Origin of the sequence: Kitasatospora sp. NPDC059747 (genome assembly GCF_042732955.1) — a bacterium.
Lineage (GTDB): Bacteria > Actinomycetota > Actinomycetes > Streptomycetales > Streptomycetaceae > Kitasatospora.
Map to the genome: position 1 here is coordinate 6,759 of NZ_JBHWGV010000070.1, position 43,587 is coordinate 50,345.

At 72.9% G+C, this 43,587-nt stretch carries 41 protein-coding genes; 29 read left to right on the forward strand and 12 right to left on the reverse strand.

Annotation, left to right across the window (positions count from 1 at the left end):
- The first annotated feature begins 207 nt into the window (after positions 1-207).
- From ACFV4G_RS27310 to ACFV4G_RS27330, 5 genes are all read left to right on the forward strand, one after another.
- Positions 208-825, forward strand: coding sequence for a TlpA family protein disulfide reductase (locus ACFV4G_RS27310; RefSeq protein WP_380444728.1), 618 nt, complete (start codon positions 208-210; stop codon positions 823-825).
- Positions 822-1,610 (forward strand): cytochrome c biogenesis CcdA family protein, encoded by a 789-nt coding sequence (locus tag ACFV4G_RS27315; protein ID WP_380444729.1) that lies wholly within the window; start codon positions 822-824, stop codon positions 1,608-1,610. Before ACFV4G_RS27310 ends, ACFV4G_RS27315 begins: the two co-directional genes overlap by 4 nt.
- 2 nt (positions 1,611-1,612) lie before the next feature.
- Positions 1,613-3,340 carry a cytochrome c biogenesis protein ResB gene (locus tag ACFV4G_RS27320; protein ID WP_380444731.1) on the forward strand — a complete coding sequence of 576 codons (1,728 nt, stop codon included), beginning with the start codon at positions 1,613-1,615 and terminating at the stop codon, positions 3,338-3,340.
- Between the two features lie 3 nt (positions 3,341-3,343).
- On the forward strand, positions 3,344-4,540 hold the full coding sequence (gene ccsB / locus ACFV4G_RS27325; protein ID WP_380444732.1) for a c-type cytochrome biogenesis protein CcsB: 1,197 nt from the start codon (positions 3,344-3,346) through the stop codon (positions 4,538-4,540).
- Positions 4,541-4,665: 125 nt separating this feature from the next.
- Positions 4,666-5,070: a hypothetical protein gene (locus ACFV4G_RS27330; protein ID WP_329929021.1), complete on the forward strand. Its 405-nt coding sequence runs from the start codon at positions 4,666-4,668 to the stop codon at positions 5,068-5,070.
- A gap of 29 nt (positions 5,071-5,099) precedes the next feature.
- Here ACFV4G_RS27330 and ACFV4G_RS27335 read toward each other — a convergent pair whose 3' ends face one another.
- Positions 5,100-6,149, reverse strand: coding sequence for a ScbA/BarX family gamma-butyrolactone biosynthesis protein (locus ACFV4G_RS27335; protein ID WP_380444734.1), 1,050 nt, complete (start codon positions 6,147-6,149; stop codon positions 5,100-5,102).
- A gap of 353 nt (positions 6,150-6,502) precedes the next feature.
- Between ACFV4G_RS27335 and ACFV4G_RS27340 the strand changes: the two genes are divergently transcribed.
- Positions 6,503-7,129, forward strand: a complete 627-nt coding sequence (locus ACFV4G_RS27340) for a ScbR family autoregulator-binding transcription factor (protein ID WP_380444735.1) — start codon at positions 6,503-6,505, stop codon at positions 7,127-7,129.
- 49 nt (positions 7,130-7,178) lie between these two features.
- On the opposite strand, the gene ACFV4G_RS27345 is transcribed toward ACFV4G_RS27340, so the two are convergent.
- The 4 genes from ACFV4G_RS27345 to ACFV4G_RS27360 form a co-directional block, all read right to left on the reverse strand.
- Positions 7,179-7,805 carry a ScbR family autoregulator-binding transcription factor gene (locus ACFV4G_RS27345; RefSeq protein ID WP_380444736.1) on the reverse strand — a complete coding sequence of 209 codons (627 nt, stop codon included), beginning with the start codon at positions 7,803-7,805 and terminating at the stop codon, positions 7,179-7,181.
- 232 nt (positions 7,806-8,037) lie between these two features.
- The gene (locus tag ACFV4G_RS27350) at positions 8,038-8,247 is read right to left on the reverse strand and encodes an acyl-CoA carboxylase subunit epsilon (protein WP_380444737.1); all 210 of its coding nucleotides are present in this window, start codon (positions 8,245-8,247) and stop codon (positions 8,038-8,040) included.
- A 107-nt stretch (positions 8,248-8,354) separates the two neighbouring features.
- A complete protein-coding gene (locus tag ACFV4G_RS27355; protein WP_380444738.1) occupies positions 8,355-9,956 on the reverse strand; it encodes an acyl-CoA carboxylase subunit beta in 1,602 nt (533 codons plus the stop codon).
- A gap of 451 nt (positions 9,957-10,407) precedes the next feature.
- Positions 10,408-10,812, reverse strand: coding sequence for a PLD nuclease N-terminal domain-containing protein (locus tag ACFV4G_RS27360; RefSeq protein ID WP_380444739.1), 405 nt, complete (start codon positions 10,810-10,812; stop codon positions 10,408-10,410).
- Between the two features lie 106 nt (positions 10,813-10,918).
- Between ACFV4G_RS27360 and ACFV4G_RS27365 the strand changes: the two genes are divergently transcribed.
- Together ACFV4G_RS27365 and mqnP are read left to right on the forward strand one after the other, a co-directional pair.
- Positions 10,919-12,370 (forward strand): menaquinone biosynthesis decarboxylase, encoded by a 1,452-nt coding sequence (locus ACFV4G_RS27365; protein ID WP_380444741.1) that lies wholly within the window; start codon positions 10,919-10,921, stop codon positions 12,368-12,370.
- Positions 12,367-13,296 carry a menaquinone biosynthesis prenyltransferase MqnP gene (mqnP, locus tag ACFV4G_RS27370; RefSeq protein WP_380444742.1) on the forward strand — a complete coding sequence of 310 codons (930 nt, stop codon included), beginning with the start codon at positions 12,367-12,369 and terminating at the stop codon, positions 13,294-13,296. The genes ACFV4G_RS27365 and mqnP overlap by 4 nt, the downstream gene beginning before the upstream one ends.
- 20 nt (positions 13,297-13,316) lie before the next feature.
- Here mqnP and ACFV4G_RS27375 read toward each other — a convergent pair whose 3' ends face one another.
- Complete coding sequence (locus ACFV4G_RS27375) at positions 13,317-14,183, reverse strand: NAD(P)H-binding protein (protein ID WP_380444744.1); 867 nt, start codon at positions 14,181-14,183, stop codon at positions 13,317-13,319.
- A 219-nt stretch (positions 14,184-14,402) separates the two neighbouring features.
- Positions 14,403-15,629: an FAD-dependent oxidoreductase gene (locus ACFV4G_RS27380; protein WP_380444745.1), complete on the reverse strand. Its 1,227-nt coding sequence runs from the start codon at positions 15,627-15,629 to the stop codon at positions 14,403-14,405.
- Positions 15,630-15,731: 102 nt separating this feature from the next.
- Here ACFV4G_RS27380 and ACFV4G_RS27385 point away from each other — a divergent pair, with 102 nt between their 5' ends.
- Positions 15,732-16,505 carry a TetR/AcrR family transcriptional regulator gene (locus ACFV4G_RS27385; protein ID WP_380444746.1) on the forward strand — a complete coding sequence of 258 codons (774 nt, stop codon included), beginning with the start codon at positions 15,732-15,734 and terminating at the stop codon, positions 16,503-16,505.
- 67 nt (positions 16,506-16,572) lie between these two features.
- Positions 16,573-16,941, forward strand: coding sequence for a VOC family protein (locus ACFV4G_RS27390; protein WP_380444748.1), 369 nt, complete (start codon positions 16,573-16,575; stop codon positions 16,939-16,941).
- Positions 16,942-16,983: 42 nt separating this feature from the next.
- Here ACFV4G_RS27390 and ACFV4G_RS27395 read toward each other — a convergent pair whose 3' ends face one another.
- Positions 16,984-17,700, reverse strand: a complete 717-nt coding sequence (locus ACFV4G_RS27395; RefSeq protein WP_380444749.1) for an MOSC domain-containing protein — start codon at positions 17,698-17,700, stop codon at positions 16,984-16,986.
- A 131-nt stretch (positions 17,701-17,831) separates the two neighbouring features.
- Positions 17,832-18,575 (reverse strand): cyclase family protein, encoded by a 744-nt coding sequence (locus tag ACFV4G_RS27400; protein WP_380444750.1) that lies wholly within the window; start codon positions 18,573-18,575, stop codon positions 17,832-17,834.
- A 66-nt stretch (positions 18,576-18,641) separates the two neighbouring features.
- On the opposite strand from ACFV4G_RS27400, the gene ACFV4G_RS27405 reads away from it, so the two are divergent.
- The 6 genes from ACFV4G_RS27405 to ACFV4G_RS27430 all read left to right on the forward strand — a co-directional run bounded on the left by ACFV4G_RS27405 (position 18,642) and on the right by ACFV4G_RS27430 (position 24,600).
- Positions 18,642-19,316, forward strand: a complete 675-nt coding sequence (locus ACFV4G_RS27405; RefSeq protein ID WP_380444751.1) for a UbiX family flavin prenyltransferase — start codon at positions 18,642-18,644, stop codon at positions 19,314-19,316.
- 119 nt (positions 19,317-19,435) lie between these two features.
- On the forward strand, positions 19,436-19,894 hold the full coding sequence (locus tag ACFV4G_RS27410) for an Lrp/AsnC family transcriptional regulator (RefSeq protein ID WP_329930404.1): 459 nt from the start codon (positions 19,436-19,438) through the stop codon (positions 19,892-19,894).
- A gap of 4 nt (positions 19,895-19,898) precedes the next feature.
- The gene (locus tag ACFV4G_RS27415) at positions 19,899-20,861 is read left to right on the forward strand and encodes a threonine/serine dehydratase (RefSeq protein WP_380444752.1); all 963 of its coding nucleotides are present in this window, start codon (positions 19,899-19,901) and stop codon (positions 20,859-20,861) included.
- A 51-nt stretch (positions 20,862-20,912) separates the two neighbouring features.
- Entirely contained in the window at positions 20,913-22,076 is a 1,164-nt protein-coding gene (gene mqnE, locus ACFV4G_RS27420) for an aminofutalosine synthase MqnE (RefSeq protein WP_380444753.1), read from the forward strand.
- Between the two features lie 137 nt (positions 22,077-22,213).
- Complete coding sequence (locus tag ACFV4G_RS27425; RefSeq protein WP_380444755.1) at positions 22,214-23,512, forward strand: L,D-transpeptidase family protein; 1,299 nt, start codon at positions 22,214-22,216, stop codon at positions 23,510-23,512.
- Between the two features lie 143 nt (positions 23,513-23,655).
- Positions 23,656-24,600 (forward strand): beta-ketoacyl-ACP synthase III, encoded by a 945-nt coding sequence (locus ACFV4G_RS27430; protein WP_380444756.1) that lies wholly within the window; start codon positions 23,656-23,658, stop codon positions 24,598-24,600.
- Positions 24,601-24,807: 207 nt separating this feature from the next.
- On the opposite strand, the gene ACFV4G_RS27435 is transcribed toward ACFV4G_RS27430, so the two are convergent.
- Complete coding sequence (locus tag ACFV4G_RS27435; RefSeq protein ID WP_359964992.1) at positions 24,808-25,455, reverse strand: TetR family transcriptional regulator; 648 nt, start codon at positions 25,453-25,455, stop codon at positions 24,808-24,810.
- Between the two features lie 425 nt (positions 25,456-25,880).
- Here ACFV4G_RS27435 and ACFV4G_RS27440 point away from each other — a divergent pair, with 425 nt between their 5' ends.
- On the forward strand, positions 25,881-28,334 hold the full coding sequence (locus ACFV4G_RS27440; protein ID WP_380444758.1) for a PQQ-binding-like beta-propeller repeat protein: 2,454 nt from the start codon (positions 25,881-25,883) through the stop codon (positions 28,332-28,334).
- On the opposite strand, the gene galE is transcribed toward ACFV4G_RS27440, so the two are convergent.
- A complete protein-coding gene (gene galE, locus ACFV4G_RS27445) occupies positions 28,331-29,320 on the reverse strand; it encodes a UDP-glucose 4-epimerase GalE (protein ID WP_380444759.1) in 990 nt (329 codons plus the stop codon). The genes ACFV4G_RS27440 and galE overlap by 4 nt on opposite strands.
- 209 nt (positions 29,321-29,529) lie before the next feature.
- Between galE and ACFV4G_RS27450 the strand changes: the two genes are divergently transcribed.
- Positions 29,530-30,627 carry a S1C family serine protease gene (locus tag ACFV4G_RS27450; RefSeq protein WP_380444774.1) on the forward strand — a complete coding sequence of 366 codons (1,098 nt, stop codon included), beginning with the start codon at positions 29,530-29,532 and terminating at the stop codon, positions 30,625-30,627.
- Between the two features lie 151 nt (positions 30,628-30,778).
- On the opposite strand, the gene ACFV4G_RS27455 is transcribed toward ACFV4G_RS27450, so the two are convergent.
- A complete protein-coding gene (locus ACFV4G_RS27455; protein ID WP_380444776.1) occupies positions 30,779-31,948 on the reverse strand; it encodes a sensor histidine kinase in 1,170 nt (389 codons plus the stop codon).
- Positions 31,949-32,318: 370 nt separating this feature from the next.
- Here ACFV4G_RS27455 and ACFV4G_RS27460 point away from each other — a divergent pair, with 370 nt between their 5' ends.
- From ACFV4G_RS27460 to htpX, 11 genes are all read left to right on the forward strand, one after another.
- Positions 32,319-32,735, forward strand: coding sequence for an NADH-quinone oxidoreductase subunit A (locus ACFV4G_RS27460; RefSeq protein ID WP_380444760.1), 417 nt, complete (start codon positions 32,319-32,321; stop codon positions 32,733-32,735).
- On the forward strand, positions 32,726-33,415 hold the full coding sequence (locus tag ACFV4G_RS27465) for an NADH-quinone oxidoreductase subunit B (protein ID WP_380444761.1): 690 nt from the start codon (positions 32,726-32,728) through the stop codon (positions 33,413-33,415). Before ACFV4G_RS27460 ends, ACFV4G_RS27465 begins: the two co-directional genes overlap by 10 nt.
- On the forward strand, positions 33,412-34,518 hold the full coding sequence (locus ACFV4G_RS27470) for an NADH-quinone oxidoreductase subunit C (protein WP_380444762.1): 1,107 nt from the start codon (positions 33,412-33,414) through the stop codon (positions 34,516-34,518). The genes ACFV4G_RS27465 and ACFV4G_RS27470 overlap by 4 nt, the downstream gene beginning before the upstream one ends.
- A complete protein-coding gene (gene nuoH, locus ACFV4G_RS27475) occupies positions 34,515-35,474 on the forward strand; it encodes an NADH-quinone oxidoreductase subunit NuoH (protein WP_380444763.1) in 960 nt (319 codons plus the stop codon). The genes ACFV4G_RS27470 and nuoH overlap by 4 nt, the downstream gene beginning before the upstream one ends.
- Positions 35,471-36,034: a NuoI/complex I 23 kDa subunit family protein gene (locus ACFV4G_RS27480; protein WP_380444764.1), complete on the forward strand. Its 564-nt coding sequence runs from the start codon at positions 35,471-35,473 to the stop codon at positions 36,032-36,034. The genes nuoH and ACFV4G_RS27480 overlap by 4 nt, the downstream gene beginning before the upstream one ends.
- Positions 36,031-36,723 (forward strand): NADH-quinone oxidoreductase subunit J, encoded by a 693-nt coding sequence (locus ACFV4G_RS27485; RefSeq protein WP_380444765.1) that lies wholly within the window; start codon positions 36,031-36,033, stop codon positions 36,721-36,723. Before ACFV4G_RS27480 ends, ACFV4G_RS27485 begins: the two co-directional genes overlap by 4 nt.
- On the forward strand, positions 36,723-37,094 hold the full coding sequence (gene nuoK, locus ACFV4G_RS27490) for an NADH-quinone oxidoreductase subunit NuoK (RefSeq protein ID WP_329930390.1): 372 nt from the start codon (positions 36,723-36,725) through the stop codon (positions 37,092-37,094). Before ACFV4G_RS27485 ends, nuoK begins: the two co-directional genes overlap by 1 nt.
- Positions 37,091-39,181 (forward strand): NADH-quinone oxidoreductase subunit L, encoded by a 2,091-nt coding sequence (locus tag ACFV4G_RS27495; protein ID WP_380444766.1) that lies wholly within the window; start codon positions 37,091-37,093, stop codon positions 39,179-39,181. Before nuoK ends, ACFV4G_RS27495 begins: the two co-directional genes overlap by 4 nt.
- 56 nt (positions 39,182-39,237) lie before the next feature.
- The gene (locus ACFV4G_RS27500; protein ID WP_380444768.1) at positions 39,238-40,794 is read left to right on the forward strand and encodes a NuoM family protein; all 1,557 of its coding nucleotides are present in this window, start codon (positions 39,238-39,240) and stop codon (positions 40,792-40,794) included.
- A gap of 1 nt (position 40,795) precedes the next feature.
- Complete coding sequence (locus ACFV4G_RS27505; protein ID WP_380444769.1) at positions 40,796-42,442, forward strand: NADH-quinone oxidoreductase subunit N; 1,647 nt, start codon at positions 40,796-40,798, stop codon at positions 42,440-42,442.
- Positions 42,443-42,604: 162 nt separating this feature from the next.
- Complete coding sequence (htpX, locus tag ACFV4G_RS27510) at positions 42,605-43,468, forward strand: zinc metalloprotease HtpX (protein WP_380444771.1); 864 nt, start codon at positions 42,605-42,607, stop codon at positions 43,466-43,468.
- The last annotated feature ends 119 nt before the right edge of the window (positions 43,469-43,587 follow it).

Genomic DNA, 43,587 nt, shown 5'->3' on the forward strand with positions numbered 1-43,587 from the left:
CCCCTTTTTAATCACCCGCCCCCCCCCTATATCAACACTCTAATTTTCGGCGGCAGCTTCTGTTGTGTAAAAGAGACTGGTTTAAGTTGGGGCCCCGGCCGTCCGAAGAACCCCGGCCGGCCGGGCCTCGCCGCAGGTCAGAGGGGGTGCGACGCGCAAGGCAGGACCCCCCCGAACCTGCCTGGAACTCCATGCGAAACTTTTCACATGTCTGCCATGGCGCGCCCCCGCCCCCGTGTCGCCGCAGCCGCCGCCGCTACCGCCGCCGCCGCTGCGCTCGTCCTCACCGGATGCTCCTCGTCGGGTTCGTCGAGCAGTGGTGACGGGCAGCTCGGGTTCGTGACGGTCAAGGGCACCAACGTCTCCAAGGCGGAGGCCGGCCACCGCGAGGACGCGCCGGACATCGCCGGGGAGACCCTGGAGGGCAACCAGGTCAAGCTCTCGGACTACCGCGGCAAGGTCGTCGTGCTGAACGTCTGGGGCTCCTGGTGCGGGCCGTGCCGGGGCGAGGCGGACGACCTGGAGCGGGTCTGGCAGAAGTACAAGGACCAGGGGGTCCAGTTCCTCGGCGTCAACACGCGCGACACCGAGAAGGCCAACGCCCTCCGCTTCGAGCAGGAGAAGGGCGTCACCTACCCGAGCATCTTCGACCCGGCCGGCACCCAGCTGCTCAAGTTCCCCAAGGGCAGCCTCAACCCGCAGTCGATCCCGACCACGCTGATCATCGACCGGGACGGCAAGCTCGCCGCCCGCGCCGTCGGCGGCACGGTCGACGACGCCCTCGAGTCGGTGCTCCAGCCGGTGGTCGCGGAGCCGAAGCAGTGAGCGCGGAGGCCGCCGGCACCGTCCTGCGGCTCGCCGACACCACCGCGACCGTGCAGAGCGGGGCGCTGCTGGTCGCGGCGCCGGTCGCGCTCGCGGCCGGGCTCGTGTCGTTCTTCTCGCCGTGCGTGCTCCCGCTGGTGCCGGGCTACCTGTCGTACGTGACCGGCTTCTCCGCCGCCGACCTGGCCGACGCGCGCGGCACCCGGCGCGGCCGGATGCTGCTCGGCGTGCTGCTGTTCATCCTCGGCTTCACCGCCGTCTTCGTCTCCACCGGCGCCCTGTTCGGCTACTTCGGCCAGGAGCTGCAGGGCTACAAGCGGACCATCGACATCGTGCTGGGCGGGCTCACCGTCGTGATGGGCCTGGCCTTCATGGGCCTGGTCCCCGGGCTGAGCATGCGCGAGGTGCGCTCGCACCGCCGCCCGGCGGTCGGCCTGCTGGGCGCCCCGGTGCTGGGCGTGGTGTTCGGCGTCGGCTGGACGCCCTGCATGGGCCCGACCCTGACCGCGGTGCAGAACCTGGCGCTCAACCAGGCCGACGCCCAGCGTGGCGCGCTGCTGACCACCTTCTACTGCCTGGGTCTCGGCGTACCGTTCATCCTGGCCGCCGTCGCCTTCCGCCGAGCGCTCGGCGCCTTCGGGTGGGTCAAGCGGCACTACCCGCTCGTCATGAGGATCGGCGGCGGCATGCTCGTCGCGGTCGGTCTGCTGCTCGTCACCGGTGTCTGGGACGCGATGATGTACCAGCTGCAGTCCTGGACCGCCGACTTCCGGATCGGAATCTGACCGTGAGCAACACCACGACCGACACCGAGCAGCCGCCCCCGGCGCCGGCCGACGCGGCGGCCGAGCGGCTCAGCACCGCCCCGGTCGAGTCCGACGGCCCCACCGGCATAGGGGTGCTCGGCTGGCTGCGCTGGATGTGGCGCCAGCTGACCTCGATGCGGGTCGCGCTGATCCTGCTCTTCCTGCTGTCGCTGGCGGCCATCCCGGGCTCGCTGATCCCGCAGAACGGCCAGAACCAGTTCAAGGTCGAGACGTGGAAGGCGCAGCACACCACGGTCGCGCCGATCTACGAGAAGCTCCAGCTGTTCGACGTCTACAGCTCGGTCTGGTTCTCGGCGATCTACATCCTGCTGTTCCTCTCGCTGGCCGGCTGCATCGTCCCGCGCACCTGGCAGTTCGTCGGCGTGCTGCGGGCCCAGCCGCCGGCGGCGCCGCGCAACCTGACCCGGATGCCGGTCTACGCGGCCTGGCGCACCGGGGCGGACGCCGAGGTCGTCAACGCCGCCGCGCACCGGCTGCTGCGCCGGCGCCGGTTCCGGGCGCACCTCGCCGGCGGCGCGGTGGCCGCCGAGAAGGGCTACCTGCGCGAGGTCGGCAACCTGCTGTTCCACCTGTCGCTGTTCGCGCTGCTCGGCGGCTTCGCCTGGGCGAGCCTGGCGGCCGGCACCGGCGGCAAGCTGATGGTGGAGGGCGACGGTTACTCCAACACCATCACCCAGCTCGACGACTTCACCGGCTCGGCCTTCTACACGAGTGACGACCTGGACCCCTTCTACCTCAAGCTGAAGGGCTTCACGGCCAAGTTCCAGGACCAGGGCGACCAGATCGGCGCCGCGCGGCAGTTCACCGCGAACGTCGAGTACTACGCGGGCGACGACGCCGCGAAGCTCAAGCAGGGCACGATCGAGGTCAACCACCCGCTGGAGATCGGCGGTTCGAAGGTCTTCCTGATCGGCCACGGCTACGCCCCGGTCATCACCGTGCGCAACGGCAAGGGCGAGGTCGTCTACACCGGCGCGACGCCGTTCCTGCCGCAGGACGCCAACATGACGTCGACCGGCGTCGTGAAGGTGTCCGACTACGGCATCGGGCCGAAGGGCACGAAGACCCAGATGGGCTTCTCCGGCTTCTTCCTGCCGACCGCCCCGCTGAGCTTCGCGGGCACCGGCCCGATCTCGCTCTTCCCGGGCGACGCCGCCCCGGAGCTGGTGCTGAACGCCTACGAGGGCGACCTCGGCACCGACTCGGGCCTGCCGCAGAACGTGTACCAGCTGAACACCAGGAACATGACCCAGCTGCAGCTGGACGAGCAGCCGGCCAAGGCCCTGCTGAAGCCCGGCCAGGGCTGGACCCTCCCGGACGGCTACGGCAGCGTCACGTTCGAGGGCTACAAGCAGTGGGCCAGCTTCAACGTCTCGCACCGTCCGGGCAACGCGATCGCCCTGACCGGCGCGGTGCTGGCGATCCTCGGCCTGATCGGCTCGCTGTTCGTGCAGCGCCGCCGGATCTGGGTGCGGGCGGTCGCCCTGCCGGAGGGCGGCACCCTGGTCGAGCTGGCCGGGCTGGCCCGCAGCGAGTCGGCGAAGATCGCCGAGGAGCTGGCCGAACTCGCGGTGGACCTCCAGGACGACGCCCCGGCGTCCGAGGAGGACGAGGACGACGAACCCGACCGGGCACCGGAAGCACCCGCGGACCCCACAGCCCCTGCCGACCAGAACTCCAAGGAGTAGACGGTGCATCTCGCCTCGGGGGTCGACCCACAGCTGGCCGACCTCTCCAACAAGCTGATCTATTCGGCGATGGCGGTCTACACGATCGCCATGTTCGCCCACATGTTCGAGTGGACGTTCGGCAGCAAGGGCGCCGTCGCCGTCCGCTCGAAGGAGCAGTCGGGCAGCCTGGCCGAGACCGTCGCCGCGGCGGGGAACCAGCCGGCCAGGGCCGCGAAGAAGGTCACCGTCACCGTGGCCGGCGCGGGCGGCGGCACCACCACGCTCACCCGCACCGCCCTGGCGGGCGAGGGTGCCACGGTGGTCACCAGCGGCCGCGGCGACGACGAGGTGGACGGCCCCGGCGCGGCCGGCAGCAGCGAGAAGGCCGACCTGGCCGGCCGCATCGCGGTCTCGCTGACCGTCCTGGCGGCACTGCTGCACGTGGGCGGCGTGGTCACCCGCGGCCTGTCGGTGTCCCGCTGGCCGTGGGGCAACATGTACGAGTTCTCCTGCGCGTTCGCGCTGGCCATGACGGCCGCGTACCTGGTGCTGCTGGCGGCGAGGAAGAACGTCCGCTGGCTCGGCCTGCCGGTCACCGTCGCGGTGCTGCTCACGCTCGGCATCGCCACCACCGTGCTCTACACCGACTCCGAGCAGCTCGTCCCCGCGCTGCACTCGTACTGGCTGGCGATCCACGTCTCCACCGCGATCTTCTGCGGCGGCGCCTTCTACGCGGCCTTCATCGCCACGCTGCTGTACCTGTTCCAGGACTCCTACCACCGCCGGGTCGAGGCCGGGCTGTACGAGTACCTGAAGCCGGGCGCCGCCCGCACGGCCGGCAAGCAGCAGAGCGACCTGCGCACCGGCCTGGCCCGCGTCCGGGTCTCGGTCTGCAACCGCCTGCCCGCCGCGTCGACGCTCGACAAGCTGTCGTACCGGATCAACGCCCTGGTCTTCCCGCTGTGGACCTTCACCATCATCGCGGGCGCGATCTGGGCCGAGGCGGCCTGGGGCAAGTACTGGGAGTGGGACCCGAAGGAGACCTGGTCGTTCATCACGTGGGTGGCCTACGCCTGCTACCTGCACGCCCGCGCGACGGCCGGCTGGAAGGGCCGCAAGGCGGCCTACCTGGCGCTGGCGGCCTTCGCCTGCTGGCTCTTCAACTACTACGGCGTGAACATCTTCGTCACCGGCAAGCACTCGTACGCGGGTATCTGACCGGAGCGGAACACACCCACCGGCCCGGCGCTCCACGGTTGGAAGCCGGGCCGAGGTGCGACAGGGGTAGTTCGTGCCGGCCGCCCTGTGCCGGTACGGGGAGGAACTGAGGAGGAAATCGCGCAATGGAGTGCGACGAGGTCATGCTGACCGTCCGAATCACCGCCGCAGAGCGCACGCTGCTCCGCCGGCTCGCCCAGGGACACCGCAGCGACGTGTCCGAAGTGGTGGCCGACGGGCTGCTGGACATCATCCCCACGATCAGCTCGCCGTCCGACGCCTACCGGCTGCTGGGCGCCCTCACGGCGCCCGCGCCGTGCGCGCTGACGGTCTGGCTGCCGACCGCGCTGGCCGACCTGCTGGTGCCGGGCGCGGCGAGGCTGGCCCAGGTGACGGGCATCCGGGTCGAGTCGGCCAGTGCCATGCTGGGCGCCGCACTGCGGCTCTGGCTGGCCCAGGACCCGGTCCGGCTGGCCGCCAACCTGAGCGTGATGCACGCCGGCCGCCCGTCCGCGCTCGTCGCGGCGTAGGGCGGCGTAGGTGGCGTAGGGCGGCGGGCTCAGCAGGCCAGCGGCAGCCCGGTGCCGCCGAGGTCCGGCGCGGTGGGGCGGCCGTCGAAGCCGTCCCGCCGGGCCGAGGGGACGCACGGGCCGTCCAGCGGCTCGGTGAGCAGCCGGCAGTCGGCCGCCGTCCGGCCGTCCTGGATCAGCAGCACCCGGACGGGCACCCGGCGGCCGTCCGGGGCCCCCTCGCGGACGGCGCGCACGAGGCAGGGCCGGTCCAGCTCGATGTAGCGGTCGAACGAGGAGACCAGTTCGACCGGGGCGACCGGTTCGGGGTGCCGCAGCCGCTGGGCGGCCTGCCGGGCGGCCTCCAGCACCAGCATCCCGGGCACGTGGTCGAGCGTGTGGTCGAACAGCACCGGGTGCGCGGCGTCCGTCCGCAGCACCCAGCTGTCGGGCAGCAGGGTCGGGCTGAGCACGACGTCGGAGGGGTGCGCGCGGCCGACCAGCTCGGGAGTCGTGGGCGGGCCGGGGCGGACGGGCGTGACGCCGCGCCGCGCCGGGCCGCGCAGCCGCGCGTAGGAGGCGGGGGAGATGACCCGCAGCTGCCCCGAACCGCGTCCGACCGTCCGGCCGCCCCGGGTGATCTCGGCGTGCATCCGCAGGGAGGCGAGCCGGCCGCCGCGCATCCGGACGTCCTCGCAGACGGCGTCGAGCATCAGCGAGGCGGGTTCGGTGGTGACGGCGAGGCCGGCCAGTCCGGCCGGGCCGAGCGAGTAGTCGAGGTCGTCCATCGCGAAGTGGTGGCCCTTGGGCACGCCGAAGCCCACGTGCCCGATCAGCAGACCGGCCTGCCGGACGGTCTCGGCCATCAGCACCGGGTCGTGGTGGCGGTCGCCGGGCAGCCGGTAGAAGCCGTGCATCCGGGGCCACTGGGCGCCGATCCGGAACTCGTACGGGCCGGCCGCCTGCCAGCCGGTGAGGAGCACCTCGGACACCGAGGTGCGGTGGACGAGGTGGCGGGAGACGGTCCGTTCGTGGAAGTCGTAGCCGGTGACGGGGTGGGCGTAGGGGTCGCGGGCATCCGGCTCTACGATCAGTGGCATGACGGGCCCCACTCCAGGGTGTCGGTCGAGCGGCCGGTGCGGACGCTTGGCAAGCAAAACATACAGACCACCCGGTTTGTGAGTCGCGTTCGGGGTCGCCCCCGTCGGGCGGCCCGACGGGACCACGCTACCGGGCCTCTGGGCTGCGGGAATGCCTGGCGTCCGGCACCCAGGACCTTGGGCGGGGGTCCCTCCCCGCTGGACGGCGGGGTTGGCCGAGGCGGTAGATTAGATACCAACCATGCGGTTTAGGTGGCGTCCGTCCGCATGCGAGGCGTCGTACCCCACCTCGTCGGCGCCCTGACACCAGCCGGGCGGCGGGGCCGCGGCCGGTCGAGTCCGGAGGGGCCTCAGTGGTCAAGCAGGAACGCGCGGGGCGGACCAGGCAGGCCGTGCTGCTCGCCGCGGCGAGCACGTTCGCGGACGTGGGCTTCGAATCGGCGAGCCTGGTCGACATCAGCCGCCGGGCCGGCGTCAGCAAGGGCGCCCTGTACTTCCACTTCGTCTCCAAGCAGGCCCTCGCCGACGGCGTGCGCGCCGCGGCGGGCCGGGAGATCGGCTCGGCCGCGCTGCGGGCCCTGCGCGCCGGCGGGCCCGCCGTCCAGGACCTCGTCGACCTCTCGCACGAACTCGCCCGGCTGCTGCGCGAGGACGTGGTGGTCCGGGCCGGCGTCCAGCTCGGCCGGGCCGGCCACGGCCCCCGCCGGGACGCCGCCGACCCGTCCGGCTCCGGCGCGGCCTGGCGCAGCTTCACCGCCGTCGTCCACCGCCTGCTCGGCCGCGCCGCCGAGGCCGGCGAACTGCGCCCCGGCATCGACCGCTGGGCCGCCGCCGAACTGCTCACGACGCTCGCGGCCGGCCTGGTCCTGCTCGCCGCCGAGGACGCCGCCCGGCTCGGCCCGGAGGCCGTCCGCGGGACCTGGGCGGCCGCGCTGCCCGCCCTGGTGGACACCGGCCGCTGCGCCGCCTACCGGCTCTGACGCCGGCCGGCCTCGGGGCCCGGTGGGCCTCAGGGAGCCTCAGAACGCGTCAGGAAGCCGCCGGAACGCGCTCGACGACGCTCAGCCTGGTCAGCGCGTGCGGCTGGACGAGACCGGGCAGCAGCAGCGTCCAGAGGTCGGCGATCCGCTCGATGAGGTCCTGCCGGTCGGTCAGCACCTGGGAGCTCAGCTGGATGCCGGTGACGGCCCCCTGCAGCACCAGGGCCGCGCCGCGCAGGTCGATCCCCGGGTGCAGCTCCCCGGCCTCCTGCGCGCGCTCCAGCAGCTCTCGCGTCGCGTCCGACCAGCCCTGGTAGGCCGCGACCTGGGGCTGGGTGAAACTGCCGTGCTCGATCGTCAGACGGATGCTGCCGCGCACCAGGACGTCGTCCTGGAGGGCGCGGGCGAACGCGTACGACAGGTCGATCAGGGTCTGCATCGGGCTGTCGGAGGACGGCTCCCAGGTGGCCAGCCACGCGCTCTGGCCCTCCAGGATGACGGCCAGCGCCAGCTCCTCCTTGGAGCGGAAGTGGAAGTACAGCGCGCCCTTGGTGACGCCGGCCCGCTCCAGGATGTCCGACATCGTGGCGGCGGCGTAGCCGCGCTCGTCGAACACCTCGGCCGCCGCGAGGAGTACCGCCTGGCGGGTCGCCAGTGCGCGGGCCTGCCTGGCCATCGCAGCCTCCCTGGATAGTTCTGGTACCTCGGCAGCGGCCGATCCTATGGGGGCCGACGGGCGGGCGGGCCGCATACCGTCCAGTAGGTATCCTACCGAGCCGCTCGCGGCCCGGTCCGGGGCTTCCTCCGGGCCGGCCCGGCCGGGCGGGTACGAACGGCGGAACCGCGACGGCCGGCCACCCGGTGGGGCGGCCGGCCGTCGGCGGCGAATCGTCAGGAGGGGCGGGCCGTCAGGCGGCCTGCTGCCAGCTGACCGGCGAGTAGTAGGCCGGGCGGCGCTCCAGGCGCTGCCAGTTGGCGATCGGCTCGACCGGCGCGACGGCGGCGGCCTGCTGCGCGGCGGCGGCGCGCGCCATCAGGACGGCCGTGAGGGCGGCCAGCTCCTCGTCGGAGAGGGAGCCGCGGACGATACGGACGAGGGGTTCGGCGGAAGCGGTCATGGTGTGTGGTTTCTCCCCCGGGCTGTGGTGTGTGGTCTCGCTCGGTGCCGTGCGCCGTGGGGCGCGCGGTCTTCCGGGTGCTGCTGCGACGCGGTGGCCCGCGACCGCTACATCGGCGGGTTGCCGTGCTTGCGGCTGGGCAGGTCGGCGTGCTTGGTGCGGAGCATGGCGAGCGCCGAGGCGAGCACCTCACGGGTCTCGGCGGGGTCGATGACGTCGTCCACGAGGCCGCGCTCGGCCGCGTAGTACGGGTGCATCAGCTCGTTCTTGTATTCCTTGATCTTCTGGGCGCGCATGGCGTCCGGGTCCTCGGCGCCGTTGATGTCGCGGCGGAAGATCACGTTGGCGGCGCCCTCGGCGCCCATGACGGCGATCTCGTTGGTCGGCCAGGCGTAGGTGAGGTCGGCGCCGATGGACTGGGAGTCCATGACGATGTAGGCGCCGCCGTACGCCTTGCGCAGGATCAGCGAGATCCGCGGCACGGTGGCGTTGCAGTACGCGTACAGCAGCTTGGCGCCGTGGCGGATGATGCCGCCGTGCTCCTGGTCGACGCCGGGCAGGAAGCCCGGGACGTCCAGCAGGGTGACCAGCGGAATGTTGAACGCGTCGCACATCTGGACGAAGCGCGCGGCCTTCTCGCTGGCGTTGATGTCGAGGACGCCGGCCAGCGACTGCGGCTGGTTGGCGATGATGCCGACCACGTGGCCGTCGACCCGGGCCAGGACGCACAGGACGTTGGTCGCCCAGCGCTCGTGGACCTCCAGGTACTCGCCGTGGTCGACGATCTCCTCGATGACCTTGCGCATGTCGTACGGGCGGTTGCCGTCCGCCGGCACCAGGTCGAGCAGGCTGTCGTTGCGGCGCGCGACCGGGTCCTCGCTGAGGACGGACGGCGGCATCTCGCGGTTGTTCTGCGGCAGCAGCGACAGGAGGTAGCGGACCTCCTCGATGCACGACTGCTCGTCGTCGTAGATGAAGTGCGCCACGCCGGACACGCCCGCGTGGACGTCGGCGCCGCCGAGGCCGTTCTGGCTGATCTTCTCGCCGGTCACGGCCTGGACGACGTCCGGGCCGGTGATGAACATCTGCGAGGTCTCGCGGACCATGAAGACGAAGTCGGTCAGCGCGGGGGAGTACGCGGCGCCGCCGGCGCACGGGCCGAGCATGACGGAGATCTGCGGGATGACGCCCGAGGCCTTGGTGTTGCGCTGGAAGATGCCGCCGTAGCCGGCGAGGGCGGTGACGCCCTCCTGGATGCGGGCGCCCGCGCCGTCGTTCAGGGAGACCAGGGGCGCGCCGGCCGCGATGGCCATGTCCATGATCTTGTGGATCTTCTGCGCGTGGGCCTCGCCCAGGGCGCCGCCGAAGATCCGGAAGTCGTGCGCGTAGGTGAAGACGGTCCGGCCGTGGACGGTGCCCCAGCCGACGACGACGCCGTCGGTGTGCGGCTTCTTGGCCTCCAGGCCGAAGCCGGTGGCGCGGTGCCGGCGCAGCGGCTCGACCTCGTGGAAGGAGCCCTCGTCCAGGAGCAGGTCGATGCGCTCGCGGGCGGTCAGCTTGCCCTTCGCGTGCTGGGCCTCGGTGGCCTTCTCGCTCGGGCCGCGCCGGACCTTCTCGCGCAGTTCGTGCAGCTCGGCGACCCGACCTCGGGCGTCGGCCGGGATCTCCGGGATCTCGCCGCCGACCGGCGCCTCATGCACAACCGTCATCTCGAACCACTCCAAGGGTGAGGGAACTGTCCGACAGCCAACGTCTGCTGTGCCCCCGGCTGCGAATCACTTTCTTCACTTATGACTGTACGAGGGGCCGTGCGCTGGTTTCGGCGTCGATTCCGTACAAGGTCGGGAGCGTTTGGCTGTCAGGCCTGCACAGAAGCGACCGGGCCTCACCCGATGCGCTCGGTGTCCGTTCGAATACCGGGGGTTGTCGGACAGATGATGGTCCGATGATCTGAGCATGAAGGAAAGCGCAGGTCAGGGCCGTCACCCAGGAGCGTAGGCGAGCCGACTGGGGCCCCGCTCAAGCGTCGCTAAAGTCTGGTGGGACGACCGGGGGAAGTCGTGGTAGTGGGGCCGAAGTCGTAGGGAAGCGCCAAAAACGCCACAGCCCACCCGACGCCTGCCGGGTGGGCTGTCCGAGCGATCCCCCGAACGGGCCGGGTCAGCCCTTGGAACCGTCCTCCGGCTCGTCCTTGCCGCGCAGCTCCCGCTCGCGGCGGCGCAGGTCCGCCTCCCACTGCTTGAGCATGTCCTCGTGCCCCTTGTCGTCCTTCTTCAAGGAGGCGAGGAACTCCGGGTCGTCGTCCGGTGCGAGCGGACGGCCGCCGCGCGGGCCCGCGTGCTCCGGACGGCCGGAGGCCGGCCCGCCGCCGGCGACCCGCGCGCCGCCGCGCTGCTTGCCCGCCACGAGCCAGGCGATCGAGCCGACCAGCGGGAACAGCAGCACGATGATCACCCACACCACCTTGGGCAGGTGCTTCACCTCGTCCTCGGGCGTGGTCAGGCAGTCGATGAAGGCCCACACCCACAGGGCGAGCGGAACGACGAAGGTCAGGATCCTGAGCACGGCGGCGATCTCCCCCGGCGACGGCGAGTGTGGCGGGCTGCGTCCTGGGGCCCTCCCCGGGGGCCCTTGACGAAGCCAGGCTATCGGGTGGCGGATACTGACTGGCATGGCATACGACGATCTCCGCTCGTTTCTCCGGGCCCTCGACCGCGAGGGTGACCTCAAGCGCATCAAGGCGGAGGTGGACCCGCACCTGGAGATCGGCGAGATCGTCGACCGGGTGCAGAAGGCCAAGGGCCCGGCGCTGTTGTTCGAGAACGTCAAGGGCTCGTCGATGCCGCTCGCGATGAACGTCTTCGGCACCGAGCGGCGCCTGGCCAAGGCGCTCGGCCTCAAGGGACCGGACGACATCTCCGAGAAGATCGCCGGCCTGCTCAAGCCCGAACTGCCGCAGGGCTTCACCGGCTTCCGGGACGCCTTCGGCAAGCTCGCCTCGATGGCGCACGTCCCGCCGCGGCACGTGAAGGACGCCCCGGTGCAGGAGGTCGTGCTCACCGGCGACGACGTCGACCTGGACGAGCTGCCCGCGCTCTTCACCTGGCCGATGGACGGCGGCTCCTTCTTCAACCTGGGCCTCACCCACACCAAGGACCCGGACACCGGCATCCGCAACCTCGGCCTCTACCGGCTCCAGCGGCACGACCGCCGGACGATCGGCATGCACTGGCAGATCCACAAGGACAGCCGCAACCACTACGCGGTGGCCGCCAAGCGCGGCGAGCGCCTGCCGGTCGCGATCGCCTTCGGCTGCCCCCCGGCCGTCACGTACGCGGCCACCGCGCCGCTGCCGGGGGACATCGACGAGTACCTGTTCGCCGGGTTCGTCGCCGGTGAGCGCGTGCGGATGGTCGACTGCAAGACCGTCCCGCTCCAGGTGCCGGCCGACGCCGAGGTCGTGCTGGAGGGCTGGCTGGAGCCCGGCGAGATGCTCCCCGAGGGGCCGTTCGGCGACCACACCGGCTTCTACACGCCGCAGGAGCCGTTCCCGGCGCTGAAGATCGACTGCGTGACGATGCGCCGCCGCCCGGTCCTGCAGTCCATCGTGGTCGGCCGCCCGCCGACCGAGGACGGCCCGCTGGGCAAGTTCACCGAGCGGTTCTTCCTGCCGCTGCTGAAGATCATCATCCCGGACATCGTCGACTACGACCTGCCCGAGGCCGGCGGCTTCCACAACTGCGTGATCGTCTCGATCGACAAGAAGTACCCGAAGCACGCCCAGAAGACGATGCACGCGATCTGGGGCGCGCACATGATGTCGCTGACCAAGCTGATCATCGTGGTGGACGCGGACTGCGACGTGCACGACTACCAGGAGGTCGCCTGGCGGGCCTTCGGGAACGTCGACTACAGCCGCGACCTGACGGTCGTCGAGGGCCCGGTCGACCACCTCGACCACGCCTCCTACCAGCAGTTCTGGGGCGGCAAGGCGGGCATCGACGCGACCCGCAAGCTCCCCGAGGAGGGCTACACCCGCGACGGCGGCTGGCCCGAGATGGTCTCCTCGGACCCGGCCACGGCCGCTCTCGTGTCGCGTCGCTGGAAGGAGTACGGGCTGTGAGCACCGGAGTCGGTACGCTCGGCAACGGAGGACAGGGCGAATCTCCCCGCACCCGCGGGGGTGTGTCGGCCTTCCTGCGCCTGGTGATGATCGAGCACTCGGTCTTCGCCCTGCCCTTCGCCTACATCGCCGCGCTGACGGCCATGTTCCTCGCCGACAAGCGGGTGCACTGGGGCCAGCTGTTCGTCGTCACGGTCTGCATGGTCGGCCTGCGGACCTTCGCGATGGCCGCCAACCGGATCATCGACCGCGAGATCGACGCCCGGAACCCGCGCACCGCCGGGCGCGAACTCGTCACCGGCGCCGTCTCCCTGAAGACGGCGTACACCGGCTCGGCGGTCGCCCTGGTGGTGTTCCTGGGCGCCGCGGCCATGCTGAACCCGCTGTGCCTCGCGCTCGCGCCGGTGGCCGTCGTGCCGATGGTCGTCTACCCCTACGGCAAGCGGTTCACCGACTTCCCGCAGGCGATCCTCGGACTGGCGCAGGCGATGGGCCCGGTGGGCGCCTGGCTCGCGGTGACCGGCACCTGGTCCTGGGAGGCCGTCGTGCTCGGCGCGGCGGTCGGGATCTGGATCGGCGGGTTCGACCTCATCTACGCCTGCCAGGACGTGCAGTCCGACCGGCACGGCGGCGTGCGCTCGGTGCCGGCCCGCTTCGGCATCCCGGCGGCCATCCGGGGCGCCCGCGCCTGCCACCTCGTCACCACGGCCCTGCTGGCCTGGTTCGGCGTCCTCACCGGCGCCGGCGTCGCGTTCTGGATCGGCCTGGTCGTCGTGGCCGGCGCGTTCGTCTACGAGCACACCATCGTGCGGCCGAACGACCTGTCCAAGCTCAACCGCGCGTTCTTCCAGACCAACGGCTTCGTCGGCATCTCGCTGTTCTTCTTCGCCCTGGTGGACCTGGTCATCCGGGGGCTCGGGGTCTGACCGGCGGCCCCCGGGCGCGCTCAGCGGAACAGGGCCGCGTGGTCGGCGGCCCAGTTGCGCAGGCTGCGCGGCGGGCGGCCGGTGATGTCCTCGACCGTGCTGGTGACCGGCTCGGGGTCGCCGATGCGGGCGTGGATGAAGTCGAGGGCGCGGTCGACGATGGCCGGGGGCCAGCCGGCGGTGAGCATCCGCAGGCGGGCGGCGTCGCGGGGGAGCTCCTCCCAGCGGGCCGGGAGGCCGACCGCCTCGCCGATGATCCGGACCTGCTCCTCCTGGCTGGGGGACTCCGGGCCGGTGAGCACGTACCTGGCGCCCTCGTGGCCGTCCTCGGTGAGGGCCCGCACGGCGACGGCGGCGATGTCCCGCTCGTCGACCAGGTTGAGCCCGGCCCCGCCGCCGAAGCCGCGGACGGCGGCGTCGGTGCGGATCTCCTCGGCCCAGCGCAGGGTGTTGGCGGTGAAGCCGTGCGGGCGCAGGAAGGTGTACCGGACTCCGCTGCCGGCGATCAGGGCCTCGATCGCGGCGTCCGGCCGGCCCGGCGACTCGGAGCCCCGGCCGGGCACGTCCCGGACGGCGGCGGAGGAGAGGAAGACCACCTTGCGGACGTGCCGCGCCATCGCCGCGACGGCGGCCGCGGCGCCGTCGGCCGTCGGGTAGGGCCAGATCAGGAAGGCGGCGTCGGCGCCGGTGGCGGCGGCTTCCAGGCTGTCCGGGTCGAGCAGGTCGCCCTGGACGTACCTGGGCTGCCGGGCCAGGTCCGGGTGGCGGGTCAGCGCCCGGACGCGCACTCCGGAGGCGAGCAGCTGCAGGGTGACGTGCCGGCCGACGGTTCCGGTGGCGCCCACCACGAGTATGTCCGACGAGCCGTCAATTCGCTTCTGTGTCATGTCTCGACGGTATGCGGCGAAGATGAGACCCCCCATGCGCGCGGATCTCCGGTTCATGCGCGATCGTCTACCGTCGTGCGCCCTCCGGACCGGCGCCCCCGGCGCGGCCGCGGCCGGTCCCGCGCCTCTCGCGTATGGACGCGTGGAGGCGCACGGCGTCCGCCGCGCGCCTCCCGTGCGACTTCGAGCCCCTCGGCGCCGCCGCCGTCGGCCGACCGGTCAGGCCGACGCCCGGCGGGCGAAGGCCGGCGCGTGCTCCGGGCGCGGGCCGAGGGCGATCAGGCGGGACGGGATCTGCCGGAAGCCCGGCACGAAGCGGGCGAGCAGGACGAGCCGGGTGGGCGGGCCGACCCGGCGGCCGGCCAGGACCGGGGCGAACATCACCTCGTGCAGGAGCCGCTGCATGCGCTGGATCACCACCATCGGCAGCCACCGGCGCCGCTGCACCCGCGCGAGGTCGGCTTCGGTGACGCGCCCGCGCCGCAGCGGTTCGGCGAGCAGCGCGGCGGTGGCCACCGCGTCCTGGATGGCGAGGTTGATGCCCACCCCGCCGGCGGGGGACATCGCGTGGGCGGCGTCGCCGATCAGCAGGAGGCCGTCGGCGTACCAGCGGTGCAGCCGGTTGAGCCGGACGTCGAGCAGGTGGACGTCGTCCATGCCCGCCAGCTGGTCGACCCGGTCCGCGTACCGCGGCATCAGCCGGGCGATGCGGGCGCGGAAACGCTCGATCCCTTCGGCCCGCAGGCGTGCGTCGGAGCCCTTGGCGGTGAAGTAGGCGATCTGGAAGTAGTCCTCGCGGGTGAGGCTGATCGCCAGCTCGCCGCGCCCGAACGCGGGCGCGAGGTTCGGCGGGACACCCTGCTCCTCGGCGTGCCGGGGCAGCCGGAACCACCAGGTGTCGAACGGGACGGGGAACTCCTCGGGCACCAGCCCGGCCTCCCGGCGGAGCACCGAGTGCCGGCCGTCGGCGGCGACGGTGAGCGCGGCGCGGATCTCGCCCTCCTCGCCGTCCCGGGTGCGGTAGCGCACCCCGGCGACCCGGCCGCCCTCCCGGATCAGGCCGGTGGCCTCGGTGTTCATCCGGACGGTGAACGAGGGCTCCTGCTTCGCCTGCCGGAGGAGGAAGTCGAGCAGGTCCCACTGCGGGATCATCGCGATGTAGTTGTACGGCGCGGGCAGCTTCTCGAAGGCGCTCAGCGCGACGTCGCCCACTCCGGGCACCGGCACCACCATGTTGCCGAGCCGGCTCTGCGGCAGCTTCGCGAACTCGCGGCCGAGCCCGAGCTCGTCCATCAGCCGCACGGTGGACGCGTGGACGGTGTCGCCGCGGAAGTCGCGCAGGAAGTCACCGTGCTTCTCCAGCACGGTCACCTCGACGCCGGCCCGGGCCAGCATCAGGCCCAGCATCATGCCGGCCGGTCCGCCCCCGGAGATGACGACGCTCATGACAGTTCTCCCCTCAGTGCCTGGCTGGTCACTCTCTGCGTGGAACTCGCATAAACAGGCTCTCTGGAACCGTCTCAGGTGTCAAGTAGTACGATGCTCCACATGAAGGATCTGGTGGCCGCGGCGCTGGCGGCGGCGAAGGAGCGCGGCCAGGACGTCGCGGACGTCCCCCTGACGGCGATCGCGACGGCCGCCGGCGTCTCCCGCAGCACGCTGCTGCGCCGCCTCGGCGGCTCCCGGGGCGCCCTGGACGAGGCCGTCCGGCGGGCGGGCGTCGACCCGGGCGGGCGGCGCCCGGTGCGCGAGCGCGCGGTCGACGCGGCGGCCCGGCTGGTGGCCGAGCGCGGCCTGGGCGGGATCACCCTGGACGCCGTCGCGGACCGCGCGGGGTGTTCGCTGCCGAGCCTGCACGCCGTCTTCGAGGGGCGGGACGGCCTGCTCTCCGCCGTGTTCGAGGCGCACGGCCCGCTGCCCGACCTGGAGGCCCTCGCGGCCGATCCGCCCGAGCAGCTCGCGGACACCGTGCGGGCGCTCTACCGGCTGTACGCGGCGGCCCTGGAGCACGAGCCGCGGATCGTCCCCGCGGTCTTCGCGGACCTGTTCAGCCGTCCGGACGGCCCGGCCGCGCGGATGATGACCGCCCACCTGCCCCGGATGGTCGACGGCCTGGGCCGGCTGCTGCTGCCGCACGTCGAGGCCGGGCGGCTGCGGCCGCTCCCGATGCCGGTGCTGGTCCAGCTGCTGCTCGGCCCGGTGATCAACCACGTGCTGCTGCGGCCGGTCCTCGAACCCGCGCTCGGCGCCGGGCTGCCCTCGCTGGACGAGACCATCGAGCTGTTCACCGAGGCCTACCTGCGGGCGGTCGCGCTGCCCTGAGCTCCGGACCGCCCGTCCGGCGGCGAGAATCGGCCCCGGACGCAACCACCGGAGGACGGAGAAGGCCGTGATCGGCAAACTGCAGTGCCTGGTGCTCGACTGCCCGGAACCGGCCGTGCTGGCCCGCTTCTACGCGGGCCTGCTGGGCGGCGAGGTCGACCGGCCGGATCCGCGCTGGGCACTCGGCGACGGCTGGTCCACGCTGCACCTGGACGGCGGCGCGGTGCTCTGCTTCCAGCGCGTCGCCGACCACCGCCCGCCCCGCTGGCCGGATCCGGAGCACCCCCAGCAGGCGCACCTGGACGTCGACGTCGAGGACCTGGACGCCGCCGAGCGCGCGGTGCTCGCGCTCGGCGCCGTCCGTCTGCACGACGCCGGCGGCTGGCGGGTCTTCGCGGATCCGGCGGGGCATCCGGTGTGCCTGATCCGTGGCTGACGCATCGTCAATTCATTGACCTGTGTGCTCCATTGCGATGGATCAGGCGAGCGTCAGCCGGTCGCCCACGCGCAGCCGGCCCGGCGCGGCGACCTCCGCGAGCGCGTCGAGCCGGCCGTCGTGGGCGGCCACGACGGCCTTGAGCAGCTCCGGCGCGTGCGGGAGCCCCGGCTGGGCGGCGGAGGTCATGGCGCAGCGCTCGCTGGAGCGGACGAAGGCGAGCCGGGCGCCGTCCGGGGCTTCGGTGCGGCCCTCGCGGCCGAACCAGGTGTCCTCGACGAACGGCGGGGTGCCGGGCGGGGTGCGCAGCACGATGTTGGGCCGGAACCGGCGTTCGTCGACGACGGTGAGCGGGGCGGCCTCGCGGGCCCAGTCGAGGGTGGCGGTGGTGATCACGCTCACCGGCAGCTGGTCGAAGTGCGAGACGGCGTCCTCGCGGGCGAGTTCGACGTCCTCGCGCTGGAGGTAGGCGCGCAGGAAGGCGGTCGGGTCGGCGACCGGGCGCCCGAGCGGGTCGAACAGCTCGGGGCCGTCGAGCCGGTGGCCGAGTCTGGAGGAGAGCCGGAGCAGGCCGTCCATCCGCCGGAAGCGGCGGGTGTTCTTGCCCGAGCCGAACCTGCCGGCCGCGTCGCGGACGGCGTAGAGGCGGTCGCCGGCCAGGCCGCGCCGCTCCACCTCGACGGAGTCGAGCCGCTCGCCGCCGGTGGACTTCACGGGGTAGCGCCAGAGTCGCTCGATCACTCCGATGATCTCTGCCATGGGCGGACAGCGTACCGGCGGGTCCGGGGGATGGTCTAGACCAAGTCTGGCTGGGCAGTTGGCCGGAACCGGACGCTCCCGGACCGGCCCGGAAAAGGGCGCGGGCGCGACCGTTCCCGCGCCCACCGGGGTCACCCCAGCCGGGCCACCGCCCGGACCGGTGCGCCGTCCGCCGCGACCAGCCGCAGCGGGAACAGTGAGACCTCCACCGGCAGTCCGGCCTCCTGGGCGTCCAGCAGGGCCCGCAGGTCGGTCAGGTTCTCCGCGATCACCCCACCGCCGGGCGCCCCCAGCAGCACCCGGTGCGCGGCCAGGGTCGGCTCGTCGGCGGCCGGGTGGTCGTGCTCGTCGGTGAGGTCGGCGAGCAGCGCGGCCACCGCCGGGTCGCCCGGCCCCGGGTCGGGGGTGGGGTCGACGCTCAGCGCGTCCACGCCGACCGTGCGGACCCCGGCCGCGACGATCGCCTCGGCCGCGTCGGGGGTCAGGCTCGGGTGCGCGAAGTACGCGTCGGTGGCCCAGTGCCGCGCCCAGCCGGTGGCCAGCAGCAGGACGGTCCCCTCGCCCGCCCGCTCCAGCGCGGGCGCGAGCAGCTCGGGCGTGACGGCCGCCCGGGGCTCCAGCCCGCGCAGGTCGGCGACCACCGCGGGGCCCGTGAAGCGCTCCAGCGGGAGCCCGTCGAGCGTCGGCCAGGTCACGTCCACGTGGTACGGGGCGTCCACGTGCGTCCCGGACTGCGAACCGAGGTGCAGGGCCAGCACGTTCACCCCGGCGGTCGCGGTGGTGAGCGCGGGCTCCAGCACGACCGCCGGATCGCCGGGGTAGACCGGCATCGCGGTGGTCACCTGGTGGGTGAGGTCGACGAGGGTCGCTGCCATGGCCTCATCCTCGCAGGGGGACGCGCGGATGCGGCCACGCCGGGTGGGGCCGGATAGAAATGGCCCATGGGAACAGTGAAGCGTCAACCGTGGGTGGTCGGGGTCTCGGGTGCGTCCGGGACGCCGTACGCCGCGTCCGTGATCCGTGCGCTGCTCGCGGCCGGGGAGTCCGTCGACCTGGTCGTCAGCCGGGCCGCCCGGCTCACCATCCTGGACGAGACCGGCATCTCCTTCCGGGACGCCCACTGGCGCACCGACCTCGCCGAGTGGCTGGGCGGTGACGAGGGCCTGGACGACGTCCGCTACTGGTCCGCGGGGGACTTCGCGGCCGGCCCGTCCAGCGGCTCCTACCCGGCCAAGGGCATGCTGGTCGTCCCCGCGACCACCGGCGCGGTGGCCGGGATCGCGCTCGGCCTGAGCAAGGACCTGCTCCAGCGGGTGGCCAGCGTCACCCTCAAGGAGCGCCGCCCGCTGGTCGTGTGCGTCCGCGAGACGCCACTCAACGGGGTGACGTTGAAGCACTTGGTGGAACTGGACGCGCAGGGCGCGGTCGTGCTCCCCGCGTCGCCCGGTTTCTACGCGGGCGGCTCCACCGTGCGCGAACTCGTCGATTTCGTCGCCGGCCGGGTGCTGGACGCCGTCGGCGTGCCGCATTCCCTGTACCTGCGCTGGGAAGGGGAGTTGGGCGCGGCGGCGCGCCGGAGCGGCGGCGGCGCACCGGCGACGGCTGAGGGGGAGTGAGGAAGCCGGGGCCGGGAGAGTATGTTCTCTGCGATATCCGGGTTGGTCCCTGCACGGCGCCTTTGAATCCGGATAATGATCTGTGGGTCTGGTGAGGTTCGGAAGGACGCGGACGGTATATGGACACGGTGGACAGACAGCTCATCCAGGCGCTCCGGGAGAACGGCCGTGCGTCCTACGCCGAGCTGGGCCGGTTGGTCGGACTCTCCGGCCCGAGCGTCACGGACCGCATCAACCGCCTGGAGCAGGCCGGTGTCATCACCGGCTACCGCGCGACGGTCAACCCGGCCTCGCTCGGCTTCGGCGTCACGGCCCTGATCGGTCTCCAGCTGACCGACGCGGCCGACCACGAGGACGTCGCGTTCCGGCTGAAGGACCTCAACGAGGTCGAGGACTGCTGGTTCATCGCGGGTGACGACTCCTACATGCTCAAGGTCCGGGTGGCCGACGTGGCCGGTCTGGAGTCGGTGGTGAAGCGGATCTCGGGCACGAAGGGCGTGGCCCGCACCCGCACCACCGTCGTACTCTCCACCAAGTGGGAGAACCGGGTGAGCGATCTCCCTCCCGAAGGAGAGTGACGTCATGGCACTGGTCGGTCTGGAGGAGCTGCACGCGGCCCGGGAGCGGATCGCGGGGGTCGCGGTGCGCACCCCGCTGGTCCCCGCCCCCTGGGCGGCCGAGGGCGAGCGCCGCCTCTGGCTGAAGCCGGAGAACCTCCAGCCGACCGGTGCCTTCAAGACCCGCGGCGCCTACAACCGGCTGGCCGTGCTCACCGACGACGAGCGGGCCCGCGGGGTGGTCGCGCAGTCGAGCGGCAACCACGCGCAGGCGGTCGCGTACGCGGCCGGGCTGCTGGGGATCAAGGCCGTCATCGTCATGCCTGACACCTCGCCCGCCGTCAAGGTGGAGGCCACCCGCGGGTTCGGCGCCGAGGTGATCCTCGTGCCGCCGGGGGAGCGGGACAGCCTGCCCGGCGAACTGGCCGAGCGGCACGGCTACGTGTGGGTGCCGCCGTACGACGACCCGTACATCATCGCGGGCCAGGGCACGGTCGGCCTGGAGATCGCCGAGGACGCCCCGGCCGGACTGGACACCGTCCTGGTGCCGGTCAGCGGCGGCGGCCTGATCGGCGGGACGGCGGCCGCGCTCAAGCTCACCCGTCCGGAGATCCGGGTGGTCGGCGTCGAGCCGGAGCTCGCGGCGGACGCGCGGGAGAGCCTGCGCACCGGCCGCCGGGTCGAGTGGCCGGTCGCCGACACCTACCGCACCATCGCGGACGGCCTGCGCACCCCGTCCGTCGGGGTGCTCCCGTACGAGCACCTGACCGCCTACGTGGACGACATCGTCACCGTCACGGAGGACGAGATCCGGGCCACCGTCGCCCTGCTCGCCCGCCGCGGCCGCCTCGTCGCCGAACCCTCCGGCGCGGTCGCCCCGGCCGCCTACTTCCACCGCGCGGAGCAGACCGGCGGCCGGTCGGTCGCGGCCGTCGTGAGCGGCGGGAACATCGAACCGGCACTGCTCGCGGAGCTGCTCTCGGCATAGGCGTACGCTCGTTCCGGCAAGGAATCGAAGTCGGAGGAGGCGGGTCACCGCATGGACGCAGGGCTCAAGCGCGAGCTGGAGGCGAAGGTCTACGCGGGTGAGCGGCTGACCCGCGAGGACGGGATCGCGCTCTACGAGAGCGACGACCTGGCCTGGCTGGGCGGCCTGGCGCACCACGTGCGGACGCGGAAGAACGGCGACGTCGTCCACTTCAACGTCAACCGCCACCTCAACATGACCAACGTGTGCAGCGCGTCCTGCGCCTACTGCTCGTTCCAGCGCAAGCCGGGCGAGAAGGACGCGTACACGATGCGCATCGAGGAGGCCGTCCGCCTCGCCAAGGCGATGGAGGTCGAGTCCCTCACCGAGCTGCACATCGTCAACGGCCTGCACCCGACCCTGCCCTGGCGCTACTACCCGCGCTCGCTGCGGGAGCTGAAGGCGGCCCTGCCGAACGTCTCGCTGAAGGCCTTCACCGCCACCGAGATCCACTGGTTCGAGAAGATCAGCGGCCTGTCCGCGGACGAGATCCTCGACGAGCTGATCGACGCCGGCCTGGAGTCGCTGACCGGCGGCGGCGCGGAGATCTTCGACTGGGAGGTCCGCCGGCACATCGTCGACCACGACACCCACTGGGAGGACTGGTCGCGGATCCACCGGCTGGCGCACTCCAAGGGCCTCAAGACGCCCTGCACCATGCTGTACGGCCACATCGAGGAGCCCCGCCACCGCGTCGACCACGTGCTGCGGCTGCGCGAGCTGCAGGACGAGACCGGCGGCTTCCAGGTCTTCATCCCGCTGCGCTACCAGCACGACTTCCACGACTCCAAGGACGGCGTCGTGCGCAACCGCCTGATGGCGCGCACCGAGATGGCCACCGGCGCCGAGGCGCTGAAGACCTTCGCCGTGTCCCGGCTGCTCTTCGACAACGTCCCGCACGTCAAGGTCTTCTGGGTGATGCACGGCGTCACCACCGCCCAGCTGGCGCTCAGCCACGGCGCGGACGACATGGACGGCTCGGTGGTCGAGTACAAGATCACCCACGACGCGGACAACTTCGGCACCCCGAACAAGCTCGGCCGCGACGACCTGCTCGGCCTGATCCGCGACGCCGGCTTCCGCCCGGTCGAGCGCAACACCCGCTACGAGGTCATCCGCGAGTACGAGGGCCCCGACCTGACGCTCCGCGAGACCCCGCAGGCGATGCGCCTCTGAGCTGCGCCCGTCGCGCTCCCACCTGCACGTTCCCGTCCCCCGGGCCGCACCGCCGGCCCGGGGGACGGGCGTCTTCACAGCTCCCGTACAACGCCCCGGGTTTACCAACGGGTACGCCGTTTGGCAGGATCGGCCCCATGTCCGGTTCACATCGCGCCACCGCGTACCCGCCGTACGAGCCGATGCAGGAGCCGGCGCACGGCGTGCCGCAGCAGCCGCACGAGCCGTCGTACGGCTCCTACGAGCCGTACCAGGAGCCCGTCCACGAGGCCCCGTACGGCCAGTACCAGCCGTACGCGCAGCCGGCTGACGGGTACTTCGCCGCGTACGACGAATCGTTCCAGCCGTACGCGCAGGCACCGGAGGCCTACGAGGCTCCGGAGCCGCTGTACGAGCCCGAGCCGCTGTACGAGGCGGCGTCGTCGCTTTACGAGCCCGAGCCGCTTTACACGCCCGAGTCGCTTTACACGCCCGAGCCGCTGTACGCGCCGGAGCCGCCGTACGAGCCCGAGCCGGTCTACCTGTCCGAGCCCGCGCCGCAGGCCGCCGTCACCCCCGCCGTGGGCGCCAGGACGGCCGCCCGGGGCCGCCGCCGCAAGGCGAAGAAGAAGAGTCACGGCAAGGCCGTGATGGCCGGCACTGCGCTGCTGGTCGCGGCCGCCGCGGGCTGGTACACCGTCGGCCAGGACACCGCCAAGCCCGGCGTCACCACCGCCGACGGCCCCGGCCCGGAGGGCGTCAGCACGCCCGACCGGCCCGCCCCGGCCGCCGCCGCCCAGGCCGCCGCGGACCGGCAGAACCAGGCCGCCGTGGCCGGCCGGAGCGAGACCCGCGACGACGGCTCGGTGGCCGCGATACCCGGCCTCGGCGCGTCCTTCACGGCCCGGATACCCGCGCAGACCAACCAGGTCGTGGTGGCCACCGGCCAGGGCAAGGACACCGACAAGAACAGCGTCACGCTGTGGACCCGGACCCCGGAGGGCCGCTGGCTGCCCGGCGAGACCTGGCAGGGCCACAACGGCAAGAACGGCTGGACCACCGGCCACAACGAGGGCGACCTGCGCAGCCCGATCGGCGTCTTCTCGCTGACCGACGCCGGCGGCCGCAACGCCGACCCCGGCAGCAAGCTCCCGTACGACAAGGACCCGAGCTTCGTGGTCTCCGGGACGGGCTTCTTCGGCGACCAGCTGGCCGGCTCCTTCGACTACGTCGTGGCGATCAACTACAACCGGGTCCCCGGCTCCTCCCCGCTCGACCCGCGCCGTCCCGACGGCAAGTCCAAGGGCGGCGGCATCTGGCTCCACGTCGACCACGACGGCCCCACCCACGGCTGCGTCTCCATCCCCGAGGACAAGATGGCGCAGCTCATCCGCACCCTGGATCCGGCCGCCCACCCGGTCATCGTGATGGGCGACGCGACCTCGCTGGCGGCCTGACCCGGGACCGGACGATCCGGCCGCGGGCCAAGCGGAACCCCAAGTGCCGCAACGCCCCTTGTCGGCTACCTACAGTTCACGGGGGCGGATCCTGTAGCCGATGGTGCCCGGCTGACCAGCGGGTAACCCGGTTGCATGGCAGCATGAGCGGTTCGCGCATCGTGGCACTCGGTCACTACCAGCCCCCCAAGGTCCTCTCCAACGATGACCTGGCCACGCTCGTCGACACGACCGACGAGTGGATCCGTGCCCGGGTGGGGATCAGGACCCGGCACATCGCCGAGGGCGAGACCCTGGTCGACATGGCCACCGAGGCGGCCCAGAAGGCGCTGGCCCGCAGCGGCCGCACCGCCGACGAGATCGACCTCGTCGTGGTCGCCACCTGCACCGCCGTCGAGCGCAGCCCCAACACGGCCGCCGCCGTGGCCGCCCGGCTCGGCGTCCGGGCGCCCGCCGCCTACGACATCAACACGGTCTGCTCCGGCTTCTCGTACGCGCTGGCCACCGCCGACCACGCGATCCGGGCCGGCGCGGCCCGCCGGGCGCTGGTGATCGGCGCCGAGCGGATGTCCGACACCCTCGACTGGACCGACCGCTCGACCTGCGTGATCTTCGGCGACGGCGCCGGCGCCGCGGTCGTCGAGGCCCAGGAGGACGGCGCCGAGCCGGGCATCGGCCCGGTGGTCTGGGGCTCGGAGCCGGAGAAGGGCGACGCCGTGGTGATCACCGGCTGGGACCCGGTGATCAGCCAGCAGGGCCAGTCGGTCTTCCGCTGGGCCACCACCCAGCTCGCCCCGCTCGCCCGGCAGGCCTGCGAGCGGGCCGGGATCGACCCGTCCGAGCTGAAGGGCTTCGTGCCGCACCAGGCGAACCTGCGGATCATCGACGCGATCGCCAACAAGCTCGGCGTCACCGACGCGGTGGTGGCCAGGGACGTCGTGGAGTCCGGCAACACCTCGGCCGCGTCGATCCCGCTGGCCTTCTCCAAGCTGGTCGAGCGCGGCGAGCTGTCGCCCGGCGACCCGGTCCTGCTGTTCGGCTTCGGCGGCGGCCTGGCCTACGCCGGCCAGGTGGTCCGCTGCCCCTGAGGCGGCCCCGGCGCCGTCCCGGCGCCTGACGCGGAACATGCCGGTGGGCGGGCACCCTGTGTGAGGGGTGCCCGCCCACCGGCATGTCTGGCCCTGGCGCGCTGCGGTACGTCGGCGGACCTCCCCCGAGGACACGGCCGCCGTCCGTCGTTCCCCGGACAGGAGGCCGGGGCTGCGCGCGGGCGGATGGTCGGATGAGCGGATGGTCTACTTGGGCGCCTTCTTGCCGGTGACGCCCAGGTACACCAGGGGAGCGAGGTTGGGCTTGAGGTCCTTGACCTTGACGCCCCAGGAGGTGAAGGCCTTCTGGTGCTCGGCCGCCGAGGCGAGCAGCGAGACCAGGGCCCCGGAGACGGCGTTGGGATCGAGTGACTTGTCGGCCTGTCCCTTCGCCTGGAGTTCCCGGACGGCATCCGCGAGCGGCTTGGCGACCGCGTTGAGGACGGTCATGCGGATCTTGAAGAACCGCTTGTCCCCTTCGGCGGCACCGAGCGTGACCACTCGGAGAATGGCGTCGTTCTTGCGCCAGAAGGCGAGGAATCCGTCGACCAGTTCTTCCGAAGTGGTCGGTCCGGACTTCCCTGCCCAGGACTTTCCGGCCACCAGCTCTTTGAGGGTGTCGGCGTCCTTGGCCATTTCCTCGGCGATTTCGAGGACAGCGCCCTCGACATCCGGGAAGTACTGGTAGAAGGTCGCGGGGGAGGTACCCGCCATACGGGCGACGTCGATGACCTTGACGTCCCGATAGGGCGACGTGCTGAGCATCTCGCGGAGGCAGTCGAGCAGCTTCTGCCGCGTCTCCTGTCCGCGTCGCCCGGCGACGCGACCGTCGACGGTGCGAACTTGTCCTGTCATGCCGTCAGCTTACCGTGGCACGATCTTGGCGCGATTCGGTGATGCGACTATTACTCCGCTCGGGGGTTCCTATAGGGGCATGAACCACTTCGGACGGATATTCACCGCGTCCCGATGTAGCCCCCCCGTGTGCTTTCGATCTCACAGCGTGACGGCGAGTCCGCTGAGGGGTGGTCGGGTGACAGAGCGTGACGGAAACCCGGCGTGGCCGACGTGCGGTCGGTGAGCCCGTCGGACGGCCCGGGCGCAAGCCCCCGCCGGAGCGGGCGTCAGAATCCGGCCGTTCCGCGACCACTGACCTGGCGGTGCCGTCCGTGCGGCCCCCGGCGCTCCTGGGCGGGGGAGGTTGGAGATGGGCCGGGCGGCCATGGAGAATCGGGTCCGGCACCACGCGGCGGGTGCCTGGACGGGGAGGTGGCAGCGGAGTGGACCAGCTGACGGCGCACGATCCGAGGCGGATCGGGCCCTTCGAGGTGCTGGGGCGGCTCGGCGCGGGCGGGATGGGCCTGGTCTACCTGGCACGTTCCGCCTCCGGCCGGCGCGTGGCCATCAAGACCGTCCGGGGGGAGCTGGCCGAGGACGAGCTGTTCCGGGTCCGCTTCGCGCGGGAGATCGCCGCGGCCAAGACGGTCGGCGGCTTCTACACGGCGGCCGTCGTGGACGCCGACGCCGACGCGCGCGTGCCCTGGCTGGCGACCGCCTACATCCCGGCGCCCTCCCTGGAGGACCTGGTCGAGGAGTGCGGCCCGCTGCCGGTGGACGCCACCCGCTGGCTGGTCGCCGGCATCGCCGAGGCGCTGCAGTCCATCCACGCCGCCGGGCTGATCCACCGCGACCTGAAGCCCTCGAACGTCCTGGTGGTCGAGGACGGCCCGAAGGTGATCGACTTCGGCATCGCCGCCGGGGTGTCCAGCACCCGGCTCACCATGACCAACGTCGCGGTCGGCACCCCCGCCTACATGTCGCCCGAGCAGGCCCGCGACAGCCGGACCGTCCAGGGCGCCAGCGACATCTTCTCGCTCGGCTCGCTGATGGTCTTCTGCGCCACCGGGCACCCGCCCTTCCGCGGCTCGAACCCGGTCGAGACGGTGTTCCAGCTCCTGCGCGAGCAGCCCGACTACTCGGGGATGCCGGTCGAGCTGATGGACCTGGTCCGCGCCTGCATGCGGCCCTCGCCCGAGCACCGGCCCACCCCGGCGCAGATCCAGACCGAACTGGCCCCGCACCTGTTCTCCCGGGACGACGCCTCCGGCGAGGCCGGGGACTGGCTCCCGGCCAACGCGCTGGAGCTGATCGAGCGCAAGCGCGGCCGGCGCCAGCCCGCCGCGCCGCCCGCACCCCCGGCACCTCCCGCGCCGCCCGTGACCCCGCAGGGCGCCGGGCCGCTGCACCCGGCCGAGGCGCCGGCCCCCGTCCCGCCGGGGCCCGTCCCGCACCAGAACGTGCCGACGCAGCGTCCCGGCGTCGAGGACCCGCGCACCCAGCACCCGGGCGGCCACGCCCCGCCGCCGCTCGGTCCGGTGCACGTCCGGCCGGGCCAGGCGTCCGAGGCCGAGATCGCCACCGAGAAGATCCGCTCGCCCAACAAGCACCGGGCGCCCACCGACGGCGGCGGCGCCGAGGTGCGGCTGCCCGGCGCGTCCGTGCGGATAGGCCCCGGTCCGCGGGCCGAGCACGAGCAGACCGGCCCCGGTGCCACGCCGGCCGAGACCGAGTGGGTGCGCCGGGCGACCCCGCCGCCGGCCCGGACGCCCCTCCCGGCGCCCGTCCAGCCCCCGGCTCCGGCGCCGCGCTGGCGGCCCTGGCGGTTCCGGATGTCCAACGACGTCTGGGGCACCCCGGTGGTCGCCGACGGCACCCTGTTCGTCTCCAGCTTCGAGGTGCACGCGCTGGACATCGCCTCCGGCCAGCGCCGCTACAAGACCCGGGACGTGGCCTGGGCGCTCGCCGTGGACGCCGGCCGGGTGCACGCGGCCGACGGACCGCACCTGTACACCGTGGACGTCGCGGACGGCACCGAGCGCTGGCGCACCTCGCTGGACGGCTGGGTCTACTCGCTGTCCGCCGCCGACGGCGTGCTGTGCTGCGGCGTGCGCGGCGGCGGCGTCCAGCTGCGTTCGGCCGCCACCGGCGCCGAGCTGTGGCGCGCCGACGACGCCCAGCAGGACTACGAGAACCCGCAGTCCGGGCCCGTCCTGGTGGCCGGCGCCGCGTACTACTACGGCGCCGGGCGGCTGCGCTGCGTCGACCCGCGCGGCGCGGGCCTGCGCTGGTCCTTCCCGGTCGGCGAGGACGTCCCGTCGCACCCCGTCGAGCGCGGCGGCGTGCTGTACGTGACGGCCGGCACCCGGGTGTACGCCCTGGACGCGGCGAGCGGCGCCGAGCGGTGGCGCTTCGAGGCGCCGGTGGTGCTCTTCACCCCGCCCGCGCTGGACGCGGACGCCGTCTACGTCGCCGACTACCTGGGCACCGTGTACGCGCTCGACGCGGCCACCGGCCGGGACCGCTGGCGCGGTGCCACGGGCGGCCGCCAGGGCGCCGAGCCGGTCGTGGTCGGCGAGGGCATGGTGCTGGTCGGCAGCGGCGAGGTGCTGTACGCCTTCGAGGCGGCCACCGGCCGGGAGCGCTGGCGCTACACCGCGCGCGGCGAGATCGTCGGCTCCCCGGCGGTCGCGGACGGCCTGGTCCACCTCGGCAGCCGGGACCACTCGCTGCACACGGTGGACCTGGCGAGCGGTCAGCTGCGCTGGGAGCTCGGCACCAAGGGCGAGCTGACCGGCTCCCCGGTGGCGGTCGGCGGCCGGGTGTTCGTCGGCTCCAAGGACCGCTGCGTGTACGCGCTGGACGCCTTCTACGGCACGGCGGTGCCCGCCCGCTAACGCTTGTCGCGGGCCTCCGGGTGGTGGTGGCACCAGCCCTCCCACGCGGAGGCGACCATCTCGGCGACGTCGTACCGGGCGTGCCAGCCCAGCTCGCGGCCGATCAGGTCGGCGGAGGCCACCACCCGGGCCGGGTCGCCGGGGCGGCGCGGGGTCACCTCCGGGGTGGTGTCCCGCCCGGTGACCTCGCCGATCAGGGCGAGCATCTCGTGGACGCTGACGCCCTCGCCGCGGCCGATGTTGAGCACCAGCGCGGTGCCGCCCGGCGGGTCGGCGGCGAGCCGGCGGGCGGCCGCGACGTGGGCCGACGCGACGTCGGCCACGTGGATGTAGTCGCGCACGCAGGTGCCGTCCGGGGTGGGGTAGTCCGCGCCGAAGACGCGCGGCGCCCGGCCGGTGGTGAGGCGCTCGAAGACCATCGGGACGAGGTTGAAGACCCCGGTGTCGGCCAGCTCCGGCGCGCCGGAGCCGGCCACGTTGAAGTACCGCAGCGAGATCGTCGACATGCCGTGCGCCCGCCCGGCGGCGGCGACCAGCCACTCGCCGGCCAGCTTGGTCTCGCCGTACGGGTTCATCGGCGCGCAGGGGGTGGCCTCGGTGACCAGGTCGACGTCCGGCATGCCGTAGACGGCGGCCGAGGAGGAGAACAGGAAGCGCCGCACGCCCTCGTCGGCGGCGGCCTCCAGGACGGTCTGCAGGCCGAGCATGTTCTCGCGGTAGTAGAGGAACGGGCGCTCGACCGACTCGCCCACCTGCTTCTTCGCGGCGAAGTGCAGGATCCCCGTCACCGCGTGCTCGCGGATGGCGGCGGACACGACGGCGCGGTCCAGCGTGGAGCCCTTGACGAGCGCGACGTCGGCCGGCAGCCGGCTCGGATCGCCGGTGCTGAGGTCGTCCAGGACGGCCACGCTCTCGCCCGCGTCGAGCAGCTGACGGACCACGTGCCCGCCGATGTATCCGGCACCGCCAGTGATCAACCAGGTCATGCTCCGATCCTAGGCCGTCCCGTTTTGACCGGTGTGGCCGGGCGAGTCCAGCCAGCAATTCGGACAAATCGGTGAAATGCTGACAAAGATTTCTGTGCTCTCGGCCTGGTGACGAATCGGAGGCAGCCAAGGTGAGCCGAAAGAAGGAACACAACCGTCCCCTCCCGGCCGGTCCGCGGCCTACCGGCCCCAAGGCGTTCCGCGGGTGGCTGCGCGCCCCCGGTGCGGTCGCCGTCCTGACGGCCGCCGCGCTGGCGCTGACCGGGTGCAGCAGCGGTTCGTCGTCGGCCAAGTCCTCGGCCACGGGCCAGGCCTCGTCCTCCGCGGCCCCGTCACCGGCCGCGTCGGGCTCCTCGGCCCCGCCCATGACCGGCAACCAGCTCCAGGACGCCTACCAGAAGGTCATCGCCGACGTCCTGCCGTCTGTGGTGCAGATCACCACCGGCGACAGCCTCGGCTCGGGGATCGTCTACGACGACAAGGGCGACATCGTCACCAACGCCCACGTGGTCGGGTCCGCCACCACCTTCACCGTCACCCTGGCCAACAGCACCAAGTCCCTGGACGCCGCTCTCGTCGGCAGCTACCCCGACTCCGACCTCGCGGTGATCAAGCTGAGCAGCCCGCCGAGCGGCCTCAAGCCCGCCACCTTCGGGGACTCGGGCAAGGTCCAGCTGGGCCAGATCACGCTCGCCATGGGCAGCCCGCTCGGGCTCTCCAGCAGCGTCACCCAGGGCATCGTCTCGGCCACCGGGCGGACCGTCTCCGAGCCCAGGGGCGGCGGATCGCCGGGCGCGACGATCGGCAACATGGTGCAGACCTCGGCCGCGATCAACCCGGGCAACAGCGGCGGCGCGCTGGTCAACCTGGACAGCCAGGTGATCGGCATCAACACCCTCGCGGCCACCGAGCCGCAGGCCAACGGCGCTGCTGCGCCCGGCATCGGCTTCGCGATCCCGGCGTCCACCATCACCAACATCACCGACCAGCTGATCAAGCAGGGCAAGGTGACCAACTCCGGCCGGGCCGCGCTCGGCGTCACCGCCCGGACCAGCTTCAACCAGCAGTTCCAGCCGGCCGGCGCGGTGATCGTCTCGGTCACCGCGGGCGGCCCGGCCGCCTCGGCGGGGCTCCAGCCCGGGGACGTCATCACCAAGATCGGCGACGCCGCGGTCGACTCGCTGAACGCCCTGACCACGGCCCTCGCCTCGCTCACGCCGGGCAGCAAGGCCACCGTGACGTACACCCGGGACGGCAAGGCGCAGACCGCCGACGTCACCCTCGGCACGCTGGAGACGACCTCCTAGGGCCGCACCGGCCCCCCGGACCCCGGTACGGCCACCGGCCGGGCCGCACGACCGCGCAAGGGTTCCGCGGTCCGGCCGCGCCGCACCGGAGCGGCGCCGGCGCCCCGTCACTGCCTCGGCGGGGCGCCGGCGCCTTCGTGTGCCCGGGTGTTCAGTGGCGGGCGGCCCGGGTGTGCCAGGGCAGCTCGACGGTGACGGTGGTCGGGCCGCCCTCCGGGCTCTCCACCAGGAACACCCCGTCCACCGCCTGGACCCGCTCGGCCAGCCCGGCCAGGCCGCCGCCCGGGTAGGCGGTCGCGCCGCCCCGGCCGTCGTCCTGGACCAGCAGCATCAGCTGGTCGTCGGAGCGCCAGACCTCCACCGAGGCGCTCCGCGCGCCGGAGTGCTTGGAGACGTTCGTCAGGAGCTCGCTGACCGTGAAGTAGGCGATGCCCTCGACCGCCGAATCCGGGCGCTCGGCCACGCCGTCGGGGCCGCGCAGCTCGACGTTCACCCGGACTCCGCCGGGGACGGTGCAGCGGGCGGCCACCGAGGACAGCGCCGCGTCCAGGCCGCGGTCGGTGAGCACCGCCGGGTGGATGCCGCGGGCCAGGTCGCGCAGCTCCTTCAGGGCCAGCTTCACCTCGCCGTGCGCGTTGTCGACCATCGACGCCGCGGCGGCCATGTCCGCCGGGGTCTCCACCTCGCGCAGCCGCTCCTTGGCCATGCCGAGGTCCATCGCCAGCGCGACCAGGCGGGCCTGGGCGCCGTCGTGCAGGTCGCGCTCGATCCGGCGCAGGTCGGCGGCGGCGGTGTCGACCACCGTGCCGCGGTCCTCCTCCAGCTCGCGCACCCGCTCGGACAGGGCGCCGGGGAACAGCAGCGCCTCGACCAGGATCCGGTCCACCGCCGCCTCGGCGCGGATCACCCACGGCAGCACCGGCCACAGCACGACGACGCTGACCAGGGTGACGGTGAAGCTCAGGATGCCCCACGGCAGCAGCAGTACGTTGTACAGCGCCGAGCGCCAGTTCAGCAGGTCGGTCAGGTTGGCGATGGCGAAGCCGGTGACGCCCGGGCGGCGCCGGACCACCGGCTCCGGCTCGCTGATCTCCGAACCGTGCGCCGACCGCGCCCGGCGCCGGGCCAGCGCGCCCAGACCGCGGCAGCCGGCCAGCCCGGCGGCCAGCACCGGCAGGCCGATCACCGTCACGGACAGCCCGAGGCCGACCGACAGCATCACCGCCGCGAAGACGAACCCGCCGATGCCCAGTGGCAGGTTCAGCATCAACTGCCCGGCCTGTCGCCACATCCGGGCGCCGTACAGCGGGCCGCGCTCCATCCGCGCGTCCTGCTCCTTGACGGCCGCCACGGCGCGCCGGGTCAGGGGCTTCATCAGGATCCACCCTCCCTCTCGCTCTAGTGGTCCAAGCTTCCCGAACACGGGGCGGGTGGTGCCATGGGGGTGATACATCTCCTGGGCCGGGGGTTATCCCCACCCCTGCCGGCCCCTTCCCGTCCCTCTCCGGACGGCTCCGGGCGGTACGGGGGTGTCCACCGGTTGTCCACGTGATGTCTTGCGGAGCGGGCTGGGTTCGGGTGGAGCGGAGCCGTCCCCTTAGACTCACGCATTGGCCATGGTTATGACCGTGTAAAGAAGCGACGTAGAACTGCCTTGAGGGGCGGTTCACGGCCGAGTGGAGGGCGAAGGCATGGAGTGGCGGCAAGCGGCTGCCGTCGCGGCCGACCCGGCGGTCGGCAGCGGCTACTTCGACGCGTACGCCGCGATGGGACTGCTCGCCGTCATCGGCGTGCTGTTCGTGACCGTCGCGTTCACCGCCAACCGGCTGCTGCGTCCGGTGGTGTACTCGCCGGAGAAGCTCCTGGCCTACGAGTGCGGCGTGGACCCGGTGGGCGAGGACTGGGCGCACACCCAGATCCGCTACTACGTGTACGCCTTCCTGTACGTGATCTTCGCGGTCGACGCGATCTACCTGTTCCCGTGGGCGACCGTGTTCGCCACCGCCGGGTACGGGGCCGGGACGCTGATCGAGATGTTCCTCTTCATCGGCTTCCTCGCGGTCGGGCTGCTCTACGCCTGGAAGAAGGGCGTTCTGGAATGGACATGACGCACAACCACTCGCACGCCGCGCCGGGCGGACCGGTCGCGCTCGGCCTCCCGGACCCGTCGCGCCCCGGCGCCGTCGAGCGCCGGAGCATCGGCCCGCTGGCCCGGCTCGCGCCGGACCCGGTCAAGGTCGTGCTCAACTGGGGCCGCCGCTACAGCCTCTGGTGCTTCAACTTCGGGCTGGCCTGCTGCGCGATCGAGTTCATCGCGGCGTCCATGGCCAAGCACGACTTCATCCGGATGGGTGTCATCCCGTTCGCGCCCGGCCCCCGACAGGCCGATCTGATGATCGTCTCGGGGACGGTGACGGACAAGATGGCGCCCGCCGTCAAGCGCCTCTACGAGCAGATGCCCGAGCCGAAGTACGTCATCTCCTTCGGCGCCTGCTCCAACTCCGGCGGTCCGTACTGGGACTCGTACTCGGTGACCAAGGGCGTCGACCAGATCATCCCGGTCGACGTCTACGTGCCCGGCTGCCCGCCGCGGCCCGAGGCGCTGCTCCAGGGCATCCTCAAGCTGCAGGAGAAGATCGCCGCCGAGTCGCTGCCCGCCCGCTACGCCGCGCCCGCGTCGGCGCTGCGGCGTCCGCTGGTGGCGGGGCCCGCGGGCTCTGCGGGGTCTTCGGGCTCCGCGGAGCCTTCGGGGTCTTCGGGCTCTTCGGCAGAGGGAGGGGTCTCGTGACCACGGCAGAGCAGTACGCGGCGTCGGTCGGGGAGTGGGCGACCGGCGCCGAGGCGTACGGGCTGATCACCGTCGACGTGCCCGCCGAGCACTGGATCGAGGCGCTCACCGCCGCCCGTGACGGGCTCGGCCTGGGCTTCTTCGACTGGCTGAGCGCCGTCGACGAGCTCGCCGACGGCTTCTCCGTGGTCGCCCACCTGGCCTCGGCCGAGGGACACTCGGTGCGCCACCTCGCGCTGCGCACCCGGGTGCCGCGGGACAAGGCCGCCCTGCCGACGGCCGTGTCGGTGTACGCCGGTGCCGCGTGGCACGAGCGCGAGACCCACGAGATGTTCGGCATCGACTTCCCCGGGCACCCGCACCTCGTCACCCTGCTGCTGCCGGACGGCTTCGAGGGACACCCGCTGCGCAAGGAGTTCGTGCTCGCGGCCCGCGTCGCCAAGGCCTGGCCGGGCGCCAAGGAGCCGGGCGAGTCCGACCACGGCGACGGGCCGGCGCGGCGCAAGATGCAGCCGGCCGGCGTGCCGGACCCGAACGAGTGGGGCCCGCTCAAGGGCACCCTGCCGCCGGTCGCCGAGCGGCCCGCGCGTGGTGCGCGGGCGGCGGGCGCGGCGGCGCGCACTCCGCGGGCCGCCGCGGGGGCTGCGGGTGCTGCCGGTGCTGCCGGTGCCGCCGGTGAGGCTCCGGCGGTGCGGGCGGACCGGCCCCGGCGGACCCGGTCGGTGTCGGACGGGTCGGCGAGCCAGGCGGGAGCCGAGGCTGCCGAGGGCGCCGTCGCCGAGGGCGCCGCCGGTGAGGCTCCGGCCGTGCGGGCGGACCGCCCGCGACGGACCCGGTCGGTGTCGGACGGTTCGGTCAGCCAGCCGGTCGAAGCGCCCGGCGCCGACGCGCCGAAGGCCGCTGACGAGCCCAAGGCCGAGCGTCCCGCCCCCACGCGGACGCAGTCGTCGGACGCGCCCTGGCACAACCCGGTGCCCGCCCACGACGCGAAGCCTGCCGAGGAACCTGCGGAGGGGCCGGCGGCGGAGCCCGCCGAGGCCCCGGCGGAGAAGAAGGACGACCCGTCGGCCCGCCCGGCCGGCCAGGACGGAGACGGCACGTGAACCTGCTCGACACGGTGCTGCGCTGCGTCGCCACGCTCGTCGTCTTCCTCACCGTCCCGCTGATCATCGGCCAGACGGAGCACAAGGTCATGGCGCACATGCAGGGCCGGCTCGGCCCGATGTACGCCGGCGGCTTCCACGGCTGGGCGCAGCTCGTCGCCGACGGCGTGAAGTTCGCGCAGAAGGAGGACATCGTCCCCGCCGGGGCGGACCGCCGGATCTTCCAGCTGGCGCCCGCCGTCTCGCTGCTGCCGTACCTCTTCGTGCTGCTGGCGATCCCGGTCGGCCCGGACGGCTTCGTCGGCCAGGCGGTCGACGCCGGGCTGTTCTTCGTGCTGGCCGTGATGGGCGTCGGCGTGATCGGCAAGCTGATGGCCGGCTGGGCCTCGGCGAACAAGTTCTCGCTGCTCGGCGGCCTGCGCACGGCCGCCCAGCTGATGTCCTACGAGCTGCCGATGGTGCTGGCGGCGGCCTCGGTGGCGATGGCCGCCGGCACGCTGTCGCTGCCCGGGATCGTGGACTCCTGGCAGTGGTACTGGCTCCCGTGGCAGCTCATCGGTGCGTTCGTGTTCTTCACGGCCGGTCTGGCCGAGCTCCAGCGCCCGCCGTTCGACATGCCGGTGGCCGACTCGGAGATCATCTTCGGCGCGTACACCGAGTACACCGGCCTGCGCTTCGCCCTGTTCCTGCTCTCCGAGTACGTGGGCATCCTCGTGGTGTCCGGGCTGACCGCCGTGCTGTTCCTCGGCGGCTGGCACGGCCCGATGCCGGACCAGCTCGGCTGGCTCTGGACCCTGCTGAAGACCTTCGCGCTGGCCTTCGTGGTGATCTGGCTGCGGGTGACGTACCCGCGCCTGCGCGAGGACCAGCTGATGCGCTTCGCGTGGACCGTGCTGATCCCGCTCGCCCTCGTCCAGCTCGCCCTCACCGGCATCATCAAGGTGGCGATCTCATGAGTTTCCCGGGTGCCGGCCTCGCCAAGGGGCTGGCCGTGACTCTGCGGACGATGACGAAGAAGACCGTCACCGCGCAGTACCCCGACGTGCAGCCGGTGCTGCCGCCGCGCTCGCGCGGCGTCATCGCGCTGCTGGAGGAGAACTGCACGGTGTGCATGCTCTGCGCGCGCGAGTGCCCGGACTGGTGCATCTACATCGACTCCCACAAGGAGACGCTGCCGGCCGCCGACCCGAACGCGCGCGCCCGCACCCGCAACGTGCTGGACCGCTTCGCGATCGACTTCTCGCTCTGCATGTACTGCGGGATCTGCATCGAGGTGTGCCCGTTCGACGCGCTGTTCTGGTCGCCGGAGTTCGAGTACGCCGAGACGGACATCCTGGAGCTGACCCACGAACGGGACCGGCTCCGTGAGTGGATGTGGACCGTCCCGGCGCCGCCGGCGCTGGACCCGGCGGCCGAGGAGCCCAAGGAGATCGCCACCGCGCGCAAGGCGGCGGACAAGCTGGCCGCGGCCGCCGCGGCGGCCGTCGCCCCCGAGGAGAAGGGTGAGACCGAGTGACTGCTCTTGCCCTGCTCGCGGCGACCGGCCCGCTGGCCCCGGCCTCCCGTTCGTTCCTGTCGCCGACCGGCGTGGAGGTCGTCTTCCTGCTGATCGGCATCACCGTGCTCGGCTCGGCCGTCGTCGCCGTGAGCACCAAGCAGCTGGTGCACGCCGCGCTGTGGCTGGTGGTCGCGCTCGGCGGGCTCGCGATCGAGTTCCTGCTGCTCACCGCCGAGTTCATCGCCTGGGTGCAGGTCCTGATCTACCTCGGCTCGGTGATCGTCCTGGTGCTGTTCGGGCTGATGCTCACGAAGGCGCCGATCGGGCGCTCGCCGGACGCCGACTCGAAGAACCGCTGGGTCGCCCTGGCGGTCGCGCTGGCCTCCGCCGGAACGCTCGTGACCCTGGTCGTGGACGCCTTCCGCACCTCCTGGATCGACCTCGGGGGTGGCGGCGGATCGGCCGCCGTCACCGGGGCGAGCCTGTTCCGCACGTGGGTCCTGCCCTTCGAGGCGCTGTCCGTGCTGCTGCTGGCGGCACTCGTCGGCGCCATCGTGCTGTCGCGCGGCTCGAAGCGCCGGGTGCCGCCGCCGCGGGCCGGCCGGCTGCGCACCGGGCGGCCGGTCGGGTCCAACGGGACCGTCGCCGCGACCGCTCCGCGCACCGCTCCGGAGGCCGCCGCCCCGCCCGTGACGGAGGAGAGCTGATGCACCTCGCCTACCCCGTCGTCCTCGCCGCGCTGCTGTTCAGCGTCGGCGTGTACGGCGTGCTCGCCCGGCGCAACGCCGTCCTCGTGCTGATCTCCGTCGAGCTGATGCTCAACGCCGTCAACCTGAACCTCGTCGCCTTCGACGCCTGGCTGCGCGACTCCCTGCACGCCGGCCAGGCGCTGACGCTGTTCACCATCACGATCGCCGCCGCCGAGATCGGCCTCGGGCTCGCCATCGTCCTGCTGCTGTTCCGGGCCAGGGGCACCGCGGACATCGACCGGGCCACCGCGCTCGGCGACCCGGCCGAGACGCTCGCCGAGGAGGCGCCGGCCGGCGCCGGGGCGCTGAAGGGCCAGGCCACCGCATGAACCTCGCCCTGCCCGTCCTCGTCCCCGCGCTGCCCGCGCTCGGCGCCGCCGCCACCCTGGCCGCCGGGAAGAAGGCCCCCGGCCTGGCCCGGCCGCTCGCCATCGTGCCGGTCGCCGCCTCGGCCGTGCTCGCCCTCGTGGTCGCGCTCCAGCTCGGCACCGGCCAGGCGCTCGACGCCGCCACCCGGCTGACCCCGACCGGCGGCCCGGACATCGCGCTCGCCCTCCACCTGGACGGCTTCAGCTCGCTGATCTCCGTGCTGGTCGGTCTGGTCGCCACGTGCGTCCAGGTCTACTCGACCGCGTACCTGAAGGAGGACCCGCGCTACCCCTCGTACGCGGCGCTGGTCTCGCTCTTCACCGCGGCGATGTTCCTCGTCGTGTACTCGGGCGACCTGATCGTGCTGCTGGTCGGCTGGGAGGTCATGGGCATCTGCTCGTACTTCCTGATCGGCCACCACTGGGAGAGCGCGGACGCCCGCTCGGCCTCGCTGAAGGCCTTCCTGGTCACCAAGCTCGGCGACGTGCCGTTCCTGTTCGGGATCTTCCTGCTCGGCGCCGACGCCCACAGCTTCCGGATCCCGGACGTGCTGGCCGCCGCCACCGACGGGAAGCTCGGCCACCCGACGCTGATCGCGCTGCTGCTGCTCGCCGGGGTCGCCGGCAAGAGCGCGCAGTTCCCGCTGCACACCTGGCTCCCGGACGCGATGGCCGGCCCGACGCCGGTCTCCGCGCTGATCCACGCCGCCACCATGGTCGCGGCCGGCATCTACCTCGTCGCCCGGCTGCTGCCGGTGTTCCTGCTCTCGGGCGCGGCGCTCGTCGTGCTCGCCGTCATGGCCGCCGTGACGATGATCGGCTCGGCGCTGTGCGCGCTCGCGCAGGACGACCTCAAGCGGGTGCTCGCCTACTCGACCGTCGGCCAGCTCGGCTACATGGCCGGGGCGCTGGCCAGCGGCGACCGCGAGGCCTCGGTGTTCCACCTGGTCAGCCACGGCGCCTTCAAGGCGCTGCTGTTCCTGGCCGCCGGCGTGGTGATCCACGCCGCGCACACCAACTCGATCTCCGCGATGTCCCGGATCCCCGGGCTGCGCAAGCGGGTGCCGGACGCCTACTGGACGATGGGCATCGGCCTGGTCGCGCTGACCGGGCTGCCGCCGTTCTCCGGCTTCTTCAGCAAGGAGGCGGTCCTCGGCGCCGCCGAGCACGCCGCCAACGGCGAGGCGATGACCAACGGCCTCGGCCCCGCCTCGGCCGTGCCGCAGACCGCCGGGTGGATCGTGCTGGTCTCGGCGGCGCTGACCGCGCTGCTCACCGCCGCCTACGCCACCCGGCTCTTCCTGCTCGCGTTCCACAGCCCGGCCGGTGCCGCCGCGGCGGCCCCCGAGGTGGTGGCCCCCGCCGTCGCCGACCGGGCCACCGTCGTGGCCGACCACGAGGCCGACGCGCCCTACTCGCCCGAGCTCGACGAGGCCGACCCGGCCACCGCCGAGCCGCACGCGATGCGCTGGCCGCTGTGGGTGCTGGCCGTCCCGACCATGGCCTTCGGCATCGCCGGGCTGCGCTCCGACTGGCTGCCCGCCCTGCTCGACGGCGGCTCGCTGCGCCCCTCCGGCGTCACCGCCGTCACCGGCACCGGGCTCGCCGTGGCGGGCGCGCTGCTGGCGTACGGCGCCTGGCGCTCGGCCACCGCCCGGCTCGGCGCGGGCCGCCCCGCCCCGGCCGGCCGGGTGCCCGAGCAGGCCGGGGCCCCGGCCGCCGAGGTACTGGCCACCGAGGTGCTGGCCACCGAGGTGCTGGTCGCCGACCCCGGGCGCACCCTGCTCGGCCCGCTGTTCGGCCCGGCCCGGCACGGCTTCGGCGTCGACCGGCTCTACGCCGCGCTGTTCGTCCGCCCGGTGGCCGCCGCTGCCCGGCTGGTCCGCTTCCTCGACCGCGAGGTCGTCGAGGGCTACGTGCAGGGCAGCGGGATCGGTGCCAACCTGCTCGGCCGGGCCGTCCGGCTCGCGCAGACCGGCAACGCGCAGACCTACCTCAGCGCGCTGCTCGCCGGCGTCGTCCTGCTGGCCGTCCTGGTGGCGGTGTAGCGGATGCCGTTCCCCGTCCTGTCCCTCCCCCCGACCGTCGCGCGTAGGAGTCCCCGATGAACGCGGTCCTCATCGCCCTCCTGGCGCTGCCGCTGCTCGGTGCAGCCCTCACCCTAGCGCCGGTGTTCGGCCCGGACGCGGGCGTCGCCGACCGGCGCGCGCTGCGGCTGAACTCGGTGCTCACCGGCGCGGTGCTCCTGCTCAGCCTCGCCCTGGCGGTCGGCTTCGACCGCGGCGAGCCCGCCCGGATGCAGGCCACCACGGACGTGTCATGGATCCCCGCGATCCACGTGCGCTTCCACCTCGGCGTGGACGGCGTCTCGTTGCCGCTGATCGTGCTCACCGCGCTGCTCACCTTCCTCTGCGCGCTGTACTCGGAGAAGCGGCTGCCGGCCGGGGACAACGTGCCGTCGGCGCGGGCCTTCGTCGGGCTGTTCCTCCTCCTCGAAGTCGGCATGCTCGCCACCTTCGCGGTGCTGGACCTCCTCCTCTTCTTCATGGCCTTCGAGATCGTGCTGATCCCGATGTACTTCCTGATCGCCCGCTGGGGGAGCGGCGCGAAGGTGCCGGCCGCCAACCGGTTCATCCTGTACACGCTGCTCGGCTCGGCCGTGATGCTGCTCGGCTTCCTGCTGATCGGCAGCAAGGCGGGCACCTTCGACATGCAGGCCCTCGCCGCCGGGCACGGCAGCGGCCTGAGCCACACCACCCAGGTGACCGCCGCGCTGGCGATCATGATCGGGCTCGCGGTCAAAGCCCCGGCCTGGCCGCTGCACAGCTGGCTCCCCGACGCGCACACCGCCGCCCCGACGGTCGGCTCGGTGCTGCTCGCCGGCGTGCTGCTGAAGATGGGCACCTACGGTCTCGTCCGCGTCCTCCTCCCGGTCGTGCCCGACGGCACCACGACGCTCGCCCCCTACCTGGGCGCGTTCGCCGCCGTCGGCATCGTCTACGGCTCGCTGGCCTGCCTCGCGCTCGCCCGCCGCGGCTCCAAGGGCGACCTCAAGCGCCTCATCGCGTACTCCTCCGTCGGCCACATGGGCTTCGTCCTGCTGGGCATCGCCTCCCTCACCCCGGTCGGCGTGAACGGCGCGCTGTTCGCCAACATCGCGCACGGTCTGATCACCGGCCTGCTGTTCTTCCTCGTCGGAGCGCTCAAGGACCGCTACGGCACGGCCGACCTCGACACCCTGTCCGGCACCACCGGCGCCGCCCTCTACGGCCGCGCGCCGCGGATCGGCGCCCTGCTCGCCTTCGCCGCCGTCGCCAGCCTCGGCCTGCCCGGGCTGGCCGGCTTCTGGGGCGAGCTGCTCGCCATGTTCGGCGCGTTCGACCCGGCGGCGGGCCTGTCCCGCCCGGCCTTCGTCACCTACATGGTCCTGGCCGGCCTCGGCACCCTCCTCACCGCCGCGTACCTGCTGATCGTCGTCAAGCGCGTCTGCATGGGCGACCCCGAGCAGCCCGCGCCGGTGGCCGAGCTCGCCGACCTGCGCCCGTACGAGGCCGTCAGCTGGACGCCGCTGGCCGCCCTCACCCTGCTCGCCGGCCTCTGGCCCGCGCTCCTGCTCGGCCTCTCCGACCCAGCCGTCAAGCACCTCCTCGGAGGTGGCTGACATGCTCGGAGCCCGGCTCGCCGAACTCGGACCTCACTCCACGGGGCAGCACACTGTGACCTCCCTCGCCGTACCCAACGCGGGCAGCCTGATCCAGTCCGTGGACTGGGTCGCGATCGCGCCGCCGCTGATCGCCGCCGTGGCCGCCCTCGCGGTGCTGGTCGCCGACCTCTTCCTGCCCGAGCGCCACAAGAAGTGGCTCGGCCGCCTCACCGCGGCCGGACTCGCCCTCGCGCTCATCTCGCTCCTCCCCCTCACCGGGGGATCACCCCGGGCGACGTTCTGTGCGCAGAACGTAGCAGGGGCCACTGACAACGCGGGCTGCTCGTACGTCGCGGACCACTTCGCCCTGGTGTTCCAGCTGCTCGCCCTCGGCGGCGCGCTGATCGCCGCGCTGCTCTCCGCGCACACCGTGGAGAGCGAGAAGCTGCCCGGCGGCGAGTACTGGTTCCTGCTGCTCTCCAGCGCCACCGGCGCCGCCCTGCTGCCCGCCTCCCGCGACCTCGCCACCATGGTGGTCGCCCTGGAGGTCGCCTCGCTGCCCGCCTTCGCGCTGGTCGCGCTGCGCCGGGACGGCCGGGGCGCCGAGGCCGCGCTGAAGTTCTTCGTCTCCTCCGTCACGGCGACCGCCGTGATGCTGCTCGGCGTCTCCTTCGTCTACGCGGCCAGCGGCAGCCTGCACCTCGGCGCCGTCGCCGAGGGCCTGGAGCACGCCCCCGCGCAGCTCAAGCCGCTGGCCGAGGCGGGCGCCGTCCTGACCCTCGTCGGCTTCGCCTTCAAGGTGGCCGCCGTCCCGTTCCACTTCTGGGTGCCCGACACCTACACCGGCGCACCGCTGCCCGTCGCCGGCTACCTGTCGGTCGTCGGCAAGGCGGCCGGCCTCTCCGGTCTGGCGCTCGCCACCACGGTGGCGTTCCGCCCGTACGCCCACACGTGGGGCCTGGTGCTCGCGGTGCTCGCCGCCGTCACCATGACCGTCGGCAACGTCGGCGCGCTGCGCCAGCGCTTCGACACCCGCTACAGCGCGGTCCGGCTGCTCGCCTGGTCCTCCGTCGGCCAGGCCGGGTACCTGCTGGTGCCGCTCGCCGCCGCCGGCTACGCGCCCACGGCCGCCGACCCGCTGGGCGCCACCGCCGCGTACGCGCTGATCTACGGGGTCGTGAACCTCGGTGCGTTCGGCGTGGTCGCGGCGGTCGGCCGGCGGGCCGGCACCAGCGTGGACGACTTCCGCGGGCTGTTCGCGCGGAGCCGCTGGACGGCGCTCGCCCTGGCCTTCTTCCTGCTCTGCCTGGCCGGGCTGCCGCCGGGCGTGATCGGGCTCTTCGGCAAGGTCGTGGTGTTCCGGGCGGCCGTCGACGCCGGGCTGGGCTGGCTGGCCGTGGTCATGGCCGTCAACGTCGTCGTCGCGCTGTACTACTACCTGCTCTGGACGGCCCGGTTGTTCGCTCCGGCGGCGGTCGCGGCCGGCGGCGACGGTGGCGGCGAGGCAGGCGTCGAGGGAGGCGTCGGTGCAGGCGTCGAGGGAGGCGTCGAGAGTCGGCTTCCGTTGAGTCTGACGGCGACGCTGGGGCTCACCGCTTCGGTCGCCGTGGTGTTGTCGGTCGCTCCGCAGCTCGTGCTCCAGGTGGCGGGCGGCAGCCTGTTCTGACCCGTCGGGCGGGCTCTGAGGTGGGTGGGCACTCGGGGGTGAGGGTGGTGTCACCTCTGTCGGCTGTGTCACAAGGGAACAAGGTCCCCGGCCCCGCCCGTTGACCGGGCAAGAGGGACGAGGCAGAAAGGGCTTCCCCACCGCGCCATTGGAGGGCCTGACGTGCACCGCCGGCACAACGGACTGAGGACCGCCGTCCTGCTCGGCGGCCTCTCGGCGCTGATCCTGGTGATCGGCGGCTTCTTCGGCCGGAGCGGCCTCGTGATCGCCCTGCTGGTCGCCGTCGGGACCAATGCCTACGCGTACTGGAACAGTGACAAGCTCGCGCTGCGGGCCATGCGGGCCCGGCCGGTCAGCGAGATCGAGGCGCCGCAGCTCTACCGGATCGTCCGGGAGCTCTCCACCTCCGCCCGCCAGCCGATGCCCCGGCTCTACATCTCGCCCACCCCCGCCCCCAACGCCTTCGCCACCGGCCGCAACCCGCGCAACGCGGCGGTCTGCTGCACGGACGGCATCCTGCAACTGCTCGACGAGCGCGAGCTCCGGGGGGTGCTCGGCCACGAGCTGAGCCACGTCTACAACCGGGACATCCTGATCTCGTCGGTCGCCGGGGCGCTCGCCTCGGTGGTGATGTTCCTCGTGAACTTCGCCTGGCTGATCCCCTTCGGACGCAGCGAGGACGACGACGGGCCGGGCCTGTTCGGGATGCTCGCGATCATGATCCTCGGACCGCTGGCGGCTGGGCTGATCCAGCTCGCGGTCAGCCGCTCCCGCGAGTACCAGGCTGACGCGGACGGTGCCCGCATCACGGGGGATCCGCTGGCGCTGGCCAGTGCGCTGCGGAAGCTGGACGCCGGTACGCGGCGGCTGCCCCTGCCGCCGGAGCCTCAGCTGCAGACGGCGAGCCACATGATGATCGCCAGTCCGTTCCGGCCGGGTGAGGCTGGGGCCCGGTTGTTCTCGACGCATCCTCCGATGGGGGAGCGGATCGCTCGGCTTGAGCGGATGGCGGGGTATCGGGGCTGAAGGTTCCGCTGCGCGGGGCTTGGGGTGCGGGGTGGGCTTTCGGGTGGGTGGGGTTCGCCGGGGGTGACGTGGTCGCCGGTTCGCGGGTCTCGTAGACACATAACCGAGCCCACGAGACA

What these genes read in the sequence shown, in the direction of transcription:
- ACFV4G_RS27310 (WP_380444728.1), top strand. Translation starts at nt 208, where the DNA reads ATGTCTGCCATGGCGCGCCCCCGCCCCCGTGTCGCCGCAGCCGCCGCC.
- ACFV4G_RS27330 (WP_329929021.1), top strand. Translation starts at nt 4,666, where the DNA reads ATGGAGTGCGACGAGGTCATGCTGACCGTCCGAATCACCGCCGCAGAG.
- ACFV4G_RS27335 (WP_380444734.1), bottom strand. Translation starts at nt 6,149, where the DNA reads ATGCCACTGATCGTAGAGCCGGATGCCCGCGACCCCTACGCCCACCCC.
- ACFV4G_RS27345 (WP_380444736.1), bottom strand. Translation starts at nt 7,805, where the DNA reads ATGGCCAGGCAGGCCCGCGCACTGGCGACCCGCCAGGCGGTACTCCTC.
- ACFV4G_RS27350 (WP_380444737.1), bottom strand. Translation starts at nt 8,247, where the DNA reads ATGACCGCTTCCGCCGAACCCCTCGTCCGTATCGTCCGCGGCTCCCTC.
- ACFV4G_RS27355 (WP_380444738.1), bottom strand. Translation starts at nt 9,956, where the DNA reads ATGACGGTTGTGCATGAGGCGCCGGTCGGCGGCGAGATCCCGGAGATC.
- ACFV4G_RS27365 (WP_380444741.1), top strand. Translation starts at nt 10,919, where the DNA reads ATGGCATACGACGATCTCCGCTCGTTTCTCCGGGCCCTCGACCGCGAG.
- ACFV4G_RS27375 (WP_380444744.1), bottom strand. Translation starts at nt 14,183, where the DNA reads ATGACACAGAAGCGAATTGACGGCTCGTCGGACATACTCGTGGTGGGC.
- ACFV4G_RS27380 (WP_380444745.1), bottom strand. Translation starts at nt 15,629, where the DNA reads ATGAGCGTCGTCATCTCCGGGGGCGGACCGGCCGGCATGATGCTGGGC.
- ACFV4G_RS27385 (WP_380444746.1), top strand. Translation starts at nt 15,732, where the DNA reads ATGAAGGATCTGGTGGCCGCGGCGCTGGCGGCGGCGAAGGAGCGCGGC.
- ACFV4G_RS27395 (WP_380444749.1), bottom strand. Translation starts at nt 17,700, where the DNA reads ATGGCAGAGATCATCGGAGTGATCGAGCGACTCTGGCGCTACCCCGTG.
- ACFV4G_RS27400 (WP_380444750.1), bottom strand. Translation starts at nt 18,575, where the DNA reads ATGGCAGCGACCCTCGTCGACCTCACCCACCAGGTGACCACCGCGATG.
- ACFV4G_RS27405 (WP_380444751.1), top strand. Translation starts at nt 18,642, where the DNA reads ATGGGAACAGTGAAGCGTCAACCGTGGGTGGTCGGGGTCTCGGGTGCG.
- ACFV4G_RS27410 (WP_329930404.1), top strand. Translation starts at nt 19,436, where the DNA reads ATGGACACGGTGGACAGACAGCTCATCCAGGCGCTCCGGGAGAACGGC.
- ACFV4G_RS27415 (WP_380444752.1), top strand. Translation starts at nt 19,899, where the DNA reads ATGGCACTGGTCGGTCTGGAGGAGCTGCACGCGGCCCGGGAGCGGATC.
- mqnE (WP_380444753.1), top strand. Translation starts at nt 20,913, where the DNA reads ATGGACGCAGGGCTCAAGCGCGAGCTGGAGGCGAAGGTCTACGCGGGT.
- ACFV4G_RS27425 (WP_380444755.1), top strand. Translation starts at nt 22,214, where the DNA reads ATGTCCGGTTCACATCGCGCCACCGCGTACCCGCCGTACGAGCCGATG.
- ACFV4G_RS27430 (WP_380444756.1), top strand. Translation starts at nt 23,656, where the DNA reads ATGAGCGGTTCGCGCATCGTGGCACTCGGTCACTACCAGCCCCCCAAG.
- ACFV4G_RS27435 (WP_359964992.1), bottom strand. Translation starts at nt 25,455, where the DNA reads ATGACAGGACAAGTTCGCACCGTCGACGGTCGCGTCGCCGGGCGACGC.
- galE (WP_380444759.1), bottom strand. Translation starts at nt 29,320, where the DNA reads ATGACCTGGTTGATCACTGGCGGTGCCGGATACATCGGCGGGCACGTG.
- ACFV4G_RS27455 (WP_380444776.1), bottom strand. Translation starts at nt 31,948, where the DNA reads ATGGAGCGCGGCCCGCTGTACGGCGCCCGGATGTGGCGACAGGCCGGG.
- ACFV4G_RS27460 (WP_380444760.1), top strand. Translation starts at nt 32,319, where the DNA reads ATGGAGTGGCGGCAAGCGGCTGCCGTCGCGGCCGACCCGGCGGTCGGC.
- ACFV4G_RS27465 (WP_380444761.1), top strand. Translation starts at nt 32,726, where the DNA reads ATGGACATGACGCACAACCACTCGCACGCCGCGCCGGGCGGACCGGTC.
- ACFV4G_RS27480 (WP_380444764.1), top strand. Translation starts at nt 35,471, where the DNA reads ATGAGTTTCCCGGGTGCCGGCCTCGCCAAGGGGCTGGCCGTGACTCTG.
- nuoK (WP_329930390.1), top strand. Translation starts at nt 36,723, where the DNA reads ATGCACCTCGCCTACCCCGTCGTCCTCGCCGCGCTGCTGTTCAGCGTC.
- ACFV4G_RS27495 (WP_380444766.1), top strand. Translation starts at nt 37,091, where the DNA reads ATGAACCTCGCCCTGCCCGTCCTCGTCCCCGCGCTGCCCGCGCTCGGC.
- ACFV4G_RS27500 (WP_380444768.1), top strand. Translation starts at nt 39,238, where the DNA reads ATGAACGCGGTCCTCATCGCCCTCCTGGCGCTGCCGCTGCTCGGTGCA.
- ACFV4G_RS27505 (WP_380444769.1), top strand. Translation starts at nt 40,796, where the DNA reads ATGCTCGGAGCCCGGCTCGCCGAACTCGGACCTCACTCCACGGGGCAG.